Raw genomic sequence first — 55,778 nt, 5'->3', positions numbered from 1 at the left:
GATTGAGCAGCAGCACCGATGCCACGGGGCGCGCGCCCGCCTTCCGCACGCCCTCCGCGACCTCCCGGTCGGTGGAGACCACGACCACCGGACGGCCCTGCGGCTCGGCCCGCACCAGACGGCGGATCAGCTCGTCGGCCGTCTCGCCGGTCCGGCTGAACCGCACCCGGACCCCGCGCGGTGGCGCCATGATCACCGGGACGTCCAGGTCCTGCCCGTCGAAGACGCAGGTGACCTCCGCCTGCGTCCGCTGGGCCAGCATCGCCAGCCCGCCCAGCAGCCGGATCCGCTGCTGCTCCAGCGGCAGCGCCGGATAGCCGGTCTTGGTCACGTTGTAGCCGTCCACCACCAGATGCACCTGGGGGATCGCCAGCAGCTGGTCCAGCAGCGCCGGATCGTCCTCGGCCAGCCCGCGCCGCGCCACGTCGTGCGGCGAGGCCGCCCCCGGCACCACCGCCTCCACCAGGTCCGCCGGGCGGATCTGGGAGACCGGCAGCGCCAGCTCCCGCTGGAGCCCCTGGGCGGACTGCAGCACGGTGTCCAGCAGCAGCCGCAGCCGCATGTCCTCGACGCTGCGCCCCTCCCGGGCCGACCGGCGGCCCTGCTCGACCGCGTTCTCCAGCTCCGAGACCCGGTGCCTGAGCCTGCGCGCCTCGGTCTCGGCCGCGCCGCGCTCGGCCGCCGTCTGCGCCTTCACGGCCTCCAGCTCGCCGGCCACCCGCCGGGTCTCGGCCTGCGCCCGGCGGGTGTCGCTCTCCAGCGACCGCACCTTCTTGCGCAGCGACTCGGCCTCCTTGCGGATGCCGTCGGACTCCGCCCGCTGCCGGTCCAGGTCCGCCCGCGCGGAGGCCCGCACCTCGGCCAGCTCGGCCTGCAGCTTCTCCACCAGCCGGGCCGCCTCCGCGGCCGCGTCCTCCGCGCCGGCCCGCTCGGCCTCCTCGCCGGCCTCGGCCACCAACCGGCTCCAGCCCGCCGAACGCACCAGGTAGGCGGCGGCCGCGACGTCCATCGGATCGGCGGCGCTCGGCACGGTGCCCGACTCCAGCGCCTTCACCAGGTCCGGCTGCCCGAGCCGCAGCCGCTCCGCTATCCGCACCCGGAAGGCCGGCTCCGCCTCCAGCGCCGCCGCCAGCGCGGTGGCCGCGTACTTGGCCCGCCGCGCCGGGGTGAACTTGACGTACTGCCGCAGGCTCTGCGGGAGCTCGGCCGCCGGCAGCCCGCCGAGCGCGTCCGAGGCCAGCCCGACCACACGCCGGCGCACGCCCTCGGGCAGCGGGCGGTCCAGCTTCTCGGCGGCACGCTCCGCCGCGGACTCGGAGGAGCCGTCCGCCGTCCCGGCGGCCTCGGCCGGGGCCTCGGCAGCAGCGGGCCGAAGCCCCTGGGCTTCGCCGGGCTCCTTCGCTGCGTCCACCACGTCCTCGGCTCCGATCCTGGTCCAGCGGGGCACGGCCGCGACCTCCCCCTGTCGTCACGCTCCGTGCGTCTTGTCTGTATTGTCCCGTGCCGCGCGGGCGGGTGCGCCGTGCACCCGCCCGCGCCGCAGCGGTGCGGGTCAGCCCTGCTCGGCGGGGGCCTGCGCCCCTTCGGAGCCCGGACGGGCCACCAGTTCGACCTGGTCCACCGCGTTGCACCAGCGGCAGCGGACCGACTCGACCGTCTCGCTCAGCACCTCGGTCTCCTCGACCTTGGACTCGCCGGCCAGGTCGAAGTGCAGGAACTCGGTCACCCGCGCGGTGCGGGTCACGTCGAAGCGGGTGAGGTTGCCGCACAGGGTGCAGCGCCAGCGCGTCTCGGCGGTCAGGGCGGGGACGGTCATCGGGGGTCCTCTCGGGTGGTCCCTGCGTGGGCCAGGCGCTCCCCCCGGAGCCCCGGCGTCGGCGGCGGGAGGCGGGAATGCCCGCCCCAAGCCTATTGCCTGGGGCAACCGCCGCGACCACCGGTCGCCTGAAGACCCGCACTGGTCCACCTGCCGTAAACCGCGGTGTCACCTGCGGCGCCCGGAGGGATGCTTGGCCGCATGGCGCTCGCGGTCCCCGACCACACCGCCGCCCGGAGCGGCCGCCCGGCGGCGGCCGCCCCCGCGGTCACGTACGGCCTGATCGCGCTCAACACCCTGGTCTTCCTGCTCGGCCCGGCCGCGGGGCTCAACCCGCTGTACGGCAGCGGCCCGGCGCGGGTCTGCGCGGAGCAGCGGTACGAGCAGCGCTGGGGCGCCGTCCCGGCCGAGGTGCTGGCCGGACGGCCGCTGACCGCCGAACAGCTCGCCGAGGCCCCCGACCCGGCCCCCGGCTGCCCGGCCGCCCCGACCCCGGGCAAGCACCCGGCCCTGTCCGTGCTCACCGGCCTCTTCCTGCACGCCGGCTGGCTGCACCTGCTGGGGAACCTGCTCTTCCTCCAGGTCTTCGGCCCCACCGTGGAACGGCGGCTGGGCCGGGCCCGGTACGCCGTCTTCTACCTGGCCGCCGGCGGTGTGAGCACGTACGGCTTCGCCCTCGCCGAGGCGCACTCGCCGAACTCCACCCGGGTGCTGATCGGGGCCTCCGGCGCGATCGCCGCCGTCCTCGGCGCCTATCTGCGCCTCCACCCCCGGGCGCGGGTGACCACCCTCGTCCCGCTGCTGCTCTTCCTGCCGCTGCGCTTCCCCGCCTGGCTGGTGCTCGGCCTCTGGTTCGCCCTGCAGTGGTGGTCGGTGCACTCGGCGGGGCCCGGGGTGGCCTACCTGGTCCATGTGATCGGCTTCTGCGCCGGGTTCCTGTACGCCTGTACCGTGGTCCGCCACCCCCCGCGACGACCGGGCCGACGCCCGATACGCTGGCGGCACCCCACAAAGGAGCCCGAACTGTGATCACCGCCATCGTCCTGATCAAGACCAGTGTCGACCGCATCCCGGAGATCGCCGAATCCATCGCCGCCATCGACGGCGTCAGCGAGGTCTACTCGGTGACCGGGGGCTACAACCTGGTGGCGATGGTGCGGGTGCGCCGGCACGACGACCTGGCCGAGGTCATCCCCGGCCGGCTCAACAAGGTCCCGGGTGTGGCGCACACCGAGACCCAGATCGCCTTCCGCACCTACTCCCAGCACGACCTGGAGGCCGCCTTCGCGCTCGGCCTGGACGAGTAGGCGTCAGCCCGCCCGCCGAGCGTCCGCGACGCAGCGCCCGCCCTCGTTGCGGTAGCTCCAGGCCGCGCCGTCCGTGACCAGCTCCCGGACGGCGGTCAGGAAGCGGTCGACGTGCTCGTCCGGCGTCCCGGCGCCGAAGCTCACCCGGATCGCGTTCAGGCTGCGCTCGCCCGGCAGCGAGGGCTCCGGCGCCCCGCACTCGGACGGCGCCACCTCCTCGTCCCCGAGCAGCGTGCGCACCAGCGGGTGGGCGCAGAACAGCCCGTCGCGCACCCCGATCCCGTACTCGGCGGAGAGCGCGGCCGAGAAGTGCGAGCTGTTCCAGCCCCGGACGACGAAGGACAGCACGCCCACCCGGGCGGAGTCCGCGCCGAACAGGTTCAGCACCTTGACCTGCGGGATCTCGGCCAGCCCGGCCGTCAGCCGGGCGATCAGCTGCTGCTCGCGGGCCTCCAGCGCGTCGAAGCCGGCCTCGGTCAGCGCCCGGCAGGCCGAGGCGATCGCGTAGGCGCCGATGACGTTCGGCGAGCCGGCCTCGTGCCGGGCCGGGCCGGTGTGCCACTGCACGGCCACCGAGCCGTCCGTCTCCCGGGCCACCGTCCGGGTCGCCCCGCCGCCCGCCAGGTACGGCTCGGCCGCGTCCAGCCAGTCCGCCCGGCCGGCCAGCACCCCGGCGCCGAACGGCGCGTAGATCTTGTGCCCGGAGAAGGCGATCCAGTCGACGCCCAGCTCGCGCACCGAGACGCGGTGGTGCGGCGCCAGCTGGGCGGCGTCCAGCACCACCCGGGCGCCGTGCCGGTGCGCGGTCTCGGTCAGCGCGGCGACCGGCCACAGCTCGCCGGTCACGTTGGAGGCGCCGGTGACGCACAGCAGCTTGGGGCCCTCGGGCGCCTCGGCGAGCGCGGTGTCCAGCGCCTCCACCGCCTCGGCCCGCGAGCGCGGCGCCCGCAGGTAGGTGACGTCCAGTCCGGCGTGGGCCCAGGGCAGCAGCGAGGCGTGGTGCTCGGTCTCGAAGGCGAACACCCGGGTGCCGGCCGGAAGGGCGGCGGCCAGCAGGTTGAGCGAGTCGGTGGTGGCCCGGGTGAAGACCACCTGGTCGCCCTCGCGCAGGTCGAGGAACTCGCCGACGGTGCGGCGGCTCTGCTCGAACAGGTCGGTGGACAGCTGGGAGAGGTACCCGGCCCCGCGGTGGACGCTGCCGTAGTACGGCGCGTAGGCGGCGACGTCGTCCCACACCCGCTGGAGCGCCGGCGAACTGGCCGCGTAGTCGAGCGCCGCGTAGCCGACCTTCTCACCGCTGGCGAGCGGGACCTGGACGTCGGCGCCGAGGACGGCGAGCGGGGCGGCGCAGGTTTCGGTGGCGAGGGACATGAGAATGCACTCCTTCTGGGTCAGGGACCCCGGGAGTGCAAGTCGTCGGGTGTCCGCGCTTGTCGCACGGACGGTTTGCCGTGACGACCCGGTCCTCACCCAGGGCACCCCGCCACGGACGGAGGGTTGCCGGACAGCAAGCTGGGGCTTGGCGCTGTCACTCATGACCTGGCCAAGACTCTAGGCCGCGTCCATCGGGCGGTCAAACGGGCATCCAGCATCCGGACAGCGCGAGGGGCCCGCGGGAGGATTTCCCACGGGCCCCTCAACTCACGCCTCAGGAGCGGCTGGTGGCCTCCGACCAGCGCCGCAGCAGGTCCTGTGCGGCACCGGAGTCGATCGCCTTGGCGGCCCGCTCCATGCCGACCGCCAGCTGCTCGGCGAGCGGCGCGTCGGTCAGGTCCAGCGCGACCAGCGCCGCCGCCGTGTTCAGCAGGACGGCGTCCCGCACCGGCCCGTGCTCGCCCGCCAGCAGCCGCCGCGCGACCTCGGCGTTGTAGGAGGCGTCCGCCCCGCGCAGCGCCTCGATGCCGACCAGCTCGATGCCGACGTCCCGCGGGTCGAAGGTGGTCTCGGTGACCACCCCGTCGCGCACCATCCAGACCTGGGAGGTGGTGGTGATGGTCAGCTCGTCCAGCCCGTCGTCGCCGCGGAAGACCAGCGCCGTCGCCCCGCGCTCCGCCAGCACGCCGGCGATCAGCCCGGACAGCCGGGTGTCGAAGCAGCCGATGGCGTGCGCGGTGACCTTCGCCGGATTGGTCAGCGGGCCGAGGATGTTGAAGGACGTCGGCACCCCCAGGTCGCGCCGCGCGGTGGCGGCGTGCCGCATCGAGGGGTGGAACTTGGCCGCGAAGCAGAAGGTGAGCCCGACCTCCTCGGCCACCTCGGCGACCCTCCGGGAGGAGATGTCCAGCGCCACCCCGAGCTTCTCCAGCACGTCGGAGGAGCCGCTGGTGGAGGAGGCCGAGCGGTTGCCGTGCTTGACCACCTTGGCACCGGCGGCCGCCGCGACGATCGCCGACATGGTGGAGATGTTGACGGTCTTCGCGCGGTCCCCGCCGGTGCCGACGATGTCCACCGCCGGGCCGGGGATCTCCAGCGGCTCGGCGTGCGCGTACATCGCGTCGACCAGGCCGGAGATCTCCTCGACCGACTCGCCCTTGGCCCGCAGCGCGATCATGAAGCCGGCCACCTGTACGGGGGACGCCTCGCCGCTCATGATCCGGTCCATCGCCCACGCGGTGGACGAACGGTCGAGGTCCTCCCCCTGCAACAGCGCCGCCAGGAGGTCCGGCCAGGTGCGGACCACCTGCGCGGGGTCGCTACCGCCGTTCGCAGGGTTCACGTTCACCATCGCTGACTCCAGCTGTTGTCGGTTCCCCATCGCGGGGGACGTCCGTACGGATGGAGCCAGCCTATCGAGCGAAGCGCTCGCTTCTACCCTCTCTTTCCTACTCCTGCCACGGATTTCAGCGGACGGCGGGAGTCCGCTTCGCCAGCCTGGCCCGCAGCAGGGTGGCCACCGCCCCGGCGAGCGCCACCGGCTCCACCGGGTGGGAGATGGCGGCGTCCGCCCGGCTCCAGGCGGCCAGCCAGGAGTCCTGCGGCCGGCCGATCAGCACCAGCACCGGCGGGCAGCCGTAGATCTCGTCCTTGAGCTGCCGCCCGAGGCCCAGCCCGCCGGCCGGAACGGCCTCGCCGTCCAGCACGCAGAGGTCCACCCCTCCCTTCTCCAGCGCCTTGAGCACCGCGGGGGTGGTCGCGCACTCCAGGTAGGACAGTTCCGGAAGATCCTCGGCGGGCCGGCGGCCGAGCGCCGTCAGCACCTGCTCGCGGGTGTTGCGGTCGTCGCTGTAGACGAGGACGGTGAGCGTCTCATCGGTCGTGTACGCCATGGACCCTGCTCCCTCAAGTGTGATCCGGACCACGTTCGCCTGATCCGGATGCTACTCCCGATCACCGTCCGCCGAGTCCCCCTCGCGCACGTTCCTCCTCAAGCCGCCGCGCCCCGGGCTCACCCGCCCGGAGGACGGCCCGTCACCCGACCCGGCCCAGTCCACCCGTACGGCCGACCCGGCACCCTCCCCCGTACCCCTCCCGGCTACTCCGACCGTGCAACGACGCGCCGGGCAACGGGGTCACAGGCCCCTCCGAGGAACCATCAGAAAAGGGACGCGCCGCTGCTCAGCCCCCGTCCGGCCCCCCTGCCGCCCGCCAAGCGGGCATACCGCACGCACCGGACACTCCGAGGGACACCCCCCGACGTGAAGACGGAATAAGGGACCGACATAATGTCCGTCGTGGCGACAGCAACAGCAGTAGAAACCGGGCACGCGCACGGATCGGTCAACCGGCCGAACATGGTCAGCGTCGGAACGATCGTCTGGCTCAGTTCCGAGTTGATGTTCTTCGCGGCCCTCTTCGCGATGTACTTCACGCTCCGCTCCGTCAAGGGGCCGGAGTTCTGGACCGAGAAGGCCCACGCCCTCAACGTGCCCTTCTCCTCGGTCAACACCACGATCCTGGTGCTCTCCTCGCTCACCTGCCAGCTCGGCGTGTTCGCTGCCGAGCGCGGTGACGTGAAGAAGCTCCGGGCGTGGTTCATCCTCACGTTCGCCATGGGCGCGGTCTTCATCGGCGGCCAGGTCTTCGAGTACACCGAGCTGGTCAAGAAGGACGGCCTCTCGCTGTCCTCCGACCCGTACGGCACGGTGTTCTACCTGACCACCGGCTTCCACGGGCTGCACGTGACGGGTGGTCTGATCGCCTTCCTGCTGGTCCTGGGACGGACGTACGCAGCCAAGCGCTTCACGCACGAGCAGGCCACCGCCGCGATCGTCGTGTCGTACTACTGGCACTTCGTCGACGTCGTGTGGATCGGCCTGTTCGCGACCATCTACCTGATCAAGTAACCAGCTGATCAGGTCGCTGGCCACCGGCTGCGGCCCCCGCCCTCACCGGCGACGGGCCGCTTCTGCCGGTGCCGACGCTCCCACCGACCGACCGCGCGCGCAGCCCTAGACAGGCAGCCTCGTGCCGGCCAGACCGGCCGCCGGGTGCACCCACCAGTCGACCAGATCCTGACACCGGGGTTATTCCGTGAAAAAGCTCTCCGCACGACGGCGCCACCCATTGGCGGCGCTGGTCGTCCTACTTCTCGCCCTGGCGGCAACCGGGGGGCTGTACGCCGCGTTCGCGCCCGCCGACAAGGCGCAGGCCGACGTCGCCGCGCAGTCGCTCGCGATCGATGAGGGCAAGAAGCTCTTCGCCGTGGGCTGCTCCTCCTGCCACGGCCTGAACGGCCAGGGCAGCAGTGACGGTCCGAGCCTGGTCGGCGTCGGCTCCGCCGCTGTCGACTTCCAGGTCGGCACCGGCCGCATGCCGGCCCAGCAGCCCGGCGCCCAGGTCCCGCGCAAGAAGAACATCTACTCGCAGGCCGAGATCGACCAGCTCGCCGCCTACGTCGCCTCCCTCGGTCCCGGCCCGGTGACCCCGACGGAGGAGCAGTTCACCTCGACCAACCCCGAGGACATCTCCAAGGGTGGCGAGCTGTTCCGCACCAACTGCGCCCAGTGCCACAACTTCGCCGGCCAGGGCGGTGCCCTGACCAAGGGCAAGTACGCCCCGTCGCTGGAGGGTGTGGACGCCAAGCACATCTACGAGGCCATGCAGACCGGCCCGCAGAACATGCCGTCGTTCCCGGACACCACCATGCCCGAGGAGCAGAAGAAGCAGATCGTGGCCTTCGTCCGCCACACCACCAACGATGAGCCCAACCCCGGCGGTCTCACCCTGGGCAGCCTCGGTCCGGTGACCGAGGGTCTGTTCGGCTGGATCTTCGGCCTCGGCACGCTCATCGCGGTCGCGATCTGGGTCGCCGCCCACACCACCAAGGCCAAGAAGTCATGAGCCACGACATGTCAGAAGAGAAGCTCCCGGAGCCGCACGGCTCCGCCGGCGAGGTGGCCGACCACGGCAGCCCGTTCGCCGACCCGGGCCTGCCGGCCCACGAGCCCCGTCGCACCGACATCGACGAGCGGGCCGCCCAGCGCGCCGAGCGCCAGGTCTCGCTGATGTTCGTGATCTCGATGCTCGCCACCATCGGCTTCATCGCCTCGTACGTGGCCATCGACCCGGACAAGATCGTCTACATCTTCCCGCTGGGTCACGTCAGCGCGCTGAACTTCGCGCTCGGCCTGACCCTGGGCGTCGCGCTGTTCATGATCGGCGCGGGCGCGGTCCACTGGGCCCGCACCCTGATGTCGGACGTCGAGCTGCCGGCCGAGCGTCACCCGATCGAGGCTTCCGACGAGGTCCGCGCGGACGTCATCGAGCAGTTCAAGACCGGTGCCGCCGAGTCCGGCTTCGGCCGCCGCAAGATGATCCGCAACACCCTGATCGGCTCCATGGCGCTGGTCCCGCTCTCCGGCGTGGTCCTGCTCCGTGACCTCGGCCCGCTTCCCGAGACGAAGCTCAAGGAGACCGGTTGGAAGGAGGCGACCGAGACCAAGCCGCTGGCGCTCATCAACATGAACACCATGCAGCCGATGAAGCCCGAGGACATCGCGGTCGGCTCGCTCACCTTCGCCATGCCGGAGGGTCTGTCCACGCACAGCGAGGACTTCCAGCAGCGGATCGCCAAGGACGCCCTGATGCTGGTCCGCATCGCGCCCGAGGACATCAAGGACGACAAGTCCAAGGACCTCGGTTTCGAGGGCATCCTCGCGTACTCCAAGATCTGCACCCACGTCGGCTGCCCGATCAGCCTCTACGAGCAGCAGACCCACCACGCGCTCTGCCCCTGCCACCAGTCGACCTTCGACCTGGCGGACGGCGCTCGCGTCATCTTCGGCCCGGCCGGCCACCCGCTGCCGCAGCTGAAGATCATCACTGACGAGAAGGGCAACCTGGTCGCCACCGGCGACTTCGCGGAGCCCGTCGGCCCGAGCTACTGGGAGCGTGCTCGATGAGTAGCGCGAGCAGCACCACGACCGGTGCCGCCAAGCCCTCCAGCACGCGTGAGAAGCCCGCCAACAAGTGGGAAGCCGCGGCTGACTGGACGGACGGCCGGCTGGGGATCTACTCCCTCGCCAAGGCCAACCTGCGGAAGATCTTCCCGGACCACTGGTCCTTCATGCTGGGCGAGATCTGCCTCTACACCTTCGTCATCATCATCCTGACCGGTGTCTACCTGACGCTGTTCTTCAAGCCCTCGATGGCCGAGGTCGTCTACGACGGCTCCTACGTGCCGCTCAAGGGCATCCCGATGTCGGAGGCCTACGCCTCCACCGTGGACATCAGCTTCGAGGTCCGCGGCGGTCTGCTGATCCGCCAGATCCACCACTGGGCCGCCCTGGTCTTCGTGGCCGCGATGCTCGTGCACATGATGCGCGTGTTCTTCACCGGCGCGTTCCGCAAGCCGCGTGAGATCAACTGGGTCTTCGGCTTCCTGCTGCTGGTCCTGGGCATGTTCGACGGCTTCTTCGGCTACTCCCTGCCGGACGACCTGCTGTCGGGCACCGGTATCCGCTTCATGGAAGGCGCGATCCTCGCCGTCCCGCTGATCGGCACCTACGTCCAGATGTTCCTGTTCGGGGGCGAGTTCCCCGGCCACGACATCGTGCCGCGGTTCTTCACCATCCACGTGCTGCTGATCCCGGGCATCATGCTCGGCCTGCTGGTGGCGCACCTGATCCTGGTCTTCTACCACAAGCACACCCAGTGGGCGGGCCCGGGCAAGACCGAGAAGAACGTCGTCGGCATGCCGCTGATGCCGGTCTACATGGCCAAGGCCGGTGGCTTCTTCTTCCTGGTGTTCGGCCTCATCGCCGTCATCTCGGCGATCGCCACGATCAACCCGATCTGGGCGTACGGCCCGTACCGTCCGGACCAGGTCTCCACGGACGCCCAGCCCGACTGGTACATGGGCTTCTCCGAGGGTCTGATCCGTGTCATGCCGGGCTGGGAGATCAGCGTCTGGGGCGGCCACACCCTCAACCTGGGTGTCATGGTCCCGCTGGCGATCTTCCCGCTGGTCCTGGTCTCGATCGCGGCCTACCCGTTCATCGAGGGCTGGATCACCGGCGACAAGCGCGAGCACCACATCCTGGACCGCCCGCGCAACGCTCCGGTCCGCACCGCCCTGGGTGCCGCCTGGATCAGCCTCTACCTGATCCTGCTGATGGCCGGTGGCAACGACCTGTTCGCCACCCACCTGCACCTGTCGATCAACTCGGTCACCTACTTCGTCCGCGTCGGCTTCTTCGTCGTCCCGGTCGTCGTCTTCATCATCACCAAGCGCTGGTGCCTCGGCCTCCAGCGCCGTGACAAGGAGAAGGTGCTGCACGGCCGCGAGACGGGTGTCATCAAGCGCCTGCCGCACGGCGAGTTCATCGAGGTGCACGCCCAGCTCCCGCAGAAGGACCTGTACAAGCTCACCGCGCACGAGCAGAACCAGCCGGTCGAGCTGCCGGCCCAGACGGACGAGAACGGCGTGGCCCGCAAGGCCGGCGTCGTCACCCGCACCCGGGCCAAGCTCTCCCGCGGCTTCTACGGCGAGGGCAGCCAGATCCCCAAGCCGACCGCCGAGGAGCACCACGAGATCACCAGCGGCCACGGCCACCACTGATCCCGTACGCACCAGCGCGTCACCCCGAGGGCCGCTGACCAGAGTTCATCTGGTCAGCGGCCCTCGGGCCTTTCCGTACCCGCCCGCGCCACCAGGAGCACCCGTGCAGCTGTCCGTCGACCCCGCCTCGGCCACCGCCCCGTACGAGCAGATCCGCGCCCAGATCGCCGAGCGGGCCCGCTCCGGCGAGCTGCCGACCGGGCTGCGGCTGCCCACCGTCCGGGCCCTGGCCGAGGAACTGGGACTCGCCGCCGGCACCGTCGCCCGGGCCTACCGCGAGCTGGAGGCGGACGGCGTGGTGGAGACCCACGGCCGGCGCGGCACACTGATCGCCGCCACCGGGGACACCGCCCACCGGCTGGCCGCCGAGGCCGCCGCCGAGTACGCCGCCCGCGCCCGCCGCCTGGGCGTCTCCCCCGCGGACGCCCTGGCCGCCGTGGACACCGCGCTGCGGCTGGCCTACCCGCAGCAGGGCTAGAGGGCCTCCTGCGGGCTCCTAGAGCTCCGGGCGGATCATCCCCGCGGCCGCGGCCTGGGAGGCCGGTGCGGTGGTGCTGACGGGCTGTCCGGAGGCGCTGTGCTTGACCCACTCCGTCCAGTCGATGTTCCAGTCCCCGAAGCCGTTGCCGAAGGACTCCATCGCGCCGCCGCGGCTGTTCACCACCGTCACCAGGTCGCCCACCCGGGTGTGCTCGTAGAACCACTCGGCGTTGTCGGTGCTCATGCCCGTACAGCCGTGGCTGACGTTCTCGATGCCCTGCGCGCCGACCGACCAGGGCGCCGCGTGGACGTACTCGCCGCTCCAGGTCACCCGGGTGGCCCACTTCACGTCGAGGTCGTACGCCTCCGTGCTGCCCGCGGCTATCCCGATGGTCTCGCCGTTCATCCGGACCGACCGCTCCTGGCCCAGCACCACCTTGACGCCGTTGCGGGTGTCGAAGCCGGGCTTGCCGGTGGTGACCGGGATGCTCCGCAGCACCTCGCCGTCGCGCTTCAGGGTGAGCTCGTGGGAGGCCGCGTCGATCACCGACTCCACCCGCTCGCCGATCCGCAGCTTCAGCGAGCTGCGGTCCCCGCCGTACAGGCCGTCGGAGATCCGGCTGCCGGTGCCGTCGAAGGCCAGCGTGACGGTCGTCCCGGCCGGCCAGTAGTCCTCCGGGCGGAAGTGCAGGTTCTTGTCGTCCACCCAGTACCAGGCGCCGGTGACGGCGGGCTGGGAGCCGACGGTCAGGACCCGCTCGACCTCCTGGCGGGCCTGGGGGTCCTTCACCGCCTCGGAGAGCTCCACGGTGAGCGGCTGGCCCACCCCGTAGACGCCGCTGCCGGAGGAGTCCGGGCCGAGCTTGGCGGTGAGCAGGCGCTGGGCGTCGACGGTGCTGAAGCTCGCCGTGGTGTCGCCGCGGCCGCCCTTGCCGTCGTCGGCGGAGATCCGCACGGTGTACGCGGTGCCGGCCTTCAGCCGACCGGTGGTCTGCCAGCTGCGCTGGTCCTCGGCGAGCTTCCCGGCGACCGTCCGGCCGTCCGGGTCGACCACGGTGACGTCGGTGAGCCGGCTGTCCTGGACGGCGGTCACGGTGACCGGCTGAGAGGGGTCGGCCTTGCCCTCCGCCGAGAGGCGGACCAGCTGGGCCGCGTCGATCCGGTGCGGTCCGACGGGGCCGTCCTCCCGGGCCGTGCAGGCGGTCAGCGGGGCCAGCGCCGCGAGGGCCAGCGAGATGCCGCCGAGAGCTGCGATTCCGCGTCTGTCGGCCATGGCCGCCTCCGAAGATTTCGCACGATTGATCAGATCGTAGGAACGCCCCCGGTGAAGCGACATCCGAGGGACTTCCGCTTCACCCGCCGGAGTGACAGCCGTCGGCCAGGGGACGCAGCGGGGCGCGCGCGGGGAACGCAGCAGGGCCGGCCCTCCCCTGCGGGAGGACCGGCCCTGGTGCCGGAAAGCGGGAACCCTACTGGTTCTGGTTCTCGCCCCGGTAGAACTCGAAGACCCATCCGAAGATGCCGATCATGATGATCGGAGCGGCCCAGAACATCAGCCACCAGCCGAAGATCACGCCCAGGAAGGCGAGGGCGCCACCGAGCGCCAGCGAGAGCGGCTGCCAGCTGTGCGGGGCGAAGAAGCCCAGCTCGCCGGAGTCGTCCACGACCTCGGCCTCGGGGTTGTCACCCGCGCCGCTGTCCACCCGGCGGGCGGTGAAGGCGAGGTAGTACCCGATGAACGCGCAGAGGCCGAAGGCCAGGAACAGCGCGGTGGTACCGGCGGCCTCGACGCCATGCTCCGAGTGGTTGGTCCACAGGCCGTAGGTCACGGCCATGGCCAGCACGAAGACCGACAGGCCCAGGAAGATCTTTCCCTGTTCCTTCATCAGGCGTCGCCCTCCTTGTTGCCCTTGCCCAGCTTCGGGGCGTCGTACTTCGCCGGGGTCACACCGGCGAGGTGCTTGGCCGGCTCACCGTGGTTCTCCAGGTAGTCCAGCGCGGCGATCTCCGGGTGGTGGAGGTCGAAGGCCGGGGATTCGGAGCGGATCCGCGGGAGGGTGAGGAAGTTGTGCCGCGGCGGCGGGCAGGAGGTCGCCCACTCCAGCGAGCGGCCGAAGCCCCACGGGTCGTCCACGGTGACCTTCTCGCCGTACTTGGCGGTCTTCCAGACGTTGTAGAGGAACGGCAGGATCGACAGGCCGAGCACGAAGGAGCCGATGGTCGAGACGGTGTTCAGGGTGGTGAAGCCGTCCGCGGCCAGGTAGTCGGCGTAGCGGCGGGGCATGCCCTCCGCGCCGAGCCAGTGCTGCACCAGGAAGGTGGTGTGGAAGCCGAAGAACAGCGTCCAGAAGGTGATCTTGCCGAGGCGCTCGTCCAGCATCTTGCCGGTCATCTTCGGCCACCAGAAGTGGAAGCCGGCGAACATCGCGAAGACGACGGTGCCGAAGACCACGTAGTGGAAGTGGGCGACGACGAAGTACGAGTCCGAGACGTGGAAGTCGATCGGCGGGGAGGCCAGCAGAACACCGGTCAGACCACCGAAGAGGAAGGTGACCAGGAAGCCGACCGTCCAGAGCATCGGGGTCTCGAAGCTCAGCGAGCCCTTCCACATGGTGCCGACCCAGTTGAAGAACTTCACACCGGTCGGGACCGCGATCAGGAAGGTCATGAACGAGAAGAACGGCAGCAGTACCTGTCCGGTGACGTACATGTGGTGGGCCCACACCGTCACGGACAGACCGGCGATCGCGATGGTGGCCGCGATCAGGCCGGAGTAGCCGAACATCGGCTTGCGGCTGAAGACCGGGATGATCTCCGACACGATGCCGAAGAACGGCAGCGCGATGATGTACACCTCGGGGTGGCCGAAGAACCAGAACAGGTGCTGCCAGAGCATCGCCCCGCCGTTGGCCGGGTCGAAGACGTGGGCACCGAACTTGCGGTCCGCCTCCAGGGCGAACAGCGCGGCGGCCAGCACCGGGAACGCCAGCAGGACCAGCACCGAGGTCAGCAGGACGTTCCAGACGAAGATCGACATCCGGAACATCGTCATGCCCGGGGCGCGCATGCAGATGATCGTGGTGATGAAGTTGACCGCACCGAGGATCGTGCCGAAGCCGGAGAAGGCCAGACCCATGATCCACATGTCGCCGCCGATGCCGGGCGAGTGCACGGCGTCCGACAGCGGGGAGTAGGCGAACCAGCCGAAGTCGGCGGCGCCGTTCGGGGTGACGAAGCCCGCCACCGCGATGGTCGAACCGAAGAGGTACAGCCAGTACGCGAACATGTTCAGACGCGGGAACGCCACGTCCGGAGCACCGATCTGGAGCGGCATGATCCAGTTCGCGAAGCCGGCGAAGAGCGGCGTCGCGAACATCAGCAGCATGATCGTGCCGTGCATCGTGAACGCCTGGTTGAACTGCTCGTTCGACAGGATCTGGGTCCCGGGACGAGCCAGCTCGGCGCGCATGACCAGGGCGAGGATGCCACCGATCAGGAAGAAGGCGAACGACGTGCCCAGGTACAGCGTGCCGATCGTCTTGTGGTCAGTGGTGGTCAGCCACTTGATGATGGTCGAACCCGGCTTCCGGGTCCGCTGCGCCCCGACCGTGACGGCACCGGCGCCCCCGCCGGCCGCGGCGGGCTCGTTGAGGATGGTCACTTCTCTTCACTTCCCATGCCGATGAGGCCGGAGGGCACCCAGCCGTTCTGGCCCTTGGCGCGAAGGTCGGCCAGGTGCTTGTCGTAGTCGGCGCGGTCGACGACCTTGACGTTGAACAGCATGCGCGAGTGGTCGACGCCGCAGAGCTCGGCGCACTTGCCCATGTACTCGCCCTTGACGGTCGGGGTGACCTCGAACTTGTTCACCACGCCCGGGACGACGTCCATCTTCATCATGAAGTTGACGGGCCAGAAGTCGTGGATGACGTCACGCGAGGTGAGACGGAACTGCACCGTCTCGTTGACCGGCAGCCAGAGGGTCGGAACCTCCTTGGGCGTGCCGACGTCGTACGCGGCGTCCTTGTTGGCCGGGTCAGGGGTCTCGGTGTTCTCGTAGTTGAACGCCCAGCTCCACTGGAAGCCGACCACGTTAACGTAGTGCTGCGGCTTCTCGGAGGTGGCCGTCAGCTTCGACTCGTCGCGGGCGACGAAGTAGAAGAGGACCGAGACGATGATGATGGGGACCGCGGTGTAGAGCGCCTCGATGGGCACGTTGTACCGGGTCTGCGGGGGGATCTCCACGCCGGTGCGCTTGCGCCGGTGGAAGATCACGCTCCAGATGATCAGACCCCACATCAGTACGCCGACCACCAGCGCCGCGATCCAGGAGCCCTGCCACATCTGAAGGACCATGGGCCCTTCCTTGGTGACGGGGCTCGGGAGGCCAAGCCTGGGGAGGTCGTTGGCCGAGCAGCCGGTGGCGGTCGCGATGACGAGGCCCAGTGCCAGCGCCTGAGGCAGCTTCCGCCGCATCGTGCGCCGCGGCGAGCGGTCGGAGCCGTTGGGACTCACGTAGCGCCTTCCCGAAGTCTCGCCCGCCTTCGCGTCGCCCCGGGGAGGAGTGTGAGCCTCCCCGGCGACCCGTCCACGGGCACGGTTTGAATGCTTATGCGGGCCAAACCCTACTCCAGCCTTATGCGCTCCTGACGGGCAGCCCCCGGTAACGCGCCGCCCGGTAGCCCGATCAGGCCCGGTAGGGGCTGCGTCGCAGGTCATCGCAGGCATTCGAGGTCCGTACGCCCGATCGGGGGATGACCTCGGGCGACATCCGTGACGGCCCGTCGGGCGCGGACGAAGCGGACATTCGGGGTGATCGACTGACGGCGGGTGAGCCGCCCGACTCTACCGGTTCCCGGCCCGGGTGTGTCGTTAAATGTGACCGTGTACTTCGACGCGGCCTCGACGGCCCCCCTGCACCCCGTCGCCCGGCAGGCGCTGACCGCCGCCCTGGACGAGGGCTGGGCCGATCCGGCCCGGCTGTACCGCTCCGGCCGGCAGGCCCGGATGCTGCTGGACGCCGCCCGCGAGACGGTGGCCGCGGTGCTGGGCGCGCGGGCGGACGAGATCTCCTTCACCGCGAGCGGCACCCAGGCCGTCCAGCTCGGCCTGCTGGGCGCCCTGGCCGGGAACCGGCGGCGCGGCGGGCACTTCACCCACTCCGCGGTGGAGCACTCCAGCGTGCTGCACGTCGCCGAGCGGCACGCGGCCGGCGGGGGCGAGGTGTCGGTGGCCCCGGTGGACCGGGGCGGCCGGGTCGAGCCGGAGGCGTTCGCCGCGCTGCTGCGGCCGGACACCGCGCTGGCCGCGCTGCAGAGCGCCAACCACGAGGTCGGGACGGTGCAGCCGGTCGGCGAGGTCGCCGCGCTGTGCGCCGGGGCCGGCGTCCCGCTGCTGGTGGACGCGGCGCAGAGCGCCGGGCGGGTGGACGTCCCCGCGGGCTGGTCGCTGCTGACCGCGAGCGCCCACAAGTGGGGCGGCCCGGCCGGGGTCGGGGTGCTGGCGGTGCGCAAGGGCGTCCGGTACGCCTCCCCGCTGCCGGCCGACGAGCGCGAGGGCGGCCGGGTGCCCGGCTACGTCAACGTCCCGGCGATCGTGGCCGCGGCCGCCTCGCTGCGCGCCGTACGGGCCGAGGCCGATCAGGAGAACGCCCGGCTGCACGCGCTGGTGGAGCGGATCCGCACCCGGGTGCCGCGGCTGGTGCCCGAGGTCGAGGTGGTCGGCGACCCGGTGCGCCGGCTGCCGCACATCGTCACCTTCTCCTGCCTGTACGTGGACGGGGAGGTGCTGCTGACCGAGCTGGACCGGGCGGGCTTCGCGGTGTCCTCCGGCTCCTCCTGCACCTCGTCCACGCTGACGCCCAGCCATGTGCTGGCGGCGATGGGGGTGCTCACCGAGGGGAACGTCCGGATCTCGCTCCCGTACGGGGCGGCCGAGGCCGACGTGGAGCGCTTCCTGGCGGTGCTGCCGGACCTGGTGGCCGGGGTCCGGGCGCCGCTCGGGCTGGACCTGCCGGCGCCGGGGGCGCCCGCAACGGAGTCCTCGCTGGTCATCGACGCGCTGGGCAAGCGCTGCCCGCTGCCGGTGATCGAGCTGGCGAAGCGGATCGGCGAGGTGCCGCCCGGCGGCACGGTCGCCGTGCTGGCGGACGACGAGGCGGCCCGGTTGGACATCCCGGCCTGGTGCGGGATGCGCGGGCAGGAGTACGCGGGCGAGGCCCCGGCCGCCGAGTACGGCGGCGACCGGGGCTCGGCCTACCTCGTGGTGCGCCGCTCCTGAACGGAGCGGCGCGGGACGGGGCGGACTACTTGACCAGGCGGGCGCTGATCTCGGTGGCCGCCTCGGCGCCGTAGGCCTCCTCGAAGCGCTTCAGGAAGGAGGCCGGGCGCAGCTCGTACTCCTGGGTGCCGACGGTCTCGATCACCAGGGTGGCGAGCATGCAGCCGAGCTGGGCGGCGCGCTCCAGGTCGAGGTCCCAGGACAGGCCGGCCAGGAAGCCGGCCCGGAAGGCGTCGCCGACGCCGGTCGGGTCGACCTTCGACTCCTCCTTGGCGCAGCCGACCAGGATCGGGGCCTCGCCCTTGCGCTCGATCCGGACGCCCTTGCTGCCCAGGGTGGTGACCCGGGTGCCGACGCGGGTGAGCAGCTCCTCGGAGCCCCAGCCGGTCTTGGTCTCGATCAGGGCGGCCTCGTACTCGTTGGTGAAGAGGTACGCGGCGCCGTCGACGATCTCGCGGATGTCCTCGCCCTCCAGGCGGGCCAGCTGCTGGGACGGGTCGGCGGCGAAGGCGTAGCCGCGGGTGCGGCACTCCTGGGTGTGGCGCACCATGCCCTGCGGGTCGTCGGCGCCGATCAGGACGAGGTCCAGGCCGCCGACGCGGTCGGCGATCGGCTTCAGCTCGATGTTGCGGGCCTCGGCCATGGCGCCGGTGTAGAACGACGCGATCTGGTTGTGGTCCTCGTCCGTGGTGCACATGAAGCGCGCGGTGTGGCGGGTCTCGGAGATGTGGACGGAGTCGCAGTCCACGCCGTTGCGCTCCAGCCAGCTGCGGTACTCCGCGAAGTCCGCGCCGGCGGCGCCGACCAGGATCGGGCTCAGGCCGAGCACGCCCATGCCGAAGGCGATGTTCGGCGCGACGCCGCCGCGGCGGATGTCCAGGGCGTCGACCAGGAAGGACAGCGACACGGTGTGCAACTGCTCGGCGACGAGCTGGTCGGCGAACCGACCGGGGAACGTCATCAGGTGGTCGGTGGCGATCGAGCCGGCGACGGCGATACGCACGGGAGGTCTCCTCAGGATGGCTGCGGGGCCAGCGGGCAGGCGGGGACGAACCCACCCACGGTACCCGGCCCCGGGGAGCCCCCAGCAAGGGTGCCGCAAGTTGCCGCCGCCCCTCGGCCATGGTGACACCCTTCGCCCTCGATTGTGTACTACCTCCCGGTAGCACTGGTGGGCGGCCGGAGCCCTGCCTAGGGTCGGCCGTGGAGGGCCCGTCGCGCGGGCCCCGTCGCCGACCGCGGCAGTGTGGCCGCGGCTCTGGATCGGAGCGGTGCCCCATGACGACCGACCCCTGTGCCCCGCCCGCCCCGCGGGCCGAGGACGCCGAGACGCTCGACGCCCTGGTGGACTCCTCCCGGCGGCTGCGCCGGTTCTGGCCGCAGGTCGCGGCCGGTCCGCAGCCCGCCGCCCCCGTGCCGACCGGCGTCCGGGTCTCCTCCGGGGCGCGGCGGGTGGTCGCCGGAATGGCCGAGTACGGCTTCTGATCCCGCGCCGGACGGGATCGGACCGGATCCCGCCGGTGGTGGATCCGGATCCGACCGGTACGGAACCGGATCCGACCGGAGCACGTCACATCCGCGCGGAGCGGCCGAGCGGGCGGCCCCGCTGAGCCCTCGGGAGGATGTGCAGATGGATCTGGAGACGATGCCCCGGCGCGGTCGGCGGACGGCGGCCCTGGCGGGTCTGGCCCTAGCGGTGGTGGTGACGGTGGCCGGCTGCGACGGGGGCGCCAAGCCCGCCTCGGACGCGGCGGCGAGCGGTGCGGCCGCCGCCTCGGCCTCGGCGAGCGCCTCCCCGCAGGCCCCGGCGGACTCCGCGAGCCCGGCCCCGGCGGCTCCGTCGGGGAGCCCCTCCGATGCCGGGCAGCCGGCCCAGCCGCCGACCGGCTGGGCGCCCACCCCGGCCTCGCCCGCGCCCGGGCAGCCGGCCCCGGCCACTCCCCCGGGCAACGGGATCGCGGCGGGCGAGCCGAACCCGAACGGTTCCGGCGCGCCCGTCCGCCCGCCGGTCGGCTACCGGGTGGACGGCACCACCAAGCTGACCGTCTACTTCTTCGGCGGGGTCTGCACCACGTACGCGCTGAAGGCGGACGAATCGCAGCCGGGCCGGGTGGACGTGCTGCTCGTGCCGGGCAAGCCGACCGTCCAGCCGGGGCAGGTGTGCAACGCGCTGGCCAAGCGGCAGTCGGTGTCCACCGACCTGCGCTCGCCGCTGGCCGGACGGACCGTCGTCGACCGGACGAGCGGCCAGGAGGTTCCGGTGGAGGGCGACCCGCACATCGGGCCGGACCCGGTCGCCCCGGACATCGCCGGGCAGTAGGCGCGCCACGGGCGGAGGCGACAACGGAAAGGCGGCCCCGGGGTGACCCCGGGGCCGCCTTTCCGCAGCGGGCCTAGCTGAACGAGTCGCCGCAGGCGCAGGAGCCGGTGGCGTTCGGGTTGTCGATGGTGAAGCCCTGCTTCTCGATGGTGTCGACGAAGTCGACGGTGGCGCCGCCCAGGTACGGGGCGCTCATCCGGTCGGTGACGACCTTGACACCGTTGAAGTCCTTGATCACGTCGCCGTCGAGCGAGCGCTCGTCGAAGAACAGCTGGTAACGCAGGCCGGAGCAGCCACCGGGCTGGACGGCGACGCGCAGCGCGAGGTCCTCGCGGCCCTCCTGCTCCAGCAGGGCCTTGACCTTGGCCGCGGCGGCCTCGGTGAGGAGGATGCCACTCTCGACGGTGGTCTCGTCCTGGACGGTCATCTGCTTTCTCCCGGTCTTGACGACGGTCTGCCGCCAGTGCCAACCAACGGCCGTCCGGTTTCATTTCCCGGACGGCGATGGATTTCTGTGGTCTGTTCGCGGCTGGATTTCCGTGGGCCGGGTGGGCCACCCGCGTCCCCTACGTTCCCCATGCTCGCACACCCCCGGAGGGAGGGTCACCGCCCGAGGGCTGGATCCGGGTGAACCGGCCCCGCGGCGGCCCGCGGGACGACAGGATGGTCCTCATGATCCTTCGCCCGGTCAGGGACACCGCCGCGGACGCGGAGGTCGTCCGGGAACTCGCCGACGCCGCGTTCGCCGGTGCCGGCCCGTCCGGTGCCGCGCCGGGGCCGTCGCCCCTGCGGCTGGCCCGGACCAGGCACCTGGCGCGCACCGACCCCGGGGGCTGCTGGCTGGCCACGGTCGACGGCGAGCCGGTCGGGGCGGTGCTGTCGATCCGGCGGGAGGGCCTGTGGGCGCCCTCGCTGTACGCCGTCCGGCCGTCCGCGCAGGGCAAGGGGGTCGGGCGGCTGCTGCTGGAACAGGCGGCCACGCACTCCCGGGGCTGCCTGCGCGGGATGGTCTGCGCCGCGGACTCCCCGGCCGCTGCCCGTCGCTACCGGCTGGCCGGGTTCACCCTGCACCCGGCGATGCGGCTGACCGGGCGGGTGGACCGGGACGGGCTGCTCGATCCCGGGGACATCCCGGTGCACCCGGGCAACGCCGGCCATCTGCACCTGCTGGACTCGGTGGACCGGCGGCTGCGCGGGTCCGCGCACGGGCCGGACCACGCGCTGATGCTGGGCCACTTCGAGGAGCTGCTGATCGCCGACTCGCTGGCCGGCAGCGGCTACTGCTACCGGGACGGCGGCGTGGTGCGGCTGCTCGCGGCCACCAGCAAGCGGATCGCCGCCCGGCTGCTGCGCGAGGCGCTGGCCCGGGTGCCGGAGGGGGTCGAGGCGCGGGTGGAGCACCTGACCGCGGAGCAGGAGTGGGCCCTGGACGTCGGTCTGGAGGTCGGGCTGACGCCGCGGGCCGGCGGGTTCGTCGGGGTGCGCGGGATGCGGCCGCCGGCGCCGTACCTGCCGAGCGGGGCCTTCCTGTGAGGCGCCCGGGCACGCGGGTGGGTGCGCGGGCACGCGTACGGCCCCGCCGGAGTGCCGACGGGGCCGTGACGGAGGCGGGATCAGGCCATGGTGTCCAGGATCTCCCGGACCATCTCCATGGTGGTGCCCGGGTGCAGGAAGGCGAAGCGGGCGACCGTCTCGCCGTCCCAGCCGGTGGGGGTGACGAAGCCGATCTGGTCCGCGAGCAGCTGCTGCGACCAGCGGTAGTAGTCGTCGTTCGTCCAGCCGGTGCGCTTGAAGCAGACCGCCGAGAGCTGCGGGTCGAACAGCAGCTCCAGGTGCTCGCTGTCGCGGATCAGCTGCGCGGTCTCCCGGGCCAGGGTGAGACCGGCCTCGATGGCGTCGGTGTAGGCCTGGACGCCGTGCACGGCCAGCGAGAACCAGAGCGGCAGGCCGCGGGCGCGCCGGGTCAGATGGTAGGCGTAGTCGGTGGGGTTCCACTCGTCGCCCTCGGTGTGCAGGACGTCCAGGTAGGAGGCGTCCTGGGTGTGCACGGCGCGGGCGAGCTGCGGGTTGCGGTAGATCAGCGCGGCGCAGTCGAAGGGGGCGAACAGCCACTTGTGCGGGTCGACCACGAAGGAGTCGGCGAGCTCGATGCCGTCGTAGCGCTCGCGCACCGAGGGGGCGAACAGGCCCGCGCCGCCGTAGGCGCCGTCCACGTGGAACCAGAGGCCGCGCTCGCGGGCGACCTCGCCCAGGCCCTTGAGGTCGTCGACGATGCCCTCGTTGGTGGTGCCGGCGGTGCCGACGACGGCGATCACCGTCTCCGGGTTCGGGTCGGCGGCCAGCGCGGCGCGCAGCGCCTCGCCGGTGAAGCGGCGGTTCACGGTCGGGACCTTGAAGGCCTCGACGCCGATGATGTTGAAGGTGTTCTTGACCGAGGAGTGCACCTGGTCGGCGACGGCGATCCGCAGCCGGGCCTCCGGCTTGCCCTCGGCCGCGAGCCGGCGGCGGGCGGTGTCGCGGGCGACGACCAGGGCGGAGAGGTTGCCGGCCGAGCCGCCGGAGACGAAGCAGCCGCCGGCCGACTGCGGGAGGCCCGCGCGGTCGGCGATCAGGCGCAGCACCTGGTTCTCGGCGGCGATCGCGCCGGCCGCCTCCAGCCAGGAGATGCCCTGCAGGGAGGCGCAGGAGACGACCATGTCGAACAGCAGCGCGGCCTTGGTGGGGGCGCACGGGATGAAGGACAGGTAGCGCGGGCTGTCGGCGGAGATGACCGCCCGGGACAGCTCGTGGTCGTACAGCTTGAGCACGTCGACCGGGTTGTTGCCGTCCTGGTTCAGCAGGCCGGCCAGCTGGGTGCGCAGGTGCTCACCGTCGCCGGGGTGGTCGAGCGGGACGGGGTCGTACTGCAGCCGCTCCCGCATGTAGTCGAAGACCAGGTCGACCAGGTCGTTGTCGGGCCGGTGCATGCGGTCGGGTGCTGCGGACACTGCGGTCCCTCTCGGCGTGGGGTGTCGGGGGGCGCCCGGTCGGCGGGACGCTTCACCGCGACGGCCGGACGTGATCAGCGTAGGCAGCGCGGGTGCCTCACCGCGCGTCGGAACGCGGCTGGTCAGGCAGGTTTCGAGCGTCTTGGGGAGGGTCCGCGCAGGATTCCTGCGTACCGCCCCGGAGCCCTCAGCCGATGAGCTGGGAGAGCACCACCGAGGAGCGGCTGCGCTGCACGCCGGGCTCGCGCCGGATGCGCTCGATGACGGCCTCCAGGTGGCGCATGTCGGCGGCCCGCAGGTGCACCAGGGCGTCCGGGTCGCCGGTGACCGTCCAGGCGGCGATCACCTCGGGGAACTGCCGCAGGCTGGCGAGGATCTCCTCGGGGGCGGTGCGCTCGCGGCAGTAGACCTCGACGAAGGCCTCGGTCTGCCAGCCCAGCACGGAAGGGTCGAGCACCACGGTGAAGCCCCGCACCACGCCGCGCGCCCGCAGCCGGTCGATCCGCCGGCGCACGGCGGTGGCGGAGAGGTTCACCTGCAGGCCGATCTCGGAGTACGAGGCTCGGCCGTCGCTGCCGAGCCGGGCGAGCAGGAGCCGGTCGGTCTCGTCCAGGTCGGCCCCGACCACCTCGTGCGCTCGGCTGCTGGTCATGGGTGAGGGGCTCCACGGGTCGTACGGGGGTCGGCGGGGCGCTCCGGCGGCGGCTGCCACTGCCGAAACGGTTCGTCACCATTCTGGCGGATGACCTGGACGAGTTCACCGCCGACGGATGACGGACGGGAGGCCGTCACGGGACGAGCAGCACGATCTTCCCCCGGGTGCGGCCCTCGGCGCTGAGCGCCTGGGCGGAGGCGGCCTGGGCCAGCGGGAAGGTGGAGGCCACGGTGACGGCGAGCCGGCCGTCGTCGGCGAGCGCGGCCAGCTCGGCGAGGTCGCCGGCGTCCGGACGGACCCAGACGTAGTGGCCGCCGAGCGCCTTGACCCCGAAGTCGGCGACCGAGGCGATCCGGCCGGGATCCGCCACCAGGTCCGCCGAGACCCGGACGGCGCCGTGGCCGACCAGGTCGAGGGCCGCGTCCACCCCGTCGGGGGCGAGCGCGCGGACCCGGTCGGCCAGGCCGTCGCCGTACACCACCGGCTCGGCGCCGAGGCCGCGCAGGAAGTCGTGGTTGCGCTCGGCCGCGGTACCGATCACCCGGGCGCCGGCGGCCCGGGCCAGCTGCACCGCGAGGTGGCCGACCCCGCCCGCGGCGGCGTGCACCAGGACGGTCTCCCCCTCGGCGAGGCGCAGCGCCCGCAGGCCCTGCAGGGCGGTGAGCCCGGCCAGCGGCAGGCCGCCGGACTGCGCCCAGTCCAGCGCGGCCGGTTTGCGGGCCAGGGTGCGGACCGGGGCGGACACCAGCTCGGCGTAGGTGCCGTGCTCGACAGCGTCCTTGCGGACGTAGCCGTACACCTCGTCGCCCGGGGCGAACTCGGTGACCCCGCCGCCGACCGCGCGGACCACGCCGGCCGCGTCCCAGCCCATGACCAGCGGGAAGTGCGCGTCGAGGATGCCGTCCAGGGCGCCGTCCCGGACCTTCCAGTCCACCGGGTTCACCCCGGCCGCCCTGACCTCGACCAGCACGGAGTCGGGCCCGACCTTGGGGTCGGGCAGGTCGGTGTACTCGACCACCTCGGGGCCGCCGTAGCGGTTGATCGCGATTGCTTTCATGGGCTCAGCCATACCCGAAGGCTTCGAAGTATCGATTCGGCCACGCCCGGAAGCATCCGATTCGACGAGCGGTTCTCGTCACATCGACAGGATGGCCATCGTCACTCTGACGCTAAGCGACTAGAATAGATCGCGTCAGTTAGACGAAAAGGCCCCACCGCTAGCTCGGCCGCACAGAAGGGCACCCGCCCGTGACCACCACCATCACCGAGACCCACGGCGTCGACCCCACTCCGACCCCGCTCGCTCTGCTGCTGCTCGGCCGCGAGGCCGACCCGAACAGCGAGCGCGGCGTCGAGTGCCCCGGTGACCTCCCCCCGGCCTCCGACCCGAACCTCGTCGAGCGCGCCCGCGCCGCCAAGGCCGCGCTCGGCGACCGCGTCTTCATCCTCGGCCACCACTACCAGCGCGACGAGGTGATCGAGTTCGCCGACGTCACCGGCGACTCCTTCAAGCTCGCCCGCGACGCGGCGGCCCGCCCCGAGGCCGAGTACATCGTCTTCTGCGGCGTGCACTTCATGGCCGAGTCCGCGGACATCCTCACCAGCGAGCGTCAGCAGGTCGTCCTGCCGGACCTCGCGGCCGGCTGCTCGATGGCCGACATGGCCACCGCCGAGCAGGTCGCCGAGTGCTGGGACGCGCTCACCGACGCCGGCATAGCCGACGTGACCGTCCCGGTCTCGTACATGAACTCCTCCGCCGACATCAAGGCCTTCACCGGTCGGCACGGCGGCCTCATCTGCACCTCCTCCAACGCCAAGCGCGCCCTGGAGTGGGCCTTCGAGCAGGGAGAGAAGGTGCTCTTCCTGCCCGACCAGCACCTGGGCCGCAACACCGCGGTGCGGGACATGGGCCTCTCCCTGGACGACTGCGTCGTCTACAACCCGCACAAGCCGAACGGCGGCCTGACCGCCGAGCAGCTGCGGGACGCGAAGATGATCCTCTGGCGCGGCCACTGCTCGGTGCACGGCCGGTTCAGCCTGGACTCGGTGAACGACGTCCGCGAGCGGGTCCCCGGCGTGACCGTCCTGGTGCACCCCGAGTGCAAGCACGAGGTCGTCGCGGCCGCCGACATGGTGGGCTCGACCGAGTACATCATCAAGGCGCTGGACGCCGCCGAGCCCGGCTCCAAGTGGGCCATCGGCACCGAACTGAACCTGGTCCGCCGACTGGCCAAGGCGCACCCGGACAAGGAGATCGTCTTCCTCGACCGGACGGTCTGCTTCTGCTCGACCATGAACCGGATCGACCTGCCGCACCTGGTCTGGGCGCTGGAGTCGCTGGTCGAGGGCCGGGTGCCGAACGTGATCACCGTCGACCCGGAGACCGAGAAGCACGCCAAGGCGGCGCTGGACCGGATGCTGGCCCTGCCGTAGCCCCGCCGCGGCCCGGCCGACGACAGTCGAAGGGCGGGCCCCCTCCCACCGGAGGGGGCCCGCCCTTTCGTCTGGCAGCAGCCGCAGGTGCTACTCGGGGAAGCCCGGGATCACGCCCTCGCCATCGGCCATCAGCAACTCGCGGACCTCGTCGATCGTCGCGTCGGCGCTCGGCAGGATCAGCTCGGACGGCTCCAGCGAATCCAGCGGCAGCGGGGTGCCGTACTGCTTCACCGCGTCGATGAGCTTGCCGTAGGCCTGGCGGAAGAGCGTCTCGTCCCCCGACTCCACTGCGGTGACGAGCTCGGCGTCGAGCTCGTTGAGCAGGTTCAGGTGGTCCTCGCCCACCTCGTACTGCCCTTCACCCATGACCCTCATGATCATGCCGTGCGTCTCCCTGGTTCGTGGGGTCGAGCTCAGATCACTTGTTGTAGTTGATGCGCGGAGTGTCCTGCTGCGGCTGCGGCTGGACGTCCTGCCTGCCCTGCTCGATCGCGGCGGGGCCGGCCGAGGAGGGACCGGAAAGCTCGGCCTTCATCCGGGCCAGCTCCAGCTCGACGTCGGAACCGCCGGCCACACGCTCCAGCTCGGCCTCGATGTCGTCCTTGCGGCCGAGACCGCTCGCGTCGTCGAGCGCGCCGGAGGCGAGCAGCTCGTCGATGGCACCGGCCCGGGCCTGCATCTGGGCCGTCTTGTCCTCGGCGCGCTGGATCGCCAGGCCGACGTCGCCCATCTCCTCCGAGATCCCGGAGAAGGACTCGGCGATGCGGGTCTGCGCCTGGGCGGCCGTGTACGTCGCCTTGATGGTCTCCTTCTTGGTGCGGAAGGCGTCCACCTTGGCCTGAAGTCGCTGGGAGGCGAGCGTGAGCTTCTCCTCCTCGGCCTGGAGCTGCTGGTACTGCGTCTCCAGGTCGTTGATCTGCGACTGCATGTTGGCCTTGCGGGTCAACGCCTCGCGGGCGAGGTCCTCACGACCGAGCGACAGCGCCTTGCGGCCCTGGTCCTCGTACTTCGCCGACTGCTGCTGGAGCTGGGTCAGCTGGAGTTCGAGGCGCTTGCGCGAGGTCGCGACGTCCGCGACACCACGCCGTACCTTCTGCAGCAGCTCGAGCTGCTTCTGGTAGGAGTAGTCGAGCGTTTCACGCGGATCCTCCGCCCGGTCCAAGGCCTTGTTCGCCTTGGAGCGGAAGATCAGCCCCATACGCTTCATGATTCCGTCGCTCATGGGCCTCGGGTGCCCCCTTCTCCGGCCTGCGGTCTCTATCTCGTTACCAGACACGACGAGTGTATGTGCAGCGAGCCCGTCGCCGCAGTGCACCTGCCTGCAACAAGACTGCTACACCGACCATGGCGTTTCCTCCTCCCCCGGGTGGATCCGCCTCTCATACCCCCCATCGTCCATCCGACTGATCCCCTACGGGAAGGCCCGGGGAAACGCGAGTCGGACGGCGACCTGGCGGTATCGATATGCGTTTGGGTCCGAGGGCACCCGTGGAACCCGCGTCGCACCCCGTAGGCTGGTGGTGTGTTCCGACGCCGTTCAGATGATGCCGCCGCCTCCGCCACCGTGCTGGAGAAGCAGGACGAGACGACCCAGGCCCGCGACCCGCAGGCCAAGAAGGGCCGCCCCACCCCCAAGCGCAGTGAGGCCGAGGCCAACCGGCGTACCCGGGTGACCGTGCCCAAGGACCGCAAGGAGGCCGCCCGCCAGGGGCGCGAGCGGATGCGCGCCGAGCGCGAGAAGCAGCGCCAGGCCCTGATGAGCGGCGACGAGCGCCACCTGCCGGCCCGCGACAAGGGCCCGGTGCGCAAGTTCGCCCGTGACTACGTGGACTCCCGCTGGTCGCTCGCCGAGTTCTTCCTCCCGGCCGCCGTCGTCATCCTGGTGCTCAGCATCGTCAAGGTGCCGACGATCCAGCTGCTCTCCACCCTGCTGTTCCTGCTGTTCTTCGTGTTCGTGATCGTGGACTTCGTCCGCCTCGGCCTCGGCCTGCGCAAGCAGCTGGCCGAGCGCTTCGCCGGGCAGAACACCCGCGGCGCCGTCGCGTACGGCATCATGCGCACCCTCCAGATGCGCCGGCTGCGCCTGCCCAAGCCGCAGGTGCGGCGCGGGGAGAAGCCCTGACCGCCGAACCGGTCGACTCCGGCTGGGCCCCGCCTTCCTGGGAGGGGCCCGGCCTCTACGCACTTCCCGGAGCGCCACCCGGACAGGGGGGCGCGTTTCCGGGGCAGGGCGACGGCGGCCACGACCGCATCGCCCAGGAACGCCGGCTGCCCTCGCGCAGCGGGTCCTTCGCGGGCGGCACCGGTGTCTGGCCGGCCCGGCTCGGCGGACTGCGCAACTTCGTCCGCCAGGAGCTCGTCTCCCGGCAGCTCGCCGAGCAGCTGTCCGGCCGCAGCGCCCAGCGCGTCCTCGACATCGGCTGCGGGCAGGGCACCCAGGCCCTGCGGCTGGCCCGGGCCGGCCACTACGTCACCGGGATCGACTCGGACCCGGTCGCGCTCGGCGTCGCCCAGGAGGCGCTCTGCGAGGAGCCGCCGGAGGTCCGCGGCCGGATGCAGCTGCTCAGCGGCGACGGCCACCAGTGCGGGCGCTGGTTCGGCCCGCGCAGCTTCGACGTGGTGGTCTGCCACGGCGTGCTGACGTACCTGCCCGACCCGGACCCGATGATCGCCTCGCTGGCCCGGCTGCTGGCGCCCGGCGGACTGCTCTCGCTGCTGGTCCGCAACCGGGACGCGCTCGCCCTGCGGCCGGCCGCCGCCGGGGACTGGCGGGCCGCCCTGCACGCCTTCGAGAGCGACCGGTACTACAACCGGCTCGGCCTGCCCGCGCGGGCCGACCGCCTCTCCGACCTCACCGTCACCCTCTCCGAGGTGTCGGTGCCGCTGCGGCACTGGTACGGCGTGCGGGTCTTCACCGACAACGCGCCGGACGACGCGGCCCCGCCGGTGGACGGACGGCAACTGGCCCAGCTCCTGGAAGCCGAGGACCGGGCCGGCCGCACCGACCCGTACCGGCAGGTCGCCGCGCTCCTGCACGTGATCGGGGCGAAGTAGGCCGGACGAGGTGGAGCAGAAGCCCCGCCCCGGCCGGCCGACGCCTTCGGGCCTACTCCTCGCCCAGGCTCATCGCGTAGACGACCCGGTCGTCCTCCAGCAGCACCGCGGTGTCGACACCGTCCTCCGCGAGCTGCTTCCAGGTCTCCCCGATCCAGGTCTCGGCGTCCCCCTGGCCGGCGAACTCCTCCTGGCTGCCCCCGGGCGTCACCGCGCTGCCGTCCGCCTTCTCGTACCGCCACGTCCAGACCATGCCGGCTCCTCCCACTGACCACGCTGCCTGTGTTGCTGCGCACCATAGCCTGCCCGGCCCGATCTTCCGTATGCCTGATCCGGCAGGATGGGCGGCATGGCGACCCCCTCCGAGCCCACCGGTCCCCCGCTGCCCCGTACCCTGCTGCTCGGCGGCGCCCGCTCCGGCAAGTCCACCCGCGCCGAGCAGCTGCTCGCCGGCCACCCGGACGTCCTGTACGTGGCCACAGGCGGCACCCGGGACGGCGACACCGAGTGGGCCCAGCGGGTCGCACTGCACCGGGAGCGCCGGCCCGCGAGCTGGCGCACCGCCGAGACCTGCGACCTGGAGGCCGTGCTGGCCGACCCCACCGACCCGGCACCGGTGCTGGTCGACTGCCTCGCCCTGTGGCTGACCGCCGTGATGGACGAGTGCGGCGCCTGGGACGACGAGGTCTGGGCGGACGGCGGGGAGACCGCCGTGCAGCGCCGCTGCGAGGCCCTGGCGCGGGCCTGGGCGGCCACCGGACGGACGGCCGTCGCGGTGAGCAACGAGGTCGGCATGGGCGTCGTCCCGGCCACCGCCGCGGGCCGCCGCTTCCGCGACACCCTGGGCCGGCTCAACATGGCGGTGGCGGACGCCTCGGAGCGGGTCCTGCTGGTGGTGGCCGGCCAGGCGCTCACCATCAAGCCGGACGTCAAGCCAGCCTCAAACTGAACACCTTCGGCGTGTAGCCTTCCGGACGATGGACACGACCGTGGATCTCGATACGTTCTCCTCGCTCGTCGAGCGCCCCGACGAGAGCGCCCGGCGGGCCGCCGACGAGCGCTGGCAGGCGGCCGACCGGCCGCGCGGCGGGCTCGGCCGGCTGGAGGAGCTGGGCAGCTGGCTGGCCTCCGTACAGGGCCGCTCGCCGGTGCTGCCCGTCTCCTCCCCCAAGGTGCTGCTGTTCGCCGCCGACCACGGCGTGGCGGCGCTCGGGGTCTCCCGGATGCCCGCCAGGGGCGGCACCGCGGCCCGGGTGCGGGCCGTGCTCGACGGCAGCGCGCCGGTGTCCCGGCTGGCCGCGCGCTACGGCGCCGGGGTGCGGGTCGTCGACGTCGCGGTCGACGCGGACCCGGCCGACTTCCCGGACGAGGTGGTCGCCCACCGGATCCGGCGCGGCTCCGGGCGGATCGACGTCGAGGACGCGCTCACCGCGCAGGAGACCGTCCGGGCGTTCCGGGCCGGCATGGCCGTCGCCGACGAGGAGGCCGACGCCGGCACCGACCTGGTGCTGCTCGGCGACCTCGGGGTCGGGGCCACCACGGTGGCCGGCGTGCTGGTCGGTGCGCTGTGCGGGACGGACGCGGCGGCGGTCACCGGACGCGGCTCCGGGATCGACGACCGGGTGTGGATGGTCAAGTGCGCCGCCATCCGGGACTCGCTGCGGCGGGCCCGGCCGGTGCTCGGCGACCAGCTGGCGCTGCTCGGCGCCACCGGCGGGGCCGACTTCGCCGCGATCACCGGCTTCCTGCTCCAGGCGGCCGTCCGACGGCTGCCGGTGGTGCTGGACGGCGTGGTCTCGGCGGCCTGCGCGCTGGTCGCCCAGCGGATCGCCTTCCGGGCGCCGGAGTGGTGGCGGGCCGGGCAGTCCAGCGGCGAGCCGGCCCAGGCGAAGGCGTACGACCGGCTGACCCTGACGCCGCTGCAGGACCAGGGAATCACCATGGGCGAGGGCGTCGGCGCGCTGCTGGCGCTGCCGCTGCTCCAGGCCGCGGGGGACGTGCTCGCCGACGAGGCGCCGAAGCCGTTCGTCCCGGCGCCGCCGAGCGCCCCCAAGGAGCAGCCGAGGCTGCCCTCGGCGGCGGACCTGCTGCGCAAGCTGTAGCAACGGCGGGGCCCGCCCCGCCGGGTGACCGCACGACGACCCGAAGAACGCCCCCGCCGGCCACGGCCCGGGGCGTTCTTGCTGTGAGAGGAGGACACCCATGGCCGACCGCGACGATCGGGCGACCTGGGCCGACGGCCTGCGGTTCGGGTTCGGCACGCTGTCCGTGCTGCGGGTGCGGGTGGAGCGGTGGGACCGGGCCGCGGCGGCCCGGGCGATGGTGACGGCTCCCGCGGTCGGGCTGGTGCTCGGGGCGGCGGCGGCCGCGGCCGGGGCCCTGGTGGCCTGGCGCGCGGGCGGTCTCCTCGGCGCGGTGGCCGCGGTGGCGGTGCTCGCCGGGCTGACCCGGGGACTGCACCTGGACGGCCTGGCGGACGTCGCCGACGGGTTGGGCAGCGGGAAGCCCGCCGAGGACGCCCTGCGCATCATGAAGCAGTCCGACATCGGTCCGTTCGGCGTACTGACCCTGGTCCTCGCCCTGCTCGCCCAGGTGGCCGCGCTGGCCGGACAGTTCGGCCACTCCCCGCTGCGCGGCGCACTCGCGGTGCTCGCCTCCGCGACGGCCGCCCGGTGCGCACTCGCCTGGGGGTGCCTGCGCTCGGTGCCGGCCGCCCGGCCCGGCGGCCTGGGGGCGATGGTGGCGGGCACCGTGACGCCCGTCGGCGCCGCCGCCGCGACGGCCGTCGCGGCGCTCGCCCTGGCCGCGGCCGGACTCTCCGACGGATGGTCAGCACTGCGTCTCCCGCTGGCCGTTGCGCTCGGCACGGGCTGCGCCCGGCTGCTGCTCGGCCGGTGCGTGCGCAGGTTCGGCGGGATCACCGGGGACGTGCTCGGCGCGACGGCCGAAACCGCCGCGACCGCTTCGCTGTTCGCCCTGGCGTTGCTCGGCTGACACCGGGCGGCGCGTGATCCCAGCATGCGGACTACCATGCGTGAAGCACCGCAGCCCTGCACCGTCGCAGGTCCTGCCCGCCCGGCACGAACCGAGGAGCCGGGGCCTCTGGCGTGCGCGGCCGCCCGGCGGACGCGCGCGCCAGGGGGCCCGGACCCCGGGGGCCCGCCGGGCGGACGGCCTGCGACCGCGGGCTGCGCCGGTGCGGCAGCCTCGCCGTGGCCGGCCGGACCCCGAAAGAACAGGACGCATTACGTGACTGCATTGTCTGTGAGCACCTCCTCCGCCGCCTCGCTGCGTGCGGACGCCCTGGTGGTCGGTGTCGCGAAGGGCCCGAAGGGCATCGTGCTGGCCCCCGGTTCCGAGGCCGCGAACGAGGCGTTCGAGGGCAAGCTGACCGAGGTCCTCGGCACCCTGGGCGCGACCGGCGCCGAGGGCGAGGCCGTCAAGGTCCCCTCCCCCGCCGGCCTGAAGGCCGCGCTCGTGCTCGCGGTCGGCCTGGGCGAGGCCGCCGAGGACGGCTACGAGCTGGAGGCGCTGCGCCGCGCCGCCGGTGTCGCCGCCCGCACCCTGGCCGGCGCCAAGAAGGCCGCGCTGGCCCTGCCGGCCGAGTCCGCGGCCGAGATCGAGGCGGTCGCGCTCGGCGGCCTGCTCGGCTCGTACGCCTTCGGCACGTACAAGGCCGACGGCAACGGCAAGGAGCCGGTCGGCGAGCTGGTCCTGCTGGCCGCCCGCAAGGGCAGCAAGGACGCCAAGGCCGCCGTGGAGCGCGCCGCCGCGGTCGGCGAGGAGATGAACCGGGCCCGCGACCTGGTCAACACCGCGCCGAACGACCTGAACCCGAAGAGCTTCGCGGCGATCGCCCAGGCGGCCGGCAAGGAGCACGGCCTCAAGGTCGAGGTGCTGGACGAGAAGGCGCTGACCAAGGGCGGCTTCGGCGGCCTGCTGGGCGTCGGCGGCGGCTCCGCGAACCCGCCCCGCCTGGTGAAGGTGGCCTACACCCACCCGAAGGCCAAGGCCACCCTGGCGTTCATCGGCAAGGGCATCACCTACGACTCGGGCGGCATCTCGCTGAAGCCGGCCGGCCACAACGAGACCATGAAGTGCGACATGGCCGGCGCCGCCGCCGTGTTCGCCGCCGTGGTGGCCGCCAAGCGCCTGGGCCTGGCCGTCAACGTGACCGCCTGGCTGGCGCTGGCCGAGAACATGCCGTCCGGCTCCGCCACCCGCCCGGGCGACGTGCTGAAGATGTACGGCGGCAAGACCGTCGAGGTCCTGAACACGGACGCCGAGGGCCGCCTGGTGCTGGCCGACGCGATCGTGCGGGCCGGCGAGGAGAACCCGGACGTCATCGTCGACGTGGCCACCCTGACCGGCGCCATGGTGCTGGCCCTGGGCAACCGCACCTTCGGCGTGATGGCCAACAACGACGAGCTGCGCGAGGAGCTGCACGTCCTGGCCGGCGAGGCGGGCGAGCAGTCCTGGCCGATGCCGCTGCCGGCCGAGCTGCGCAAGGGCTTCACCGAGTCGACCATCGCCGACCTGGCCAACATGGGCGAGCGGATGGGCGGCGGCCTGGTGGCCGGCCTGTTCCTGAAGGAGTTCGTGGCCGAGGGCACCGACTGGGCGCACCTGGACATCGCCGGCCCGGCGTTCCACGAGGCCGCGCCGTACGGCTACACCCCGAAGGGCGGCACCGCGAGCGCGGTGCGCACCCTGGTCCGCTTCGCCGAGCAGAAGGCGAACGGCAAGGCCTGATCCGGCATTCCGATCGCGGTGGTCCCGGCCGGGACCCGCTGCCGACGATCGGGGGCCCGTTGCGACGGGGCCCGGCGCGCGTGCGCCGGGCCCCGTCGGCGTTCCGGCCGGGTTACCTGCGGGTAGCCCGGGGCGGCGCGGCGCACCCCTGTTCGCTGCGGGCGAAACTTTGTTCCACAGTGCGGAAGAAGCGACGGCGGGCAGGGCGGAGGACGCCCGTCCGGCGGCTGTTCACACGCCGCTGAGCTGCGATGATGCCCTTCCGTCGGGGGTATTCCCGCCCGGGTGACCGCTCTGCGGGACACCCCTGCGCCGGGCCCGGACATCAGCCACCGCGAACAAGTGCGAAGATGTATTTCCGGCACGACTGGGCGCCCCACAAAGGCTTCCGACCCACCGGACCGCGACCGGCCCGGCGACCCACCCCATGCATGGAGGACGTGACGTGGCGAACGACGCCAGCACCGTTTTCGACGTAGTCATTCTCGGAGGCGGAAGCGGCGGTTACGCCGCGGCGCTCCGCGCCGCTCAGCTGGGCCTGAGCGTCGCCCTGGTCGAGAAGGGTGAGCTGGGCGGCACCTGCCTGCACCGCGGCTGCATCCCGACCAAGGCCCTGCTGCACGCCGCGGAGATCGCGGACGAGACGAAGGAGGCCGCCGAGTTCGGCGTCCTGGCCACCTTCCAGGGCATCGACATCAACGGCGTCCACAAGTACAAGGACGACGTCATCGCCGGCCTGTACAAGGGCCTCCAGGGCCTGGTGGCCTCCCGCAAGGTCACCTTCATCCAGGGCGCGGGCAAGCTCTCCTCGCAGACCTCGGTGGATGTCAACGGCCAGCGCGTCGAAGGCCGCCACATCGTCCTGGCCACCGGCTCCGTGCCGCGCTCGATCCCGGGCCTGGAGATCGACGGCAACCGCGTGATCTCCTCGGACCACGCCCTCAAGCTCGACCGCATCCCGAAGTCGGCCGTCATCCTCGGCGGCGGCGTGATCGGCGTCGAGTTCGCCTCGGTCTGGAAGTCCTTCGGCGTCGAGGTCACCATCGTCGAGGCGCTGCCGCACCTCGTCCCGCTGGAGGACGAGAACTCCTCCAAGCTGCTGGAGCGCGCGTTCCGCAAGCGCGGCATCAAGTTCGAGCTGAAGGCCCGCTTCTCGGGCGTCGAGTACACCGAGACCGGTGTCCGCGTCTCCACCGAGAACGGCAAGCAGATCGACGCCGACCTGCTGCTCGTCGCCATCGGCCGCGGCCCCGTCTCGGCCGGCCTCGGCTACGAGGAGAACGGCGTCGCGATGGACCGCGGCTACGTCCTCGTCGACGAGTACATGCGCACCAACGTGCCCACCATCTCCGCCGTCGGTGACCTCGCCCCGACCCTGCAGCTGGCCCACGTCGGCTTCGCCGAGGGCATCCTCGTCGCCGAGCGCCTGGCCGGCCTCAAGCCGATGCCGATCGACTACGACGGCGTTCCGCGGGTGACCTACTCCAACCCCGAGGTGGCCTCCGTCGGCATCTCCGAGGCCAAGGCCGTCGAGCTGTACGGCAAGGAGAAGGTCGTCACCCTCAAGTACAACCTGGCCGGCAACGGCAAGAGCAAGATCCTGAAGACCGCCGGCGAGATCAAGCTCGTCCAGGTCAAGGACGGCGCCGTGGTCGGCGTCCACATGGTCGGCGCCCGCATGGGCGAGCAGGTCGGCGAAGCCCAGCTGATCTACAACTGGGAGGCCCTGCCGGCCGAGGTCGCGCAGCTCATCCACGCGCACCCGACCCAGTCCGAGGCCCTGGGCGAGGCGCACCTGGCGCTGGCCGGCAAGCCGCTGCACGCGCACGACTGATCACGCCCCACCCCCCTTTCCCGGTACTTCCCGTACGCAAGTACTTCCCGTACGCAAGACTTGATAGGAGTCGCTGAAACCATGGCGGTCTCAGTAACACTGCCCGCGCTGGGCGAGAGCGTTTCCGAGGGCACCGTCACCCGCTGGCTGAAGGCCGAGGGTGAGCGTGTCGAGGTCGACGAGCCGCTGCTCGAGGTGTCGACCGACAAGGTCGACACCGAGATCCCGGCCCCGGCCTCCGGCATCCTGGCCTCCATCAAGGTCGCCGAGGACGAGACCGTCGAGGTGGGCGCCGAGCTGGCGGTCATCGACGACGGCTCGGGCGCCCCGGCCGCCGCTCCGGCCCCGGCCGCCGAGGCCGCTCCGGTCGCCGCCCCGGCCCCGGTCGCCGAGGCCCCGGCCGCTGCTCCGGTCGCCGCCCCGGCCCCGGCTGCCGCCCCGGCCGCCGCCGCCCCGGCCGCCGACGCCACCCCGGTCCTGCTGCCCGCCCTGGGCGAGTCGGTCACCGAGGGCACCGTCACCCGCTGGCTGAAGGCCGAGGGTGACACCGTCGAGGTCGACGAGCCGCTGCTCGAGGTCTCCACCGACAAGGTCGACACCGAGATCCCGTCGCCGGTCGCCGGCACGCTGGTGAAGATCCTGGTCGGCGAGGACGAGACCGCCGAGGTCGGCGCCCAGCTCGCGCTGATCGGCGCCGCCGGTGCCGTCGCCGCCGCCCCGGCTCCGGTTGCCGCTCCGGCTCCGGCTCCGGTCGCCGCTCCGGCCCCCGTCGCCGCTCCGGCCCCTGTTGCCGCCCCGGCTCCGGCCGCTGCCCCGGCCCCCGTTGCCGCCCCGGCTCCGGCTCCGGTCGCCGCTCCGGCCCCCGTCGCCGCCCCGGCCCCCGTCGCCGCCCCGGCTCCGGTCGCCCCGGCCGCTCCGGTGGCCGACAACGGTGACGCCTACGTCACCCCGCTGGTGCGCAAGCTCGCCGCCGAGCACGGCGTCGCGCTGTCCTCCGTCGCCGGCACCGGCGTCGGCGGCCGCATCCGCAAGCAGGACGTCATCGCCGCCGCGGAGGCCGCCAAGGCCGCCCCGGCCCCGGTCGCCGCCGCCGCTCCGGCCGCCGCGCCGAAGGCCGCCGCCGCGCCGTCCGCCCTGCGCGGTCAGACCGTCAAGATGACCCGCATGCGCAAGGTCATCGGCGACAACATGATGAAGGCGCTGCACGAGCAGGCCCAGCTGACCAGCGTGGTCGAGGTGGACGTCACCAAGATCATGTCGCTGCGCGGCAAGGCGAAGGAGGGCTTCCTGGCCCGCGAGGGCGTCAAGCTCTCCCCGATGCCGTTCTTCGTGAAGGCCGCCGCCCAGGCGCTGAAGGTCCACGCGGTGGTCAACGCCCGGATCAACGACGCCGAGGGCACGGTCACCTACTTCGACACCGAGAACATCGGTATCGCGGTGGACTCCGAGAAGGGCCTGATGACCCCGGTCATCAAGGGCGCGGGCGACCTCAACATCGCCGGCATCTCGAAGAAGACCGCCGAGCTGGCCGCCAAGGTCCGCGACAGCAAGATCACCCCGGACGAGCTGTCCGGCGCCACCTTCACCATCAGCAACACCGGCTCGCGCGGTGCGCTGTTCGACACCGTGATCGTGCCGCCGAACCAGGTCGCCATCCTGGGCATCGGCGCCACCGTCAAGCGCCCGGTGGTCATCGAGGCCGACGGCGGCACCGCCATCGGCATCCGCGACATGACCTACCTGTCGCTCTCCTACGACCACCGCCTGGTGGACGGCGCCGACGCCGCCCGCTACCTGGTCGCGGTCAAGGAGATCCTGGAGGCCGGCGAGTTCGAGGTCGAGCTCGGCCTCTGACCCCACCAGGTCCCCGCGGAACCCCGCGTACGGAACCCCGCGTCGTCCCCGGACGGCGCGGGGTTCCGCCGTTCCCGGCCCCGGAGGCCCCCGTTACGGGTCCTGTCGCGGGCCCGCACCGAGCGGCGGCATGCGCGGACGCGGCCGAACGGGGATGCTTGAGCGGTGATGGACGAGACGGACTTCTGGCAGATCATCGACGAGACCCGGGACGCCGCGGACGGCGACCCCGACGAGCAGGCCGACCTCCTGGTGGAACGGCTCCTCCAGCTGACCCCGGACGACGTGATCGACTTCGCCCGGCTGTACCAGGCGCGGCACCACCGCGCCCACCGCTACGACCTGTGGGGCGCGGCCTACCTGCTGCTCGACGGCGCCTCCGACGACACCTTCGACTACTTCCGCTCCTGGCTGATCGGCCAGGGCCGGGAGGTCTTCGAAGGCGGGCTGACCGAACCGGACGACCTGGCGGACCTGCTGCCCGAGTTCGACGAGGAGGAGGACGGCGAAGCCGAGGACCTCGGCTACGCCGCCGACGAGGCCTACGAGCAGCTGACCGGGCTGCCGCTGCCCGAGGTGGGCGGGCGGCAGCCCGAGCGGCCGTCCGGGCCGGCCCTGGACTTCGACGACCCGGACGTCATGGCGAAGCGCTTCCCCAAGCTGTGGGAGCGGTACGGGGACTGACGTCCCCGTCGGCCGCGTCAGGCGCTGTTGCCGGAGGACCCGTCCTGCTTGATGCCCTTGAGGATCTGGTCCAGCACCGAGAAGTCCGGCGCGGCCGGACTGTCGTCCACGCCGCCCTCCATGACCACGTAGCCGCCGCCCTTGGCCGGGAGGGCGGCCAGCAGGACGTAGCCCTGGGTGCCGTCCGTGGTGCGGATGTGCCAGCGGGTGGCGTAGCCGAGGACCCCGGCCACGCTGACGTACCCCGATCCGGCGTCGGTGTGCGAGCTGACCCCGGAGAAGATCTGCCCGGCGTAGTCGGGCATCCGGGCGTCGGCGGCCGCCTTGGGCGTGGAGCCCTGGACGGTGTCCTTCTCGACCGAGAACTGGCCACGGATGCAGGAGCTGTTGTCCGGGCAGGTGTAGCGGCCGGTGCCGAGGTAGACCGTCGAGTGCGGCGGGTTGCTCGACACCTCCCAGCCGTCGAAGACCGGCACGGTGATCGCGTGCTGCGCGTCGGGGACGGTGCTCTTGAGGACGGGGACGGGTTTGGGCGCGGGGGAGGGCGTGAACGGGCCGGGGCTCACCGAGGGGCTGCCGCTCCCGGTCACGGTGACCGTGGGGTCCGGGGTCGGGTCCGCCCGGTGGTCGCCGCCGCCGCTGAGCAGGATCCCGGCGACGATCCCGCCCGCGGCCAGCACGGCGACCCCGATGCCGATGACCGGGCCGGTCCTCGACCTGGCCGCCCCGGGCGGCGGCAGGTAGCCGGGCCCGGGGTAGCCGTAGCCGGGGCCCTGGGGCGGGTAGCCGGCCGGGGCCTGGCCCTGGTGCGGGTAGGCGTCCTGGGGCGGGTAGCCGTAGGCCTGGGGCTGGTGGGCGTCCTGGCCCGGATAGCCGTAGGCGGGGGCCGCCGGACCGCCGGGGTAGCCGTGGCCGGGCCGCTGGTCGGCCGGCGGCCAGCCCTGGGTGGGGGCGTCGGCGAGCCCCCCGGCGACGCCGCCCTGGAGCGGCCTGACCTCGTTGCTCCAGGCGTTGCCGTCCCACCAGCGCTCGTGACCGGGGGTGCCGTCCGCACCCGGGACCGGGTACCACCCGGGAGGCGTCGAGTTGCTCACGGCCGTACGGTACCGGCGCGGCGGCGGCCGGGACAGGGCGGGACCGTCACGACTCCGTACCACCCTGGAGGTGGTGAACCACCGTCCGCCGCAGGCTTGTTCGGACCGCCGCCGGGCTCAGTCGGCCAGCGGGCGGGCCATCCAGACGTCGTCCACGTACCGGCCGTCGATCAGGAACTCCTCGGCCAGCGAGCCCTCGACGACGAAGCCGCAGCTCTCGTAGAGCCGCCGGGCCGGGGCGTTCCAGCCGAGCACCCGCAGGCTCATCTTGCGGGCGCCCGCGGCCCGGGCCGCCGCGCAGGCCGCCTCGACCAGCCGGCGGCCGACGCCCCGGCCGCGGACGGTCCCGTCGACGGCCAGGCCCTGGATCTGCCGCACGTGCCGGTTGCTCGCCAGCGGGGTGGACGGGACCTGGCGGACGTAGCCGACGATCCGGCCGTCCAGCACGGCCAGCAGGTACTGCTCGGGGGTGTGCCGCTCGTCGAAGACCGGGTCCTCGACGAGCGGCTGCGGAGAGACGTCGGACAGGAGGGACCAGGCCGCGTGGTTGAGGACGGCGAGTTCGCGCTCGTCCTCGCCGCGCGCCGTACGGATGATCAGATCGTCGCCAGACATGCGCGTCATGCTAACGGGGGTGTCCGGACAGCTGACGGGCGGTCGGGAACACCGCGGGAGAGCGCGGGAGCTGCGAGGATGGGCGCATGCGCATCGCTGTCACGGGTTCCACGGGATTGATCGGTTCGGCGCTCGTCCGCTCCCTGCTGGCGGACGGCCACGAGGTGGTGCGGCTGGTCCGGCACCGGTCGAGGACGGGCCCACGGCCGGACGGCAGCACGGCGATCGGCTGGAACCCCCTGCTCGGCGAGGTCGAGCGGGACGGGCTGGCCGGGGTCCAGGCCGTGGTGCACCTGGCCGGCGCCGGGGTCGGCGACCGCCGCTGGACGGACTCCTACAAGCGGGAGATCCGGGAGAGCCGGGTGTACGGCACCGAGACGCTGGCCGTCGCGCTGGCCGGGCTCAAGGAGCCGCCGCGGGTGCTGGTGAGCGCCTCCGCCGTCGGCTGGTACGGCCAGACCGGCGACCGGGTGATCGACGAGGACTCCCCCGCCGGCGACGACTTCCTGGCCGAGGTCTGCCGGGAGTGGGAGGACGCCGCCCGGCCGGCCGAGCGGGCCGGGATCCGGGTCGTCCACCCCCGCACCGGGATGGTGCTGTCCTCGGCCGGCGGCGCGGGCGGTCGGCTGTTCCCGCTGTTCAAGCTGGGCCTCGGCGGGCGGCTCGGCAACGGGCGGCAGTACTGGAGCTTCATCTCGCTGCACGACGAGGTGGCCGCGCTGCGGTTCCTGATCGACCACGACGACCTCTCCGGCGCCTTCAACCTCACCGCGCCCAACCCGGCGACCAACGCCGAGCTGACGACCGCGCTCGGCCGGGCGCTGCGGCGGCCGACGCCGTTCCCGGTGCCGGAGGCGGTGCTCAAGGCGGTCCTGGGCGAGCTGGCGGTCGAGGTGGTCGGCAGCCACCGGGTGGTGCCGCGGCGGCTGCTGGACGCGGGCTTCCGCTTCACCCACCCGGACGTGTACTCGGCGGTGCTCGCGGCCATGTGACGGGTGCGGGACCACGAGGCACGCGGGGTGGCCGCGCGCGCTGGGCGGGTGGCGTGCGCACGGGTCGCACGGCACCCGTACGGCACTCGTACGCACTCCGAGAACGGCATCCACCCTGGCCAGCGGCATATGCCGAGCCGGGTTCGAGGGGGCCCGAGGAGGGGGCGCATGGGAGCACATGGTGGGCGCGTCGCACGCCCCCGGTGACCGTACGCGCCCGCCGACCCCCGAACCCGGCCGCCACGGCGCACTGTCCGTGACCGCACCCCCGCCCGGCGCCGCAGGACCCTCCCGGACCCCCGGATCCGGCCCGATGCGCTTGTCTGACGCTCACACTGACTGGGCATCACCCTCCACGGACCGTGTCCCGGCACCCCGCTGCCTGCGTCGGCCGGAGCCCCGGGACCAGGGAGGGAGCATCCCAGTGCCCACGTACGACTTCACCCGTCGCGCCCGCCGGCCGTCCGACCCGGACGTCGTCGTGGTCGGCGCCGGACTCGCGGGCCTGGCCGCCGCCCGCGCGCTCACCGGCCACGGCCTCACCGTTCAGGTTCTGGAGACCACCGACCGGATCGGCGGCCGGATGGCCACCCGCGAACAGGACGGATTCCGGCTCGACGACGGCAGCCATCTGCTGAACACCGCATTCCCCGAACTCCGCCGCACCCTCGACCTCGACCGCCTCGACCTGCGCCCGCTCGCGCCCGGCGTACTGGTGCACAACTCCGGCCGCCGCTACCGCGCCGGGGACCCCCAACTCACCGTCGCCCGGCAGGCCGCCACCCGGGCCCCGCTCGGCAGCCCGCTGGACAAGGCCCGGCTGGCCGGCTGGCTCGGCCGGCTCGCCACCACCCCGGTCGGCCGGCTCCAGGCCCGACCGGAGACCACCACCGCCCGCGCGCTGGCCGGCCACGGCCTCGCCCAGCGCACCGTGGACGGCTTCCTGCGCCCACTGCTCAGCGCCCTGCTCTCCGACCCCGCGCTCGGCACCAGCAGCCGGGTCGCCGACCTCGTGCTGCGCTCGTACGCCCGCGGACGGCTCTGTCTGCCCGCCGGCGGGATCGCGGCGGTCCCGGCCCAGCTGGCCGCCGCCCTGCCCGCCGGCACCGTCCGCACCCGGGTGCGGGTCACCTCGATCGCCGCGGACGGCGTGGAGACCCTCGGCCACGGACGGATCGGCGCCCAGGCCGTCATCGTCGCCACCGACGCCCGCTCCGCCGCCGACCTGCTGCCCGGGCTGCGACTGCCGGACTTCCACCCCGTCACGACCTTCTACCACGCGGCCGACGCCGCCCCGCTCGGAGAGGCCGTCCTGCTGCTCGACGGCGACCGGCCGAACGGACACCCGCCCCTGGTCTCGCACTCGCTGGTGCTCAGCGAGCTGCACCCGTCCTACGCCCCGGCCGGCCAGGCGCTGATCGCCAGCACCGTGCTCGGCCGGCGCGCCTTCGACATCGGCGGCCCGGCCGGGCTGGAGCCGGCCGTCCGGGCCCGGCTCGCCGAGCTGTACGACGGCTCGACGTCGGGCTGGCAGTTCCTCGGCGTGCGGCACGTCCCGGACGCGCTGCCCGCGATGCCTCCGCCGCACAACCACCGCCGCCCGGTGCGGCTGCTGGCCGGGCTGTACGTCGCCGGGGACCACCGGGACACCAGCACCGTGCAGGGCGCGCTGGTCTCGGGGCGGCGGGCGGCACAGGCGGTTCTGGGCGACCTCGGCGTCCCGGCCGACGTGCCGGAGGCAGAGGCGGCGGCCTGACGGCCCGGGCCCCGCCGGCAGGCGCCGACACGCACCGGCAAGCGCCGGCAAGCGCCGAGGCGACCGGCGACGAGGCCAGGTACGGCGGGGTCGAGCACGGCGAGGCCAGGTACGACGAGGCCGGGCACGGCGGGGTCGAGCACGGCGAGACGCCCGGCCACGTCAGCGGTCTGCCGGGGTGACAGACCGACGGCGTACCGGGACACCGGGTTCCCGTTCCGGCCCTTCGGGACCGCGGCCCGCCGGTGGCCGCCACCGTGGAGCGGCCGGGGGCCGGGCCTGCCGAGAGCCGGCGGGCCCGGCCCCGTACGCGGGGCAGGAGCGGACCGCCGTACGCGGGACGGGCGGAGCGGACCGCCACCCGCCCCGCCGGCGCCGGGCCGCTCCTGCCCCGCCCGGGCCACCACCGCCCGCCGGTCAGATCACTCCGGCCTGCCGGGCCGTCTCCTCGAACGCGCGCGCCACCGGGCTGCCGCGGTACGGGGTGAGGCGGCGGTGGAAGTCCCGGACGTACTCCAGCGAGCGGGCCGAGCGCATCTCCCCCGCCGCCCGCAGCGCGTCCGTGGCCATGGTGCAGGCCTCGTCGAGATCCCCCATGCCGAGCCGGGCGGTGGCCAGCACCAGGCGGCAGAAGATCCGGCTGCGCGCGTAGGCGGGCGACCGCAGCCGCAGCGACTTCTCGGCGTGCTGCGCGGCCGTGCGCCACTGCTGGAGGTCGCGGTAGCAGTGGGCGAACTCGTCGGAGAGCTGGGCCTCGTCGAAGTACCGCGCCCAGGAGGGCAGTTCGTCGCCCGCCCGGGCCGCCGCCAGGGAGCGCTCGGCGCGGACCAGGGCGGTGGTGCAGGACCGGACGTCGCCCAGCAGTCCGTGCCCGCGCGCCTCGGCGGCGTGCATCAGCGACTGGACGACCGGCGGCACGGCGGTGCCCACGCCCTGCTGGGCGACCCGGGCGAGCTGGACCGCCTCCCGGCCGTGGCCCAGGTGGACGGCCTGCTGGCTCATCGTCACCAGCACGTAGCCGCCGAGCGCGCGGTCGCCGGCGGCCTGGGAGAGGCGCAGCGCCTGGACGAAGTAGCGCTGGGCGAGGCCGTGCGCGGCGATGTCGAAGGACGTCCAGCCGGCCAGCCGGGTGAGGTCGGCGACCGCGCCGAACAGCGCCCGGCCGATCTGCTCGCCGTAGCGGCCGCGCAGCATCGGCTCGGCCTCGCTCTCCAGGTACCGCACCAGCGCCTGGCGGGCGTGGCCGCCGCCGTAGGCGTGGTCGAGCGCGCGGAAGAGGTCCCCGACGGCGCGAATGGCGGCGATGTCGCCACGGCCGACCCGCAGGGTGGGGCGGGACTCGCGGGCCGGGTCGGTGTAGGGCGGCTCGACGGCGACCGGCGGCCGGCGGCTCTGGATCGGCACCCGGCCGATGGTGGGGGCGGTGCCGGTCGTCCCGGCGGTGCTGCGGGCGGCGGGGGCCCCGGGGGCCGGTCCGCGCGCCGGGCTCCCGGGGGACGCGCCGGGCGCGCCCGGCGCCGGGGCGCCGGTGATGGCCGCGGAGGTGGCGCTGGCGGACGGCGGGCCGGTGCCGGCGTCCGGCCGGACCAGGGTGGAGCCGTCCCGGGCGACCCGCTCGTCGGTGCGGCCGATCAGCCAGTCCCGGCTGGGAACGACCAGGCCGGCCGGGGTGAAGGCGATCCGGCGCAGCTCGGACTGCGGGCCGTTGTCCTTGCGCCACATGCTCGCCACGATGTCGACCGCTTCCTGCGGCGTCTCGGCGAACTCCAGGCCGGCGTAGACCGGGGCGCAGGCGTCCAGGCCGAGGTCCTGGGCGGTGAGGCGGCGGCCGAGCCGGCGGGTGAAGACCTCGGCGATCAGCGCCGGGGTGGCCCCGCGCGGTTGCTGGCCGCGCAGCCAGCGGGTGACCGAGGTCTTGTCGTAGCGCAGGTCGAGGCCGTGCTCCAGGCCGAGCTGGTCGACCCGGCGGGCGAGTCCGGCGTGCGAGAAGCCGGCCTCCTCGATCAGCGCCGCGAGCTGGCCGTTCTGCGGGGCCGGGCCGGAGTGGCCGGGCCCGCGGGCCGGGGCGGGCGCGGGTTCGGGTGCGCCGGGGTTCTCGTGCCGGTCGGGCGTGGCCTGCACCGGCAGCCGCAGGTCGTCGGCGTCCGGGGCGTCGGCGGTCAGCGTGTCGGCGGTCAGGGCGTCGGGGGCGTCCGGAAGGGTCCGGCCGACCGGCCCTCGGTGCTGGCCGAGCGGGTCGAGCGGTCCGTACGCCGGGCTGTCGGTTGCAGGCCGTTGGGGCATGTCTGTCAACACCTCTCGGACGTCGCACCGGGCTTCACCAGCACTTCGGCGGCCTGGGGCGGCGCCCCCTGTCGGGAATCGGCGTGAATGTAGCGAGCATTCGGGCGCTATGGGTGGATCTGACCGAGCAATCCACCGAACGGGTGAAGCAACCGCGCCCATTGTGGGGAAGCGCGACCGGGATGGGTTTGGTCTTCCGTGGCCGAACCGTCGGCGGTTCGGGGGCCCCTTCCGAGGGCCTCTCCGAGGGTCGATCCGCCGTTCGGACCGCGGGTCGGCCTCATGGCGGGCGGCACCACAGCCCAAGGGGATGCTGTGGCGGTCCGCCACATGGGAGCGAGGCCGTCGGATTCCTACCGTTCTCGGCCATGGACACCTCTACTGCCCGCCCGCTCGCCGGCCGCACGGCCATGGTCACCGGGGCCGCCTCGGGCATCGGCCGGGCCTGCGCCGAGGCCTTCGCCGGGGCCGGCGCCCGGGTCTACGTCGTCGACCTCGCGGCCGGCCCGGCCGAGGAGCTCGCCGAGCGGATCGGCGGCCGCGCGATCGTCGCCGACCTCGCCGACCCCGGGGCCGTGGACGCCCTGCCGGACGACGCCGACATCGTCGTCAACAACGCCGGCCTCCAGCACGTCGCGCCCGTGCACGAGTTCCCGCCGGACCGCTTCACGCTCATCCAGCGCGTCATGGTCGAGGCGCCGTTCCGCATCCTGCGCCGCACCCTGCCGCACATGTACGGGCAGGAGTGGGGCAGGGTCGTCAACGTCTCCTCCGTCCACGGCCTGCGCGCCAGCGCGTTCAAGTCCGCGTACGTCACCGCGAAGCACGGGCTGGAGGGCCTGAGCAAGACCGTCGCCCTGGAGGGCGCGCCGTACGGCGTCACCAGCAACTGCATCAACCCGGGCTACGTCCGGACCCCCCTGGTGGAGAAGCAGATCGCCGCCCAGGCGCTCGCCCACGGCATCCCCGAGAACGAGGTGGTCGAGCGGATCATGCTCGACCGCACCGCCGTGAAGCGCCTCATCGAGCCCGAGGAGGTCGCCCAGCTCGCCCTCTGGCTCTGCTCCCCCGCCGCCTCCTACATCACCGGCGCCAGCCTCCCCGTCGACGGCGGCTGGACGGCCCACTGAGCGGAGCGCGCTCCCCGGCCCGGCCGCCCCGGCATGGGGCAGACAGGCACATTCGACCCCGGGACTGTGTGGGCCACCCACATAGTCCCGGGGTCGGCCGCTTCCTACCTTGTGGCGACATCGTCTCCCCCCTGGTTCTGGAAGTGGTGGCCATGAACACCTCCGCGCGAGGCACGACGGCGGGCAGCTCACTCCCCAGAGTGGTGGCCGCGAGCCTGATCGGCACGACGGTCGAGTGGTACGACTACTTCCTGTACGGAACGGCGGCGGCGCTGGTGTTCGGGAAGCTGTTCTTCCCGCACAGCGATCCGCTGACCGGAACGCTGCTGTCCTTCCTGACCTACGCGATCGGCTTCGCGGCGCGGCCGCTCGGGGCGCTGGTCTTCGGGCACTTCGGGGACCGGGTGGGCCGGAAGAAGCTGCTGGTGGTGAGCCTGCTGCTGATGGGCGGGTCGACCACGGCGATCGGGCTGCTGCCGACGTACGACTCGATCGGGGTCGCGGCGCCGGTGCTGCTGACGGCACTGCGGCTGGTGCAGGGCTTCGCGCTCGGCGGCGAGTGGGGCGGCGCGGTGCTGCTGGTGTCGGAGCACGGGGACCAGCGGCGCCGCGGGTTCTGGGCGTCCTGGCCGCAGGGCGGGGCGCCGGCCGGGAACCTGCTGGCGGCCGGGGTGCTCTCGCTGATGACGGCGGTGCAGTCCGACGCGCAGTTCCTGGCCTGGGGCTGGCGGGTGCCGTTCCTGCTGTCGGCGGTGCTGGTCGCGGTCGGGATGTGGATCCGGCTCGCGGTCGACGAGTCGCCGCTGTTCCAGCAGGCCCTGGCGGCCCAACGGCAGCGGCACGAGCGGGACCGGCGGGCGGCCGCACGGCCGCCGCTGGTCGAGGTGTTGCGCGACCACTGGCGGGAGGTGCTGGTGGCCATGGGCGCGCGGATGGCGGAGAACATCTCCTACTACGTGATGACGACCTTCGTGCTCACCTACGCCGTCACCCACGCGCACTTCTCCAAGCAGACCGCGCTGAACGCCGTCCTGATCGCCTCCGCGATCCAGTTCGCGCTGATCCCGCTGTTCGGCGCGCTGTCCGACCGGGTCGGGCGCAAGCCGGTCTACCTGGTGGGCGCGGTCGGGGTGGGCGCCTGGGCCTTCGTGTTCTTCGGCATGGTCGACACGAAGTCCTTCGGCTCGCTGGTCACCGCCGTGACCGTCGGCCTGGTCTTCCACAGCGCCATGTACGCGCCCCAGGCCGCCTTCTTCTCCGAGCTGTTCGCCACCCGGATGCGCTACTCGGGCGCCTCGATCGGGGCCCAGTTCTCCTCGGTGGCGGCCGGCGCCCCGGCACCGCTGATCGCCACCGCCCTGCTCAAGGAGTACGGCAGCCCCACCCCCATCGCGGTGTACGTCGCCATCGCGGCGGCGATCACCGTCCTGGCGGTGCTCTGCGGCCGGGAGACCAGGGGCCGGGACCTCGCCGAGGTCGACGGACGGCCGGGCCCGGACGGCCGGGAGGCCGGCCCGGCCGCGGCCGGAAAGCCCGCCGCCGCCTGAGGACCGAGCCGGTACGATCGCGCTTTCTCGGAACCGACGGAACCGACGCCGATTGGCAGCACGCACCATGAACCACCCTCAGGAAAGCGCCGCACCCGCGCTGCGGCGACTGCTCGACCTGCTCGCCTCCGGCGCCGCCACCGAGGACTTCGCCGACGTGCTGGCCGACGCCCGCCGCCGCGGAGCGCCGGCCGCCGTCCTCGCCGAGATCGACGACGCCACCTGGCAGGCCCTGAGGGTCCACCGCACCCTGCGTCAACACCGGCGCCGCGAGGCCGAGTTGACCGCCCTGTTCGACACCGCCGGGGACCTCGCCGCCTCCCGGGACCTGGACACCGTGCTCCAGGCGATCGTCCGCCGGGCCCGGATGCTGCTCGGCACCGACACCGCCTACCTGACCCTGCCGGACGAGGCCGCCGGCGACACCTACATGCGGGTCACCGACGGCTCGGTCTCCGTCCTGTTCCAGACCCTGCGGCTCAGCCTCGGCCACGGCCTGGGCGGGCTGGTCGCCCAGACCGCCCGCCCGTACGCCACCCACGACTACCGCACCGACGAGCGCTTCCACCACACCGGCACGATCGACGCGGGCGTGCTGGACGAAGGCCTGGTGGCGATCATCGGAGTGCCGCTGCTGCTCGGCGGACAGGTCATCGGCGTCCTGTTCGCCGCCGACCGCACGCCGCGCGCCTTCTCCCCCGACGAGGTCGCGCTGCTCTGCTCGCTGGCCGCCCACGCCGCGATCGCCCTGGACACCGCCAAGTCACTGGCCGACACCCGGGCCGCGCTCGCCGAGCTGAACGCCGCCAACGAGCTGGTCCGGGCCCACTCCGCCGCCGTCCAGCGCGCCGAGCAGGCGCACGACCGGCTCACCGACCTGGTGCTGCGCGGCGCCGAGGTGCCGGATGTCGGCGCCGCCGTCGCCGCCCTGCTGGGCGGGGAGATAGCGGTCCTGGACGCCGAGGGCGAGCCGCTGGCCGGACGCTCCGCCCCCGCCGCCGAACTGGCCGAGGCGGTCGCCGCCTCCCGCGCCGAGGGCAGGTCCGTACGGCACGGCGAGCAGTGGGTCTGCGCGGTGCTGGCCGGCCACGACGCGCTCGGCACCATGGTGCTGCGCGGCCGGCCCGACCTCGACGACGCCGACCGGCGGCTGTTCGAGCGGGCCAGCGTCGTCACCGCGCTGCTCCTGCTGCTGCGCCGCTCCGTCGCCGAGACCGAGAACCGGGTCCGCGGCGAACTGCTCACCGACCTGCTGACCGCCCCCGAGCGCGACCCGGCCGGGCTCACCGCGCGCGGCCGCCGGCTCGGCGTCGACCTCGCCCGGCCGCACCTGGTCCTGGTCGCGGAGCCGGCCGACGGGCAGGCCGACGACCGGGGCCGGCTGGCCGGCGCCGCCCGGCGCTACCTGTTCGGCTCCCGGGGCGTCAGCGCGGAGCACGCCGAAACGGTGGTGCTGCTGACGCCCGTCGAGGCCGGCGGCACCGACGACCCCGAGGAGACCGCCCGGCAGGCCGCCGAGCGGCTGGCCCGGCTGGCCGGGTTCCCGGTCACCGTCGGCGCTGGCCGCCCGGCCGCCGGGCCGTCCGCGCTGGCCGCCTCGTACGGCGAGGGCCTGCGCTGCGTCCGGGCCCTGCGGGTGCTCGGCCGTGCCGGCGAGGGCGCCTCCGCCCGGGCGCTCGGCTTCCTCGGCGTGCTGCTCGGCGACGGCCACGACGTGGACGGCTTCGTCGGCGCGACGCTCGGACCGCTGCTGGCGTACGACGCCCGGCGCGGCACCGAGCTGGTCCGCACCCTGCGCGCCTACTTCGACTGCGGCGGCAGCCTCACCCGGGCCAAGGACGAACTGCACGTCCACGTGAACACCGTGGTCCAGCGACTGGACCGGGTCGAGGCGCTGCTCGGGCGGGACTGGAGCCGGCCGGAGCGGTCGCTGGAGCTCCAGCTCGCGTTGCGCCTGCAGCTCCTCGCGGGCGGCTGAGCAGACGCCCGGCGGGCTGAGCAGGCGGGCGAGGGGGCCGGCGGACGGCCGGTCCTGGACGGCCGGTCCCGGGCGACCGGAAGGTCCGACCGGGCCGGGGCGTAGAGTGGCGAGGTTGGTCTCGAACGCCCGGCAAGGAGCACAGTGACGGTGAGCGAGCGAAGCGAGCGGACAGTCGGGGGCAGCGCGTCTCGCGACCGGGCCGCCGAGCGCGGCGAGGTGGGCGCATGAGCGAGAACGTGCGTTTCGTCCACATGGGCATAGGCGAGCGCCACGTCCCGTACCAGGAGGCCTGGGAGGAGCAGCAGCGGCTGCACGCGCTGCGGGTCGCGGACGAGATCCCCGACACCGTCCTGCTCCTGGAGCACCAGTCGGTGTACACCATGGGCAAGCGCACCAACCCCGCCGACCTCCCGCTGGACGGCACCCCGGTGGTCGAGGTCAACCGGGGCGGGGAGATCACCTGGCACGGCCCCGGCCAGCTGGTCGGCTACCCGATCGTCAAGCTGCCCGACCCGATCGACGTCATCGCCTACGTCCGCCGGCTGGAGGAGGCGCTGATCCGCACCGCGGGCGAGTTCGGCATCGGGTCCACCCGGGTCGAGGGCCGCAGCGGGGTCTGGGTGCTGGGGGAGTCCATCCCGGACGCCGTGGTGGATCCGGCACAGGTGGTGGACATCGGCAAGCTGACCCTGCGGATGGGCCTGCCGCTGGGCATCGACCCGCGGCTGGCCGGCCCCGAGTACGCCCCGTCCAACGCGGGCCAGCGCGGGGACGACCGCAAGCTCGCCGCGATCGGCGTGCGGGTCGCCCGCGGGGTGACCATGCACGGCTTCGCGCTCAACTGCGACCCCGACATGACCTGGTTCGACAAGATCGTGCCGTGCGGCATCCGGGACGCGGGCGTCGCCTCGCTCACCGGCGAGCTGAAGCGCGGGCTGTCCGCCGCCGAGGCGGCGCCGGTCGTCGAACGGCACCTGGCGGACGTCTTCGCCGAGCTGCCGGAGCCGGCACCCCACCGCTGACCCGTCCCGCGCCCGCGCCGACGGCCGCCGGAAAGTCCCGGCGGCCGCAGGGAATCTACCGGCCGGTAGCCATGTTGCCCTGCGATTGCAGGGCGGTAGGCCCGGCGAAGGCCGCACAACCACAGGCGTACCCTGGGGGTACCCCGTCTAGTTCTAGGAGTCGCACGTGTCCGCTGTCGCGCCCGACGGCAGGAAGCTGCTCCGCCTGGAGGTCCGCAACAGCGAGACCCCCATCGAGCGGAAGCCCGAGTGGATCAAGACCCGCGCGAAGATGGGCCCGGAGTACAACGCCCTCCAGTCGCTGGTGAAGAAGGAGGGGCTGCACACGGTCTGCCAGGAGGCCGGCTGCCCCAACATCTTCGAGTGCTGGGAGGACCGCGAGGCGACCTTCCTCATCGGCGGTGACCAGTGCACCCGCCGCTGCGACTTCTGCCAGATCGACACCGGCAAGCCCGCCGAGTTCGACCGCGACGAGCCGCGCCGGGTCGCCGAGTCCATCGTCACCATGGACCTCAACTACGCCACCATCACCGGCGTCGCCCGCGACGACCTGGAGGACGGCGGCGCCTGGCTGTACGCCGAGACCGTGCGCCAGGTGCACGCGATGACCGCCGGGCGCGAGGCCGGCCGCACCGGCGTCGAGCTGCTCATCCCCGACTTCAACGCGGTGCCCGAGCAGCTGGCCGAGGTCTTCTCCTCCCGCCCCGAGGTGCTCGCGCACAACGTCGAGACGGTGCCCCGCATCTTCAAGCGGATCCGCCCGGCGTTCCGCTACGAGCGCTCGCTGGACGTCATCACCCAGGCCCGCGCCGCCGGGCTGGTGACCAAGTCCAACCTGATCCTGGGCATGGGCGAGACCCGCGAGGAGGTCAGCCAGGCGCTGGCCGACCTGGTCGGCGCCGGCTGCGAGCTGATCACCATCACCCAGTACCTGCGCCCCTCGCTGCGCCACCACCCGGTCGAGCGGTGGGTGAAGCCCCAGGAGTTCGTCGAGCTCCAGGAGGAGGCCGAGGAGCTGGGCTTCGCGGGCGTCATGTCGGGCCCGCTGGTGCGGTCCTCGTACCGGGCCGGCCGGCTGTACCGGCAGGCGCTGGAGCGGCGCGAACAGGCCGCGGTCTGACGGCACCGGTGCCGAGGCCGGGACGGCGTGACGGCGTGACGGCGTGACGGCGGTCCGAGGATGACCTCCTGATCGTTTCAAGCCATGGGAAGGGCGGAGCTCCGGCTCCGCCCTTCCGGTTTTCACCACGCTTTGACCGGCTGGTCACGGACTGGTAACACGGTGTGGGGACACTGGGCGCCCGGTGGACGTTCGATTCTTCTCAGCCATCCCGGCCGTCGTGGCCGCGAGAGGAGCTGTTCGGCATGGGGATGCGGATCCGGTCGGTGGGGATGGCGCTGCGGTTCGCCGAGAGCGTGCTGCTCGCCCCCGGCCAGCGGCGGGCACGGCGCAACGCGTGGGCGGCGGTGTGCGAGAACCGCCGGTACGCGGCGGACCGCCGGCACGACCACGCGGCCGCGGGAGCGGGAGCAGGAGCGGGAGCGGCGGCCGGAACCACCGCGGGGCCGGGCTCCGGAACGCGACCGGGAACCGGTCCGGCGGGGACGGGCCCGACGGGACCGCGGTCCGTGCGGCGGTGAGGCGCCCGCGTCGCTCTGCGCGACGGCGTACGGGCGCACGGGTCACGGTTGGGGCGAACGGGTACCCGGGCTTGGATATCCCGTACCCGTGCCACGTACCATGAGCACTATGGCGAGGGAAACATCCGAGAACCCCGGACGGCTGCAGCAGATCCGTCTGGCGTACACCATGACCAAGAAGGTCGACACCAAGATCGGCCTGATCATCGCCGGCGTCGGCCTGCTGACCTTCGGCGTGTTCCTCGCCATCGGCTTCGCGATCGAGCATCCCGTCTACCTGGGCATCCTGGGCTTCATCGTGGCCGTGCTGGCCATGGCGATCGTCTTCGGGCGCCGGGCCGAGCGCGCCGCGTTCGGCCAGATGGAGGGGCAGCCCGGTGCCGTCGCGGCGGTGCTGAACAACATCCGGCGCGGCTGGAGCTCCAACTCCACCCCGGTGGCGGTCACCCGCAACCAGGACGCGGTCTACCGCGCGGTGGGCCGGGCCGGCATCGCGCTGATCGGTGAGGGCAACCCGAACCGGGTCCGCCAGCTGCTGGTCTCCGAGAAGAAGAAGATGGCCCGTGTGGTCGGCGACGTGCCGGTGCACGACATCGTGGTGGGCAACGGCGAGGGCGAGATCCCGCTGAAGAAGCTCCAGATCCACCTGATGCGCCTGCCCCGCGCCATCACCGCGGCCCAGGTCACCGAGACCAACGACCGCCTGCGCGCGCTGGGCGACCTGCTCTCCAAGGCGCCGATCCCCAAGGGTCCGATGCCGAAGGGCGCCCGGATGCCCAAGGGCGGCCAGGTCCGCTGATCCGCTCCCTCCCCTGACGACACGAGAACGGCCCCGCCGCGGAAGCTCCGCGGCGGGGCCGTTTCGATGTTCCGGCGTCCTGTGTGTTCCGGCGTCCTGCGCGCTCCGGTGTCCTGCGCGTTCCGGTGGCGCGTCCACCGTCCCGCGCCAGGCGGCGGGCGGCGGGCGGCGGGCGCTAGATGCGGACCTCGACGGTGCCGACCGCCTTGTCGTGCAGGCCCCGGGTGTCACGGTCCCAGACCAGCGGCGGCACCACCAGGCAGAGCAGCAGGGTGCGCAGCAGGACCTGCGGGATGGTGGCGCGGCGGCCGTCCAGGCGGACGACCCGGAGGCCGAACAGCCGCTTGCCGACCGTCGTGCCGGTGGTGGACAACAGCAGGGCCGCGACGACGAAGAACAGCGGGCTCGTCCACAGGTTGGCCTCGGCCTGGTCGCCGCGGGCGATCAGCCCGTACGAGATCAGGGCGACGAGCCAGCCGTCGACGAACAGCGCGCCGATCCGGCGGCCGGGCCCGGCGATCGAGCCGGGGCCCTCCTTGGGCAGCCCGAGGCGCTCGCCGCGGTGGCCGAAGTCGGCGCCCATCTTCTCGGCGGCCGCCCGGGGGCCGTCGATCCACGATCCCAACGCTTCTCTGGTGTCCACGAATCCACACTAACCGGGCTGACGGCCCGCGCCCCCACCGGCTCCCCTCCGGCCGGGGCATCGTCCCCGACCGGGTGAATCGCCGTTCCGGGGCTTACCAAGTGGTCCAGACCACTTTTGGGAGGGTGCCCAGCTGGGCGGGGTGATTTGTACCGTCCCGTACGACTTTGCCAGCCGTCCGAGGGTCGCGGTTAACATCGAGGAAACGAGCGGGTCACCGAGTGGAAACGACCCATTCCTATGGTGAGCCCAATTCGCACGCCGAGGAGGATGGATGTTCAACAACGCCGCCGAAGTGAAGCAGTTCATCCAGGACAACGACGTGAAGTTCGTCGACGTCCGATTCTGCGACCTGCCGGGCGTCTTGCAGCACTTCTCCGTACCTGCGGCGACCTTCGATCCGTCCGAGATCCTGATGTTCGACGGCTCGTCGATCCGCGGCTTCCAGGCCATCCACGAGTCCGACATGGCCCTGGTGCCGGACCTCGCCACGGCCCGCCTCGACCCCTTCCGGGCCGAGAAGCACCTCAACATCAACTTCTTCATCCAGGACCCGGTCACCGGCGAGGCGTACAGCCGCGACCCGCGCAACGTCGCCAGGAAGGCGGAGGCGTACCTGGCCTCCTCCGGCATCGCCGACACCGCGTACTTCGGGCCCGAGGCCGAGTTCTACGTCTTCGACTCGGTCCGCTTCGAGACCAGCGCCAACGCGTCCTTCTACCACATCGACTCGGAGGCCGGCGCCTGGAACAGCGGCGCCGCCGAGGGCGACGTGCGCGGCTACAAGGTCAAGTACAAGGGCGGGTACTTCCCCGTCCCGCCCGTCGACCACTTCGCCGACCTGCGCGCCGAGATGTCGCTGGAACTCGCCAAGGCCGGACTGGAGGTCGAGCGCCAGCACCACGAGGTCGGCACCGCCGGCCAGGCCGAGATCAACTACAAGTTCAACACCCTGCTGCACGCCGCCGACGACCTGATGCTGTTCAAGTACATCATCAAGAACGTCGCCTGGCGGAACGGCAAGACCGCCACCTTCATGCCGAAGCCGATCTTCGGCGACAACGGCTCGGGCATGCACGTCCACCAGTCCCTGTGGACCGAGGGCTCGCCGCTGTTCTACGACGAGCAGGGCTACGCCGGACTCTCCGACACCGCCCGCTACTACATCGGCGGCCTGCTCCGGCACGCCCCCTCGCTGCTGGCCTTCACCAACCCCTCGGTGAACTCCTACCACCGCCTGGTGCCGGGCTTCGAGGCGCCCGTCAACCTGGTCTACTCGCAGCGCAACCGCTCCGCCGCGATCCGCATCCCGATCACCGGCTCCAACGCCAAGGCCAAGCGCATCGAGTTCCGCGCGCCGGACCCGGCCTCCAACCCCTACCTGGCCTTCGCCGCCATGCTGATGGCCGGCCTCGACGGCATCCGCAACAAGATCGAGCCGCTGGAGCCGGTCGACAAGGACCTCTACGAGCTCGCCCCCGAGGAGCACGCCAACGTCCCCCAGGTGCCCTCCTCGCTCCCCGCCGTCCTGGAGGCCCTGGAAGCCGACCACGAGTACCTCCTCGCCGGCAACGTCTTCACCCCGGACCTGATCGAGACCTGGATCGACTACAAGCGCACCAACGAGATCGCCCCCATCGCCCTGCGCCCCCACCCGCACGAGTTCGAGCTCTACTACGACCTCTAAAGGGCCGGCCTCCGTCCTCCGGGGACGCAGGCCGATCGCTCGTCGCGCGCAGAAGAGGAGGGGCTCGACCAGCACCTCGACGTCCAGAGCGGCGTAGCGCAGCCACGGCTCGGGCAGCGGGCGGGTGGACCAGT

Annotated in this window: 51 protein-coding genes and 1 riboswitch (1 of these 52 running past the window's edge); of the genes, 30 read left to right on the top strand and 21 right to left on the bottom strand. The window is 72.9% G+C overall.

What is annotated here, in order from left to right; translation table 11 throughout:
- Both ACWD4P_RS16225 and ACWD4P_RS16220 read right to left on the bottom strand, forming a co-directional pair.
- A protein-coding gene (locus ACWD4P_RS16225) for an NYN domain-containing protein (RefSeq protein ID WP_359828081.1) crosses the window boundary here: on the bottom strand, nt 1-1,285 show its 5' portion. It extends 17 nt beyond the left edge of the window; 1,285 of the gene's 1,302 nt are visible here — the first part of the coding sequence; its start codon is at nt 1,283-1,285; the stop codon falls past the left edge of the window.
- Nucleotides 1,286-1,552: 267 nt separating this feature from the next.
- Complete coding sequence (locus ACWD4P_RS16220) at nt 1,553-1,816, bottom strand: hypothetical protein (protein ID WP_359828077.1); 264 nt, start codon at nt 1,814-1,816, stop codon at nt 1,553-1,555.
- Between the two features lie 201 nt (nt 1,817-2,017).
- Between ACWD4P_RS16220 and ACWD4P_RS16215 the strand changes: the two genes are divergently transcribed.
- A complete protein-coding gene (locus ACWD4P_RS16215) occupies nt 2,018-2,845 on the top strand; it encodes a rhomboid family intramembrane serine protease (RefSeq protein ID WP_359828075.1) in 828 nt (275 codons plus the stop codon).
- On the top strand, nt 2,842-3,123 hold the full coding sequence (locus ACWD4P_RS16210) for an Lrp/AsnC family transcriptional regulator (protein ID WP_049651832.1): 282 nt from the start codon (nt 2,842-2,844) through the stop codon (nt 3,121-3,123). The genes ACWD4P_RS16215 and ACWD4P_RS16210 overlap by 4 nt, the downstream gene beginning before the upstream one ends.
- Nucleotides 3,124-3,126: 3 nt before the next feature.
- Here the strand turns inward: ACWD4P_RS16210 and ACWD4P_RS16205 are convergent, their stop codons facing one another.
- The 3 genes from ACWD4P_RS16205 to ACWD4P_RS16195 all read right to left on the bottom strand — a co-directional run bounded on the left by ACWD4P_RS16205 (nt 3,127) and on the right by ACWD4P_RS16195 (nt 6,389).
- Entirely contained in the window at nt 3,127-4,494 is a 1,368-nt protein-coding gene (locus ACWD4P_RS16205) for an aminotransferase class V-fold PLP-dependent enzyme (RefSeq protein WP_359828073.1), read from the bottom strand.
- A 50-nt stretch (nt 4,495-4,544) separates the two neighbouring features.
- Nucleotides 4,545-4,663, bottom strand: a riboswitch (SAM riboswitch).
- Nucleotides 4,664-4,771: 108 nt separating this feature from the next.
- Nucleotides 4,772-5,848, bottom strand: a complete 1,077-nt coding sequence (gene trpD / locus ACWD4P_RS16200; RefSeq protein ID WP_359828071.1) for an anthranilate phosphoribosyltransferase — start codon at nt 5,846-5,848, stop codon at nt 4,772-4,774.
- A gap of 115 nt (nt 5,849-5,963) precedes the next feature.
- A complete protein-coding gene (locus ACWD4P_RS16195; protein WP_359828069.1) occupies nt 5,964-6,389 on the bottom strand; it encodes a response regulator in 426 nt (141 codons plus the stop codon).
- Nucleotides 6,390-6,785: 396 nt separating this feature from the next.
- Between ACWD4P_RS16195 and ctaE the strand changes: the two genes are divergently transcribed.
- The 5 genes from ctaE to ACWD4P_RS16170 all read left to right on the top strand — a co-directional run bounded on the left by ctaE (nt 6,786) and on the right by ACWD4P_RS16170 (nt 11,600).
- Nucleotides 6,786-7,406 carry an aa3-type cytochrome oxidase subunit III gene (gene ctaE / locus ACWD4P_RS16190; RefSeq protein WP_049651835.1) on the top strand — a complete coding sequence of 207 codons (621 nt, stop codon included), beginning with the start codon at nt 6,786-6,788 and terminating at the stop codon, nt 7,404-7,406.
- 187 nt (nt 7,407-7,593) lie between these two features.
- Nucleotides 7,594-8,403 carry a cytochrome bc1 complex diheme cytochrome c subunit gene (gene qcrC, locus ACWD4P_RS16185; RefSeq protein WP_316520844.1) on the top strand — a complete coding sequence of 270 codons (810 nt, stop codon included), beginning with the start codon at nt 7,594-7,596 and terminating at the stop codon, nt 8,401-8,403.
- Between the two features lie 8 nt (nt 8,404-8,411).
- Nucleotides 8,412-9,464, top strand: coding sequence for a cytochrome bc1 complex Rieske iron-sulfur subunit (gene qcrA, locus ACWD4P_RS16180; RefSeq protein ID WP_359828066.1), 1,053 nt, complete (start codon nt 8,412-8,414; stop codon nt 9,462-9,464).
- Nucleotides 9,461-11,122: a cytochrome bc1 complex cytochrome b subunit gene (gene qcrB, locus ACWD4P_RS16175; protein ID WP_359828064.1), complete on the top strand. Its 1,662-nt coding sequence runs from the start codon at nt 9,461-9,463 to the stop codon at nt 11,120-11,122. The genes qcrA and qcrB overlap by 4 nt, the downstream gene beginning before the upstream one ends.
- Nucleotides 11,123-11,225: 103 nt before the next feature.
- On the top strand, nt 11,226-11,600 hold the full coding sequence (locus tag ACWD4P_RS16170) for a GntR family transcriptional regulator (protein WP_449780012.1): 375 nt from the start codon (nt 11,226-11,228) through the stop codon (nt 11,598-11,600).
- Nucleotides 11,601-11,618: 18 nt separating this feature from the next.
- Here ACWD4P_RS16170 and ACWD4P_RS16165 read toward each other — a convergent pair whose 3' ends face one another.
- From ACWD4P_RS16165 to ctaC, 4 genes are all read right to left on the bottom strand, one after another.
- The gene (locus ACWD4P_RS16165) at nt 11,619-12,875 is read right to left on the bottom strand and encodes a L,D-transpeptidase (protein WP_359826319.1); all 1,257 of its coding nucleotides are present in this window, start codon (nt 12,873-12,875) and stop codon (nt 11,619-11,621) included.
- Nucleotides 12,876-13,071: 196 nt separating this feature from the next.
- Nucleotides 13,072-13,488: a cytochrome c oxidase subunit 4 gene (locus tag ACWD4P_RS16160; RefSeq protein ID WP_449780011.1), complete on the bottom strand. Its 417-nt coding sequence runs from the start codon at nt 13,486-13,488 to the stop codon at nt 13,072-13,074.
- Entirely contained in the window at nt 13,488-15,263 is a 1,776-nt protein-coding gene (gene ctaD, locus ACWD4P_RS16155) for an aa3-type cytochrome oxidase subunit I (RefSeq protein ID WP_449780010.1), read from the bottom strand. The genes ACWD4P_RS16160 and ctaD overlap by 1 nt, the downstream gene beginning before the upstream one ends.
- Complete coding sequence (gene ctaC, locus ACWD4P_RS16150; RefSeq protein ID WP_359826324.1) at nt 15,260-16,114, bottom strand: aa3-type cytochrome oxidase subunit II; 855 nt, start codon at nt 16,112-16,114, stop codon at nt 15,260-15,262. Before ctaC ends, ctaD begins: the two co-directional genes overlap by 4 nt.
- Nucleotides 16,115-16,483: 369 nt before the next feature.
- On the opposite strand from ctaC, the gene ACWD4P_RS16145 reads away from it, so the two are divergent.
- Complete coding sequence (locus tag ACWD4P_RS16145; protein ID WP_449780009.1) at nt 16,484-17,878, top strand: aminotransferase class V-fold PLP-dependent enzyme; 1,395 nt, start codon at nt 16,484-16,486, stop codon at nt 17,876-17,878.
- Nucleotides 17,879-17,903: 25 nt separating this feature from the next.
- Here ACWD4P_RS16145 and ACWD4P_RS16140 read toward each other — a convergent pair whose 3' ends face one another.
- Nucleotides 17,904-18,881: a carbohydrate kinase family protein gene (locus ACWD4P_RS16140; RefSeq protein ID WP_359826328.1), complete on the bottom strand. Its 978-nt coding sequence runs from the start codon at nt 18,879-18,881 to the stop codon at nt 17,904-17,906.
- Between the two features lie 275 nt (nt 18,882-19,156).
- On the opposite strand from ACWD4P_RS16140, the gene ACWD4P_RS16135 reads away from it, so the two are divergent.
- Together ACWD4P_RS16135 and ACWD4P_RS16130 are read left to right on the top strand one after the other, a co-directional pair.
- Nucleotides 19,157-19,363 (top strand): hypothetical protein, encoded by a 207-nt coding sequence (locus ACWD4P_RS16135; RefSeq protein WP_359826330.1) that lies wholly within the window; start codon nt 19,157-19,159, stop codon nt 19,361-19,363.
- Between the two features lie 145 nt (nt 19,364-19,508).
- Nucleotides 19,509-20,198 (top strand): hypothetical protein, encoded by a 690-nt coding sequence (locus tag ACWD4P_RS16130; protein ID WP_449780008.1) that lies wholly within the window; start codon nt 19,509-19,511, stop codon nt 20,196-20,198.
- A 73-nt stretch (nt 20,199-20,271) separates the two neighbouring features.
- On the opposite strand, the gene erpA is transcribed toward ACWD4P_RS16130, so the two are convergent.
- The gene (gene erpA / locus ACWD4P_RS16125; protein WP_359826336.1) at nt 20,272-20,625 is read right to left on the bottom strand and encodes an iron-sulfur cluster insertion protein ErpA; all 354 of its coding nucleotides are present in this window, start codon (nt 20,623-20,625) and stop codon (nt 20,272-20,274) included.
- A gap of 245 nt (nt 20,626-20,870) precedes the next feature.
- Here erpA and ACWD4P_RS16120 point away from each other — a divergent pair, with 245 nt between their 5' ends.
- Nucleotides 20,871-21,731 (top strand): GNAT family N-acetyltransferase, encoded by an 861-nt coding sequence (locus tag ACWD4P_RS16120; protein ID WP_449780007.1) that lies wholly within the window; start codon nt 20,871-20,873, stop codon nt 21,729-21,731.
- Between the two features lie 80 nt (nt 21,732-21,811).
- On the opposite strand, the gene ACWD4P_RS16115 is transcribed toward ACWD4P_RS16120, so the two are convergent.
- The 3 genes from ACWD4P_RS16115 to ACWD4P_RS16105 form a co-directional block, all read right to left on the bottom strand.
- Complete coding sequence (locus ACWD4P_RS16115; RefSeq protein WP_359826340.1) at nt 21,812-23,185, bottom strand: pyridoxal phosphate-dependent decarboxylase family protein; 1,374 nt, start codon at nt 23,183-23,185, stop codon at nt 21,812-21,814.
- A gap of 187 nt (nt 23,186-23,372) precedes the next feature.
- Nucleotides 23,373-23,837 carry an Lrp/AsnC family transcriptional regulator gene (locus ACWD4P_RS16110; RefSeq protein ID WP_359826343.1) on the bottom strand — a complete coding sequence of 155 codons (465 nt, stop codon included), beginning with the start codon at nt 23,835-23,837 and terminating at the stop codon, nt 23,373-23,375.
- 136 nt (nt 23,838-23,973) lie between these two features.
- Entirely contained in the window at nt 23,974-24,897 is a 924-nt protein-coding gene (locus ACWD4P_RS16105) for an NADP-dependent oxidoreductase (RefSeq protein ID WP_449780021.1), read from the bottom strand.
- A 191-nt stretch (nt 24,898-25,088) separates the two neighbouring features.
- On the opposite strand from ACWD4P_RS16105, the gene nadA reads away from it, so the two are divergent.
- The gene (gene nadA, locus ACWD4P_RS16100; RefSeq protein ID WP_449780006.1) at nt 25,089-26,273 is read left to right on the top strand and encodes a quinolinate synthase NadA; all 1,185 of its coding nucleotides are present in this window, start codon (nt 25,089-25,091) and stop codon (nt 26,271-26,273) included.
- 90 nt (nt 26,274-26,363) lie between these two features.
- Here nadA and pspAA read toward each other — a convergent pair whose 3' ends face one another.
- Entirely contained in the window at nt 26,364-26,657 is a 294-nt protein-coding gene (gene pspAA, locus ACWD4P_RS16095; protein WP_359826351.1) for a PspA-associated protein PspAA, read from the bottom strand.
- 37 nt (nt 26,658-26,694) lie between these two features.
- Nucleotides 26,695-27,498, bottom strand: coding sequence for a PspA/IM30 family protein (locus tag ACWD4P_RS16090; RefSeq protein WP_359826354.1), 804 nt, complete (start codon nt 27,496-27,498; stop codon nt 26,695-26,697).
- Nucleotides 27,499-27,798: 300 nt separating this feature from the next.
- On the opposite strand from ACWD4P_RS16090, the gene ACWD4P_RS16085 reads away from it, so the two are divergent.
- Together ACWD4P_RS16085 and ACWD4P_RS16080 are read left to right on the top strand one after the other, a co-directional pair.
- Complete coding sequence (locus ACWD4P_RS16085) at nt 27,799-28,398, top strand: DUF3043 domain-containing protein (protein WP_359826357.1); 600 nt, start codon at nt 27,799-27,801, stop codon at nt 28,396-28,398.
- Nucleotides 28,399-28,607: 209 nt separating this feature from the next.
- Nucleotides 28,608-29,330 carry a class I SAM-dependent methyltransferase gene (locus tag ACWD4P_RS16080; protein ID WP_359826373.1) on the top strand — a complete coding sequence of 241 codons (723 nt, stop codon included), beginning with the start codon at nt 28,608-28,610 and terminating at the stop codon, nt 29,328-29,330.
- Between the two features lie 52 nt (nt 29,331-29,382).
- On the opposite strand, the gene ACWD4P_RS16075 is transcribed toward ACWD4P_RS16080, so the two are convergent.
- Entirely contained in the window at nt 29,383-29,583 is a 201-nt protein-coding gene (locus ACWD4P_RS16075; RefSeq protein WP_359826359.1) for a hypothetical protein, read from the bottom strand.
- Nucleotides 29,584-29,679: 96 nt separating this feature from the next.
- Here ACWD4P_RS16075 and cobU point away from each other — a divergent pair, with 96 nt between their 5' ends.
- From cobU to ACWD4P_RS16040, 7 genes are all read left to right on the top strand, one after another.
- Complete coding sequence (cobU, locus tag ACWD4P_RS16070; RefSeq protein WP_449780005.1) at nt 29,680-30,279, top strand: bifunctional adenosylcobinamide kinase/adenosylcobinamide-phosphate guanylyltransferase; 600 nt, start codon at nt 29,680-29,682, stop codon at nt 30,277-30,279.
- Nucleotides 30,280-30,307: 28 nt separating this feature from the next.
- Complete coding sequence (locus ACWD4P_RS16065) at nt 30,308-31,432, top strand: nicotinate-nucleotide--dimethylbenzimidazole phosphoribosyltransferase (RefSeq protein WP_359826364.1); 1,125 nt, start codon at nt 30,308-30,310, stop codon at nt 31,430-31,432.
- A gap of 100 nt (nt 31,433-31,532) precedes the next feature.
- Entirely contained in the window at nt 31,533-32,324 is a 792-nt protein-coding gene (locus ACWD4P_RS16060; protein WP_449780004.1) for an adenosylcobinamide-GDP ribazoletransferase, read from the top strand.
- Nucleotides 32,325-32,579: 255 nt separating this feature from the next.
- Nucleotides 32,580-34,082, top strand: coding sequence for a leucyl aminopeptidase (locus ACWD4P_RS16055; RefSeq protein ID WP_449780003.1), 1,503 nt, complete (start codon nt 32,580-32,582; stop codon nt 34,080-34,082).
- 427 nt (nt 34,083-34,509) lie between these two features.
- Complete coding sequence (lpdA, locus tag ACWD4P_RS16050) at nt 34,510-35,916, top strand: dihydrolipoyl dehydrogenase (RefSeq protein WP_449780002.1); 1,407 nt, start codon at nt 34,510-34,512, stop codon at nt 35,914-35,916.
- Between the two features lie 81 nt (nt 35,917-35,997).
- Complete coding sequence (sucB, locus tag ACWD4P_RS16045; RefSeq protein ID WP_449780001.1) at nt 35,998-37,770, top strand: 2-oxoglutarate dehydrogenase, E2 component, dihydrolipoamide succinyltransferase; 1,773 nt, start codon at nt 35,998-36,000, stop codon at nt 37,768-37,770.
- A gap of 168 nt (nt 37,771-37,938) precedes the next feature.
- On the top strand, nt 37,939-38,454 hold the full coding sequence (locus ACWD4P_RS16040; RefSeq protein WP_359830555.1) for a DUF4240 domain-containing protein: 516 nt from the start codon (nt 37,939-37,941) through the stop codon (nt 38,452-38,454).
- A gap of 17 nt (nt 38,455-38,471) precedes the next feature.
- Here ACWD4P_RS16040 and ACWD4P_RS16035 read toward each other — a convergent pair whose 3' ends face one another.
- Together ACWD4P_RS16035 and ACWD4P_RS16030 are read right to left on the bottom strand one after the other, a co-directional pair.
- Nucleotides 38,472-39,548: a DUF2510 domain-containing protein gene (locus tag ACWD4P_RS16035; RefSeq protein ID WP_449780000.1), complete on the bottom strand. Its 1,077-nt coding sequence runs from the start codon at nt 39,546-39,548 to the stop codon at nt 38,472-38,474.
- Nucleotides 39,549-39,665: 117 nt separating this feature from the next.
- Nucleotides 39,666-40,163, bottom strand: coding sequence for an N-acetyltransferase family protein (locus tag ACWD4P_RS16030; protein ID WP_449779999.1), 498 nt, complete (start codon nt 40,161-40,163; stop codon nt 39,666-39,668).
- Between the two features lie 86 nt (nt 40,164-40,249).
- On the opposite strand from ACWD4P_RS16030, the gene ACWD4P_RS16025 reads away from it, so the two are divergent.
- Both ACWD4P_RS16025 and ACWD4P_RS16020 read left to right on the top strand, forming a co-directional pair.
- Nucleotides 40,250-41,155: a TIGR01777 family oxidoreductase gene (locus ACWD4P_RS16025; protein ID WP_359830551.1), complete on the top strand. Its 906-nt coding sequence runs from the start codon at nt 40,250-40,252 to the stop codon at nt 41,153-41,155.
- A gap of 424 nt (nt 41,156-41,579) precedes the next feature.
- The gene (locus ACWD4P_RS16020) at nt 41,580-42,911 is read left to right on the top strand and encodes an FAD-dependent oxidoreductase (RefSeq protein ID WP_449779998.1); all 1,332 of its coding nucleotides are present in this window, start codon (nt 41,580-41,582) and stop codon (nt 42,909-42,911) included.
- 417 nt (nt 42,912-43,328) lie between these two features.
- Here the strand turns inward: ACWD4P_RS16020 and ACWD4P_RS16015 are convergent, their stop codons facing one another.
- Nucleotides 43,329-45,194 (bottom strand): regulator, encoded by a 1,866-nt coding sequence (locus ACWD4P_RS16015; RefSeq protein WP_359830583.1) that lies wholly within the window; start codon nt 45,192-45,194, stop codon nt 43,329-43,331.
- Between the two features lie 368 nt (nt 45,195-45,562).
- On the opposite strand from ACWD4P_RS16015, the gene ACWD4P_RS16010 reads away from it, so the two are divergent.
- The 6 genes from ACWD4P_RS16010 to ACWD4P_RS15985 all read left to right on the top strand — a co-directional run bounded on the left by ACWD4P_RS16010 (nt 45,563) and on the right by ACWD4P_RS15985 (nt 53,314).
- On the top strand, nt 45,563-46,324 hold the full coding sequence (locus tag ACWD4P_RS16010) for a 3-hydroxybutyrate dehydrogenase (RefSeq protein WP_359830581.1): 762 nt from the start codon (nt 45,563-45,565) through the stop codon (nt 46,322-46,324).
- A 152-nt stretch (nt 46,325-46,476) separates the two neighbouring features.
- Entirely contained in the window at nt 46,477-47,871 is a 1,395-nt protein-coding gene (locus ACWD4P_RS16005; RefSeq protein WP_449779997.1) for an MFS transporter, read from the top strand.
- Nucleotides 47,872-47,938: 67 nt separating this feature from the next.
- Nucleotides 47,939-49,849 (top strand): helix-turn-helix domain-containing protein, encoded by a 1,911-nt coding sequence (locus tag ACWD4P_RS16000; RefSeq protein WP_449779996.1) that lies wholly within the window; start codon nt 47,939-47,941, stop codon nt 49,847-49,849.
- A 227-nt stretch (nt 49,850-50,076) separates the two neighbouring features.
- Complete coding sequence (gene lipB, locus ACWD4P_RS15995; protein ID WP_359825740.1) at nt 50,077-50,874, top strand: lipoyl(octanoyl) transferase LipB; 798 nt, start codon at nt 50,077-50,079, stop codon at nt 50,872-50,874.
- Nucleotides 50,875-51,040: 166 nt separating this feature from the next.
- Nucleotides 51,041-51,994, top strand: coding sequence for a lipoyl synthase (gene lipA / locus ACWD4P_RS15990; protein WP_360349931.1), 954 nt, complete (start codon nt 51,041-51,043; stop codon nt 51,992-51,994).
- 621 nt (nt 51,995-52,615) lie between these two features.
- The gene (locus ACWD4P_RS15985; protein ID WP_449779995.1) at nt 52,616-53,314 is read left to right on the top strand and encodes a DUF4191 domain-containing protein; all 699 of its coding nucleotides are present in this window, start codon (nt 52,616-52,618) and stop codon (nt 53,312-53,314) included.
- A 175-nt stretch (nt 53,315-53,489) separates the two neighbouring features.
- On the opposite strand, the gene ACWD4P_RS15980 is transcribed toward ACWD4P_RS15985, so the two are convergent.
- Complete coding sequence (locus ACWD4P_RS15980) at nt 53,490-53,957, bottom strand: RDD family protein (protein WP_359825747.1); 468 nt, start codon at nt 53,955-53,957, stop codon at nt 53,490-53,492.
- Between the two features lie 274 nt (nt 53,958-54,231).
- On the opposite strand from ACWD4P_RS15980, the gene glnA reads away from it, so the two are divergent.
- Complete coding sequence (gene glnA / locus ACWD4P_RS15975) at nt 54,232-55,644, top strand: type I glutamate--ammonia ligase (RefSeq protein WP_359825750.1); 1,413 nt, start codon at nt 54,232-54,234, stop codon at nt 55,642-55,644.
- Nucleotides 55,645-55,778: the final 134 nt, after the last annotated feature.

Source organism: Kitasatospora sp. NPDC002543, from assembly GCF_053594915.1.
Note: the sequence above shows the minus strand (reverse complement) of the source record. Positions and strands in the feature narration are given on the sequence as shown.

What these genes read in the sequence shown, in the direction of transcription:
- ACWD4P_RS16060 (WP_449780004.1), top strand. Translation starts at nt 31,533, where the DNA reads ATGGCCGACCGCGACGATCGGGCGACCTGGGCCGACGGCCTGCGGTTC.
- ACWD4P_RS16135 (WP_359826330.1), top strand. Translation starts at nt 19,157, where the DNA reads ATGACGACCGACCCCTGTGCCCCGCCCGCCCCGCGGGCCGAGGACGCC.
- pspAA (WP_359826351.1), bottom strand. Translation starts at nt 26,657, where the DNA reads ATGATCATGAGGGTCATGGGTGAAGGGCAGTACGAGGTGGGCGAGGAC.
- cobU (WP_449780005.1), top strand. Translation starts at nt 29,680, where the DNA reads ATGGCGACCCCCTCCGAGCCCACCGGTCCCCCGCTGCCCCGTACCCTG.
- ACWD4P_RS16005 (WP_449779997.1), top strand. Translation starts at nt 46,477, where the DNA reads ATGAACACCTCCGCGCGAGGCACGACGGCGGGCAGCTCACTCCCCAGA.
- trpD (WP_359828071.1), bottom strand. Translation starts at nt 5,848, where the DNA reads ATGGTGAACGTGAACCCTGCGAACGGCGGTAGCGACCCCGCGCAGGTG.
- erpA (WP_359826336.1), bottom strand. Translation starts at nt 20,625, where the DNA reads ATGACCGTCCAGGACGAGACCACCGTCGAGAGTGGCATCCTCCTCACC.
- ctaE (WP_049651835.1), top strand. Translation starts at nt 6,786, where the DNA reads ATGTCCGTCGTGGCGACAGCAACAGCAGTAGAAACCGGGCACGCGCAC.
- ACWD4P_RS16025 (WP_359830551.1), top strand. Translation starts at nt 40,250, where the DNA reads ATGCGCATCGCTGTCACGGGTTCCACGGGATTGATCGGTTCGGCGCTC.
- ACWD4P_RS16205 (WP_359828073.1), bottom strand. Translation starts at nt 4,494, where the DNA reads ATGTCCCTCGCCACCGAAACCTGCGCCGCCCCGCTCGCCGTCCTCGGC.
- ACWD4P_RS16120 (WP_449780007.1), top strand. Translation starts at nt 20,871, where the DNA reads ATGATCCTTCGCCCGGTCAGGGACACCGCCGCGGACGCGGAGGTCGTC.
- ACWD4P_RS16165 (WP_359826319.1), bottom strand. Translation starts at nt 12,875, where the DNA reads ATGGCCGACAGACGCGGAATCGCAGCTCTCGGCGGCATCTCGCTGGCC.
- ACWD4P_RS16110 (WP_359826343.1), bottom strand. Translation starts at nt 23,837, where the DNA reads ATGACCAGCAGCCGAGCGCACGAGGTGGTCGGGGCCGACCTGGACGAG.
- ACWD4P_RS16130 (WP_449780008.1), top strand. Translation starts at nt 19,509, where the DNA reads ATGGATCTGGAGACGATGCCCCGGCGCGGTCGGCGGACGGCGGCCCTG.
- glnA (WP_359825750.1), top strand. Translation starts at nt 54,232, where the DNA reads ATGTTCAACAACGCCGCCGAAGTGAAGCAGTTCATCCAGGACAACGAC.
- ACWD4P_RS16015 (WP_359830583.1), bottom strand. Translation starts at nt 45,194, where the DNA reads ATGCCCCAACGGCCTGCAACCGACAGCCCGGCGTACGGACCGCTCGAC.
- ACWD4P_RS16090 (WP_359826354.1), bottom strand. Translation starts at nt 27,498, where the DNA reads ATGAGCGACGGAATCATGAAGCGTATGGGGCTGATCTTCCGCTCCAAG.
- ACWD4P_RS16195 (WP_359828069.1), bottom strand. Translation starts at nt 6,389, where the DNA reads ATGGCGTACACGACCGATGAGACGCTCACCGTCCTCGTCTACAGCGAC.
- ACWD4P_RS16040 (WP_359830555.1), top strand. Translation starts at nt 37,939, where the DNA reads ATGGACGAGACGGACTTCTGGCAGATCATCGACGAGACCCGGGACGCC.
- ACWD4P_RS16105 (WP_449780021.1), bottom strand. Translation starts at nt 24,897, where the DNA reads ATGAAAGCAATCGCGATCAACCGCTACGGCGGCCCCGAGGTGGTCGAG.
- qcrA (WP_359828066.1), top strand. Translation starts at nt 8,412, where the DNA reads ATGTCAGAAGAGAAGCTCCCGGAGCCGCACGGCTCCGCCGGCGAGGTG.
- ACWD4P_RS16215 (WP_359828075.1), top strand. Translation starts at nt 2,018, where the DNA reads ATGGCGCTCGCGGTCCCCGACCACACCGCCGCCCGGAGCGGCCGCCCG.
- ACWD4P_RS16220 (WP_359828077.1), bottom strand. Translation starts at nt 1,816, where the DNA reads ATGACCGTCCCCGCCCTGACCGCCGAGACGCGCTGGCGCTGCACCCTG.
- ACWD4P_RS16160 (WP_449780011.1), bottom strand. Translation starts at nt 13,488, where the DNA reads ATGAAGGAACAGGGAAAGATCTTCCTGGGCCTGTCGGTCTTCGTGCTG.
- ACWD4P_RS16030 (WP_449779999.1), bottom strand. Translation starts at nt 40,163, where the DNA reads ATGTCTGGCGACGATCTGATCATCCGTACGGCGCGCGGCGAGGACGAG.
- ACWD4P_RS15985 (WP_449779995.1), top strand. Translation starts at nt 52,616, where the DNA reads ATGAGCACTATGGCGAGGGAAACATCCGAGAACCCCGGACGGCTGCAG.
- lpdA (WP_449780002.1), top strand. Translation starts at nt 34,510, where the DNA reads ATGCATGGAGGACGTGACGTGGCGAACGACGCCAGCACCGTTTTCGAC.
- ACWD4P_RS16075 (WP_359826359.1), bottom strand. Translation starts at nt 29,583, where the DNA reads ATGGTCTGGACGTGGCGGTACGAGAAGGCGGACGGCAGCGCGGTGACG.
- lipB (WP_359825740.1), top strand. Translation starts at nt 50,077, where the DNA reads ATGAGCGAGAACGTGCGTTTCGTCCACATGGGCATAGGCGAGCGCCAC.
- qcrB (WP_359828064.1), top strand. Translation starts at nt 9,461, where the DNA reads ATGAGTAGCGCGAGCAGCACCACGACCGGTGCCGCCAAGCCCTCCAGC.
- ACWD4P_RS16000 (WP_449779996.1), top strand. Translation starts at nt 47,939, where the DNA reads ATGAACCACCCTCAGGAAAGCGCCGCACCCGCGCTGCGGCGACTGCTC.
- ACWD4P_RS16010 (WP_359830581.1), top strand. Translation starts at nt 45,563, where the DNA reads ATGGACACCTCTACTGCCCGCCCGCTCGCCGGCCGCACGGCCATGGTC.
- ACWD4P_RS16065 (WP_359826364.1), top strand. Translation starts at nt 30,308, where the DNA reads ATGGACACGACCGTGGATCTCGATACGTTCTCCTCGCTCGTCGAGCGC.
- sucB (WP_449780001.1), top strand. Translation starts at nt 35,998, where the DNA reads ATGGCGGTCTCAGTAACACTGCCCGCGCTGGGCGAGAGCGTTTCCGAG.